Below are 57,671 nucleotides of genomic sequence, written 5' to 3'. Positions count from 1 at the left end.
AGGAGGGCCGTCGTGACCGAGGTCAGCGATTCGTTGATCCCGTCGCGCGTGTTCGGCGCTGCGTGCGGCCATTTCATGGCCAGATACTTCAGCGCGAAGGCATACCAGGTCAGAGAAGACTTCTTCTCCTCCATGGAGCCCGGAAGGCCGGATTCGGTGTCGAATTCCTCGCCGTCGCGAGCCGCCCGCATCAGCTTGGAGCGGTAGCTGTCGGCGAGTGCCTTCGTACGGAACGAATCGGAGAAGACCCGGCCGGCGACAGCCCAGCGCACGTCATAGGACGGCTTCTTGGTGTTCCGCTTACGAACACCCCAGACCTTGACGTCGAGCGACTTCACGCGGCAGCCCCTTCCAGCCTCCGGAGCCAGGCTGAGAAGTCCGAGCGCCAGACCCGCAGCTCGCCATTCGGCAGCTTGAATGCCGCCGGTCCCTGCCCCAACTCACGCCAGCGGTAGAAGGTCCGCCGCGACACCCCACCCAACTCGACGAGGATCTGCGGCACGGTCATCAGCTCGTCCTTCACAGCAGCTCATCCCCCTGTGCTTCTAGTTCGGTTCGGATCTCTCTGGCGTGTTCGCGGTTGTGCTGGATGTCGCGGCGGATGTTGGCGGCGAGCCATGACTCCCCCGGGGTGGTGCCGTGGCTGGCGTAGGCCCAGTGGGCGACGACGAGGAGGGTCGACTCCGTGTGTTCGTCGGGGTCGGGCAGGCCCAGGGCGGCGCGTTGCTGGGCGGCGCGGTAGTCGGCGCGGACCTGGCGGAGGGCGCCGAGGGTGGTGGAGTAGCGGCGGGATTTGGTGGAGAAGTGGCCGCGAAAGCCGAGCATGTGGGCCCAGGCACGGAGCCTTCGGTCGGGGTAGGCCGGATCGAGGTCCATGCAGGCTTCCATGAGGCGCCGGGGGTGATCGGGGACGTCGAGGAGGATCAGGGCTTCCTTGTTGCCGACGGGGCGGTCGACGGTGCCGGTGGTCTCGGCGGCTTTGGTGGCGTACTTGGCGACGTAGGCGGCGACGGCCTGTTCGGTGAGTTCCTCGCCGTGGCCGAAGGCGCCGATGGGCTGGATGTCGAGCTGGGTGCCCCAGGTGAGGGTGAGTTCCTGGGCGACGCCGTAGGCCGGGGCGGCGGGGACGACGACGTGGACGCGGGCGGCGGCGGCGTGGATGGCGTCGGTGAGCAGGTCGAGGGTGGCCCAGGCCGGGGGCGGGGTGTGGGGCCCTTGGGGGCCGTCGAAGCGGATAACGGCGTGGAAGTGGACGGCGCCGCGCTTTTGGTACTCGGCGACCTTGCCGAAGGAGACCCGGGACTGTTCGCGGGCGGATTTCTGGGTGAGGCCGGCGCGGGCGGCGATCTCGCGGCGCAGGTAGATCGTGAAGTAGCGCCACAGCTCGGAGGCGTGGTTGTTCCACAGCACCGCACCTGCGTAGTCGTACGCGGACGGGTCGAGCGGGGTGCCCAGCTCGGGGGCGTCCTCGGCGTGGCGGGTGCCGCAGCGGCAGGGCCGGTCGCCGGGCCGGTTGTGAACCGGGCCGAAGGACGGGGCGGTCAGGGTGGCGAAGACCCGGGGGTGGTCGCGGATGGTCTCCGGGGTGCCTTTGTCGCCGACGAGTCCGGCGCGGATGAGGTGGTAGGTGTCGCCGGCGTAGGTCCAGGCGCAGGCGGGGCAGCGGGACGCGCGCCTGTTGCCGCAGGCGACGCGGAGGACTCCGCCGGGTTCGGCGTCGGTGTTGTAGGCGTGGAGCACGGTCTTGGTGGCGGGGTCGAGGAGCTTGGTGCCGCCGGAGAGGCGGATGGGTGCGGCGCATCCCCCGGTGCGGCGGATCTGGTCGGTGAGGCGGTCGAAGCCGGGGGACCCGGCCATCCGGAGCAGGTCGCTCAGGGTGGCCGGGTCCAGGCCCGCCGCGGTGGCGGCGTCGGTCACGCCAGGACCTCCTGTCGGGCGGTTATGAAGGCAGTGCCGATCCAGCGGGTGAAGGCGGGCGGGATCGCCTCGGTGAGTTCCTCGTGGACGTCGGTCCAGGTGATCTCCATGGCGTTCTGCATCTCGGGCACGGTGGCCTTGCCGCCGCCCTTGCCGTACGCGGCGACGTAGGGGCCCTCACGTCGGATGCCGTGGCGGTGGCCGCGTACGTAGCCCCGGTGGCGGGGGTGGGCCGGTGTGGGGGTGGCCCAGCGGCCGAGTTCGAAGTTGCGGTGCCGCAGGACGCCGAGGCCGAACATCTCGCCGCACAGGGTGAGGTCCTTGCGGATCGCGGCCCGGCCGTTGGGCTGCTCGATCACGTACGGCAGGCCGGTGGCGTCGAGGAGTTCGCGGGTGGGGGCGACGAGGTCGACGTGGGTGTTGCCCCACCCCTGGGAACGGTTGGTGCCGACGGTGAGGGCGCAACCGGCCTGGCAGGGTGGGGAGGCGTGGACGAGGGTGTAGCGCTCGATGTCCCCCGAGGCGATCAGGCGGGCGAGGTAGTCGAGGGCATCACCCTGGTGGTAGGCGAAGGGGTAGCGGGGGCGGTCGGCGATGTCGCAGCCGTCGACCGCGAACCCGGCGCGGTGGTACCCCATCGCGGCTCCGCCGGCGCAGGAGAACAGGTCCAGGACCCGGGGCAGCGCGTTCACGCGGCACCTCGTACGGCGCGGACGGTGCGCAGGGCGGGGACGGTGTGGCCGAGACCCCGGCAGGTGGGGCAGTTCACGCGGACGATGTCGCGGGTGCCGTCAGCGGCGGGGAGACCGGTGGTGATGGTGGCGGTGGCGAAGCCGTCACAGTCGCGGCAGACGCGCGGGGCCGGGCTGGTTTGGGACATGATGAGTACTCCCTTTCGGGTCCGGTGGATCTGGAATGGGGTTGAAGGCGCCCGGGGCGGCGGAAGTTTGGCGACCGAGGCCGTCCCGGGGGCCGCTCAGCGTGTGTTGCGCCTGCCGTGGCCCTTGGCCGCGTACATCGACGCGTCAGCGGCCGAGAGGGCGTCGGTGAGGGTGGGGACCGGCAGGCGGCCGGGGTAGCAGTGGCCGACCGAGGCGGAGACCGGCAGGACATGCCCGTGGTGCGTGACCGGCTCGCCGAGGGCGGCCCGGAGGCCGAAGAGGCCGGCGGTGCCGGGGTGGGTGGTGATGGCGGCGAACTCGTCTCCGCCGAGGCGGGCGGCGATGCCGTGGCGTCCGCACCAGCCGTCCAGCCGCCGTGCGATGGCGGTGAGGACCGTGTCTCCAGCGGCGTGGCCGTGGGTGTCGTTGATGGCCTTGAAGTCGTCCAGGTCGACCAAGAGCACAAGCGCCCCGGGGTGTTTGGCGATGAGGCGTTCGGCGCGGGCGGTCCATCCGGCGCGGGTGTGCAGGCCGGTCAGCGGGTCGCGGCGGGCGGTGGCCAGACGGCGCCAGAGCAGTCCGCCGTGCAGGGCCCAGCCCAGGGCCGGTAAGCCCTCCGCCGCGATCGTCTGCGTGTCCATGGCCGTCACCGGCCCCTCTGCATGTCGCGGACGAGGAGGCGCAGGACGACGGCGATCAGGGCGACGGAGACGCCGGTGATGGCCACCGCGAGGAGCATCGAGACCAGGACGGCGCCGACGACCAGGACAAGTCCGGCTCCGCCGGCGACGACGGTGACGAGGCCGGTCGGGGAGAGGCGGACGGCCGGGGACTGGACGCGGGGCGGGGCCGGGACAGGCACCGGGGCGTGGTCACGGTGGCAGGTCGACGGCTCGATTTCGGTCGGATTGGTCGGCTGGACGAGCGGGGTGACGATGCCGGTCGGGACCGGGTTGACCGGGATGCGCGGTCGGAGCATGACGAGGTCTCCCTACTTGTTGATCGTGGAGTCGATGAGCGGGGCGAGGACGCTGTCAGCGAGGAGGTAGCCGCCGAGGAGGATCACGGCGACGAGCCACCAGGGCGGGCGGATGAGCTTGATACCGAGGCCGCCGACGACGATCAAGGCGAGCCAGAGCGGAACGTCCACGAGACGGGTCCCTTCGATTCAGCGGGGGTTGCAGCGGTGGGTGCGGGCGGCGAGTTCGGCGGCGGCGCGGGTGTGGTAGTCGGCGGAGAACTCGCAGCGCGGAGCGGTGCACACGGCGGTGTGCTTGGTGCGGCCCCGGCCGTCGTGGTGGGTGCCGACCTGCACCGGGCCGATCCGGGTCACGTAGTGGAAGCGGTTCGGGCGCACGGGCCTTACCTCCTTTCTGATCAGGCGAGTTGGAGGGCGATGGAGTCCGCGAGGGTCGGGGGGAGGCCGTGGCGGGTGCGGAGGGTTTCCGCGTCGATGGGCCGGCCGGTCTGGGCCCGGTGGGCGTCCGCGATCTTCTGGGCGTGCGCCATCAGGGCGGGCGGCACCGGCACCGGCACCGCAGGCGGCGCGGAAACGGGGTCGAGGTCGGGCGGTGTCTCGACGGGGGCGGGTTCGGCCGGCGGCAGCTCGGGGGCCGGGTCGGGGACGCGCTCCACGGTGAGCTCCGGGGCGACTTCGGGTTCCTCGACCGGTTCGGGCTCCGGCTGTGGCTCTGGGGCGGGTGCGTGGGCGAGGAGGGTGCCGCCGAGGAAGGCCAGAGCGGGCCATCCGGCGACGAGGATGCGCAGCCAGTCGGGGACGTCGGTCATGTCGAGGAGTCCGGCGGTGGCGACGTTGGCGCCCAGCGACGCGGTCAGGGCGATGGCGAACCAGAGCCAGGCGTCACGGTTGCCGCCGTCTTTGCGCATCCGGCGCCAAGCAGCGACGAGCAGCAGGTCGACGCTGACCGGGTAGGCCCAGGCCTTCCAGCCGTCCTGTCCGGCCGCGGCCGCCAGGTCGTGCAGGTGGGCGAAGGACAGGGCACCGGCGATGACGGCCTGGATGAGGACCGCGTCGAGGCGGAGGGTGCGGAACACGAGGTCGCCTCCTTCCGGGGTCAGGTGGTGCCGGTGCCGAAGCAGTCCGGGCACAGTCCGGTCTGCGTGGCGTCGATCGCCCGGTGCTTGCGTCCGACGAGGACAGTCGTCGTGGTCTCTCCGGTGCCGGCGCAGGTGCCGCAGGGCGGCGGGACGGACGCGGGCTTGGCCGGGCGGCGGCGCGGGGCCGGGGTCTTCTTCGCGGTGCTCATGGCGGTTCCCTTTCGGTTTTGGGCATGGGTCGGGTAGGGACCTGGCGTGAGGCGGTCACGCCGACCGAGGGGAGCGGAGCGTCAGCTCGTTGCCGGAACCGGCTTCACCAACGGAACGGGCCCGGCGAGCCCGGCGAGGGTGGGGACATCCGGCCGGTACGGCGCCAGATGCGGGATGTCCGGGGTGAGATGCGCGTGCTCGGCGCAGATCGCGGCCGCATCGGCGGCGCTCAACTCTGGGGTGCGGATGCGGGACCAGCCGCCGGAGGTGTCACCGGCCACCGCGAGGCCGGGCTTGTCCGGCGGGATCGTGGTCACGGCCACGACCGCGTCCGGGGCGATGTCGGCCAGGCCCATCTCGGCGGTCTGCTTGTCGTTGACCCGGTGCACGACACGGCCGGTGAGCTGGGCGCGCAGCGCGGTGGCGCCCTTGCCGAGGTCGGAGCCGAAGCGCTGGCCGCAGACCTCCAGGAAGATGCCAGCGGCGCGGGCCATCTGCCCGAGCCGGATCAGCTGGGTGACCATCCGGTCCCGGCGTTCCTCGTCCTTCTTGGTGGCGACGAGGAAGAGTTCCGCGACCTCGTCCACCAGCAGCACGACCGGTACCGGACGGAGGCCGTCGGGCAGTTCCCACACGTCGGAGGCGCCGAGGTTGCTCAGCAGGTCGAAGCGGGTTTCCATCTCCGCCACCAGAGCATCCAGCAGCCCGGACGCCTCGTCGGGGGTGATGGCCAGCGCCGACAGCCGCGGCGCGAATCCCTTCTGCTCGACACCCCGCTTGCAGTCGATGCCAACCAGGGCCACCCGCAGCCGGGCCAGCCCGGCGATCAGGTTGCGCTGGTACATGGACTTGCCCGACTGGTTCGCACCCAGCGTCAGCGCGTGCGGGACCTTGCGGTAGTCCCGGACGAACGCGGTGCCGTCCTCCCGCAGCGCGACCGCAACGGCCATCGGGCCACTCGGGACGCCGCGGGGCATCTTCACCTTCCGCAGCACGTCGTAGCCGGTCATCCGCAGTTCCACGAACCCCGGCCGGGTCTCCGCCACGTTGACGGAGTGGACGCCCCAGGCGTGCCGCAGCCGCTCCGAGGCCGCCATCACGTCGGCGGGCTCCAGACCGGCCGGGAGCCGCAGGGTGACCCGCAGCCCGGTCGAGGACACCCGCACCCGGCGGATCTTCGGCGGCACGGGCTGGACATCCGGACGGCGGGCGAGGTTGCGGACCATGAACGCCCGCAAGCGGGAGGGCTGCACCGTCAGCCCGCACACGTCCATCGTCGAGCGGTACGTCACCGCGAACCGCGTGGTCGCCATCGGCAGTCCGACCAGCGACCAGAAGACGCGCGGCGCGCGGATCTTCGCGTAGCCGAGAGTGCCGGCGGCTCCGGCGAGCGGGAGGCCGACCTCCCATAACGTCGAGACGTCGGTCATGGTCAGGCACCCATCGGGGTGATCGCGACCGCGCGGAACGAGATGCCGTGACGGGTCTGGCCGTTGAACGTGTTCTCCCAGTCACGGGCCTTCAGCCCGATGACCGAGACCGGCATACCCGGCGTCAGCCCGTCGGGGAGACCGGTCTCCGGGACGGTGACCTGGTAGAGGTTGCCCTCTCCCTCGTCCGAGATCAGCAGGCCCACCGTGGACAGCCCGGCACCGGACTCCCGGTCCATCGCGCGCTCACCGGTCTGCTTGCTGACGAGCTTCGGGGTAGGAGCCGTGGCCACGAACACCACAGCGGTCGACGTGTCGATCTTGAAGGACGGCATCAGCACTCCCTACGTTGTTGGGCAGCCCGAACTGGAACTGCCAACTCGCTGTCCTAGGACTGCGAGCGACTGAGTAGATAGTGGCCCGCAGTCCTAGGACTGTCAACAGTCCTAGGACTGTGTTTGACTTGTTCCTGTTGAGAGGGGTACGAGATGGCGCCCAAGTGGCGGGAGCTGGCAGACAAGCTGGCCGAGCAAATCAAGAGGGGTGAGTACCAGCCGGGCCAGCGCTTGCCTCAGATCAGAGACCTGGTTGATGCCGGTGAGGGCTCCAAGGCCACCGTCCATGCCGCGTACAAGGCTCTGGAGGCGGAGGGCCTGGTCACCTCCACGCGCGGCCATGGGACTGTCGTGCGTCAGCAGGTGCCACTCAAGCGGCTTGGTATTGCCCGGTACGACAAGGCGAAGTGGCGCGACGGCGACGAGGTCGCGTTCATCGCGGATCGCGTGGCCTCAGGACGGACGTACCGTCGCAACGAACAGACGCAGACAGTCAGCCTCGTTGACGCCCCATCGGCGGTAGCAACTGCTCATGGCCTGGAAACCGGAGCTCCGGTCTACGCCCGGGCCCGGCTGGTGAAAGAAGGCGATCAGCCGACGCACACGCTGACCAGCTACTACCGCCCCGAGCATGTCGAGGGCACTCGCTTGGTCGATCCCACCCCCGGCCCGGCCGGCCGAGGCGGCGGCTACCGGGTCCTGTACGACGCGGGTTACGAGATCGACCACATGAAGGAGTCGCTCTTCGCCCGCACGCCGACAGCAGACGAGGTGAAGCTCCTCCAGCTCCCTCCGGGCGAACCCGTGGTCGAGCTGCACCGGACGACGTACACGGCTGACGGCACCGTGGTCGAGTTCGCCATTGGGGTGCATGCCGCTTCCCGCTTCGCCTGGGAGTACGACTTCAAGGTCCCGGACTCAGCGAAGGAAAGGAACGGTCAGCAGTGATCTCCACCCAGGACTGGGCCGACACGCAGCGCCTGTGGGACTACCACCAGATGGGTCACACACCGCGGCCCTGCTCCGTGGCGATCGGGCTCGGCAGCCACGACCTGGGGGTGGCCGACGCCGCAGCCAACCTGTACAAGCGCGGCATGACCCCACTCCTCGTATTCACCGGGGCGACCAGCCCGACGACACGCGAACGCATGCCCCGCGGCGAAGCCGTGCACTACCGCGAGCGGGCGATCGAACTCGGCGTCCCCGACTCGGCGGTGATGGTGGAACCACGGGCCCGCAACACCGGCGAGAACATCCGCTTCTCACGGGATCTCCTCACCGACGCCGGCATCGAGGTGTCCTCAGTGCTGCTGATCAGTAAGCCCTACGAGGAGCGGCGGGCCTACGCCACGGCGCGGAAGCTGTGGCCCGAAGTCGAGATCGTCAGCGCTTCGAGCCCTATGACGCTCCAGGACTACGTCGACTCGATCGGCGACGCCCCCATGGTCATCGACATGCTTGTAGGCGCTCTCCAACGACTGCTGATCTATCCGGACCAAGGCTTCATGATCAGCCAGCAGGTACCTGACGACGTGGTCGATGCGTATGAGCGCCTCTGCCAAAGGGGCTTCACCAGCCGCCTCCTCCGGGACGAGGAAGGTCACGTCCTCAGCCAAGCTCCCCGGTGACGGGCGGCTGCGTACACGGCTTCCACTTGCTCAGAGGTGAGCTTGCCTGTGAGAGGGCCGAGGGCCGAGACTTCTCGCTCTTGGTACACCCGGATGCCGTTCTGCGTGGCTGCGCGGTGTAAGGATGCGACGCCTACGAACACCAGGACCGGGGCGACCGGCACGTCGAAGGCGCAGTACCGCCGGAGCACCCGCCGTACATAGTCGGACTCGGCCTTGCTCGCGGCACCGTAGGGATGTGGCTGGCCACCGTTGACTTTGGTCATGGCGTCACCGACCCAAACCGTGGCGCCCTTGTGGGTCTTGGTGTTGATGTTAAATACCCCACCGGGACCGATCAGTAAATGATCGATGTCTCCACCGTTGCTCTTCTCGATGCCGTGCAACGTCCGCCAGCCCAGCGAGGACAGGCGTTCCAGCTCCCGCCCGACTTTCTGCTCGCCGCCAAGGCCGGTGTACCAGCTGTCCCATTCCGAAGACTGCCTCAGCAGCTTCGCTCGCAGCCGTTGAGCGGTTGATGGTCCCCTCTCGGCGATGAGTCCGAGGAGCTTGGCGCCAGGGCGGTTCCTTGCCAAGTCCTCACTGGCAGAGAGGGGCGGGAGAACCGCCGGCCGCTCTGCGGGCTGCCTCCCCTCGGGGGTCATGGACTGTGGAGCGCGAGACGCAGAGGGTGGTGCCGAAGCAGTAGCAGGAGCGGGCCCCACGGAAAGGTCGTTGCCGAGGTGCTTGCGGAGCAGGGCCAGCGCTTCCTTCTGATGTTCCTGGACCTTGATGGTCACGGTTTTGGACGCTCGATCTGCCCACGCGACGGCGGTACCGTCCGGAAGGTTCACGTAGAGCCGATCCCTGCCATGCCGCTTCCACGGATTCACCGTGAGACCACTCATGTGTCGCCCCCCCATGCGTTGCGTCCCCGCATACATGCCAGCACCTACTGGCTACGCCGACAAGAGCGCAAGGTCGTGGCGAGCTGTTACAGGTTTCTCTACCTCATCAAGGCACCCGCCGCGCACGGCGCGGCGCGCGCGGCCCGTCGCCCGGGCCTGCGCTCCTGTCTACGCCCCGCTCCAGCCCGGCCGCCGTCCGCACGCCTGACGGCTCGGGTTGATGGGTGGGAAGAACCACGGCGCGGCCGGGGCGAGTGCGTGAAGTGCCAGCCAGAGCGATGCCTCCGGCGGGGGCGCTCCGGCTCCGGGATGGAGGGGGCCCGTGGGCGTCTGCCGGCAGCGTCGTGGTGGAGGTGGGGGCTCCCATCCCGTCTGCCATCGACCCAGGCAGAGCCGAGCAGACACGGGTCCTGGCGTCCAGGTCGTTCGTACAGTGGCGCGCTCCACCTGGACGCCAGGACCCGCGCCCGCTCCACGGTGTGTGGGTCGACGGCAGACGGGATGGGAGCCGGGAGCGTTTGTGGGGCAGGCCCCAGCTCGCCCCACAGGTCACGCAGCGAGGATCCGAACGCTCGCCAGAGACAGTCATTCAAACGCCGCTCTCCCAGCCCTACGACCAACTTCCTCCTGGACCCAGGCAGGCTGTGCCATGCTGATCACCGTTGTCCCGCACTGCATCAGGAGCAGAGATGCCACGCGATATCCATCCGCTTGCGATGCTCACGCAAAGCGACACTCAGGCCTGGGTGAAGCAGCGTGTAATCAACGTCATCAAGAGCTACCACAACGCTGCCGACGTCATTGCCGAGCCGATCCAGAATGCGGTCGACGAAGTCCTTTCAGCCCCTGGGCTACCGGGGGACGGAGAGGTGCGGATCACCCTCGACACCGACGAGAACACGATCTCCGTTCGTGACAACGGCCGGGGAATTCCCAGCGAAGATATCGCCAAGTGGCTCGCTCCTGACGTCGGCAGCAAGCGTGCTGATTTCCTGGCCGGACTCGTGAGAGGCCATAAGGGCGTGGGGCTCACATTCCTCGCCTACGGCTTCAATTTCTTCGAACTTGAGACCAAGACCGATGACGAACATTACATCGTGCGCCTTGAGCATGGGCGCGCATGGGTGGAAGACCCCAACAACGAACAGCCTCCGGTTGGACGACTTGACGAAATTCAAGGCGCCGGAAGGCTTGACGGAACAGGGACGATTGTAACGATTCGCCTGAGCCCTCAAACGGAGCCCCGAAGTCTCCGGCACGCGTTCCCGACCCTGGAGTACGCGACGACAGCGATCCGGAACCAGACCGCGGCAGGGCTCGTAGAGCCTCCCGAAGTCACGAAGAAGAGGCCTCTCAAAGTAACACTGGAGTACAGGCGGCAGGCGAAGACGGAGACCGTGACAGTGCCTCCTTCTTACCGATATCCGCATGAGGATCTCGCTGCGGGAATCAAGGTTCTCAACCTGGGGCACTGGCTTAAGAACAACAAAAACTCCGAGCCGTCTGCGAAAGAGAAAAAGGCTTTTCACGCATGTTACTGGATCCTTGACCCGAAGGATCTGAAGGACCTCATCGGGGCAAAGACAGGTGAGCAACTTGTCGAACCCGAAGAGGTAGAAGCGTTCATCGACACTCACGATGTCCACGTCTATTCCCTGTTCTCGTATAGCGCTTCATACCGAGATCAGCTCGGCGACAACTGGAAGATCCCGCGCAATCGGAAGAGCCTCCACTTCCCCAGCCTGAGGGTCGCGACTGACGGCATGATCTCTTCCTGGAATAGAGAGATCACGCTAACGCATCGCGGATTTAACGTCGACAGGACTTGGCTGATCTACAGCCTGCGTGGGATTGAGCCGGACTTGGGGCGAAAAGACTTCCCGCCCAACGTTCACGACTTTCTGCGCATCACCGAGGAGCTAGTTGCCAACAGGCTCGCGGAACAGAGCCGGCCGTTTCTGCGCGTCAGCCCGCCACGAACAGCGCCTACCCAGCCCGGCTACATGGACCCCGCGGTCAAGGCACACGTCAGGCGCCAGAGCCGCATGTCGCCTCGACTGCTCCCAGGGATCGGTGAGATCACTCTTCAGACCGAGCCCCAAGCAGAGCAAGACGTAATTGCCCTGTACGGCGAGCTGGTTGGACTGGGCGTACTACGCCATCTGCAGCCCGTTTACTTCAGCGGCTTCGACTTCTACGACTCGTTCTTTCAGTACGTCCCGTCAGTAGCTCCGGACGCCCTGAAAGAGAGACTTTCCGGAGTGGACGACGTTGATATTCGTGAAGCGGAAGGGGTTGCCGAGTTCAAGCTGACAGCAGACTCGGTCCTTGCTGATGTCGTCTCCGAAGTGAAGAAGTGGAGCGACATGAAGTTCCTGGTCTGCTGGGAGATCGGAAAGGATCGAACGGCCGGCGGCAATGCAATAACGTTCACGGAGTGCGAAGACGCCGTTGATCGGCGATACCACGGGGTAACCCATCTGGCCAGATTGGAGACCGGGGGCGACCACACCGTTTTCGTGATCTCACTCAGCCACCTATTGCGAACAATTACGGCCGAAAGCTAGATGCCTCGATTGCGTCAGCGAGGCCGCAGATTCTCGATCAACGCCGCCGCCTTCCCAACCGCTCAGTTGGGAAGGCGATGCGTGCCTGCCCCTGCATACGACCGAACACGGCGACACCCTGTATGCCAGCGATGACCAGTACGGTTACCTGGAGATCGTCGGGAAGTGCTGTCATGGGGGCAATCGTGGGTGGTCAGTTGCGTGTTGGTCAGGTGTACCGCTACGCCACCGGGAAGGATCCCGGCCCGACGGTGCTGGGTGGGTATCCCAACTTCCACCATGTGACTCACTCGCCGGATCTCCCGCGAGCGTTGCTGGAGGCTGGAATCAACGGCATGGCGAAGGTACGCGCTCCGGGTGGGGACAGGCGGCCGGTGATTCTCATCCGGTCGAGCCCTTGGAAGGCCGGCACGGAGCAAACGCCTTGGCACGACGTGTTCGACATGGACAACGGACACGTCCGCTACTTCGGCGACCACAAGGCCACCACCCCCGTCGAACCCGGTAAGACCAACGGCAACGCCGCCCTACTCGACGCCTTTACCGGGCACCAGGGGCACACTCCGGAGGAGCGAGCCAGCGCCGTCCCGTTGCTGCTGTTCCGCGCGGTCTCGCGCAGCGGAAAGGTGAAGGGACACGTCGAGTTCTGTGGGCTGGGCGTCATCGAGCGGGCAGAGCGGCTGGTGCAGTGGGCTGGCAGCGAGCACACGACGTTCACGAACTACGTGTACGACATCGCCCTGCTCGACCTCACAGACGAGGACGACAAGGTCTCTTGGGAATGGATCCACTCACGCAGGAATAAGGACCTGAGCGACGCAGAGACGCTTGAACTGGCTCCGCGGGCGTGGCGGGAGTGGGTCAAGAACGGCAGTTCGGAGCTTCCGCGGCTCCGCCGGCGCGTTGCGCGAGCCAAGGTGACCAAGGTGCCCGAGCAGCGACCGAAGCCGGGCACAGCCGAGGCCAAGGACCTGGAGCTGATCTACAAGTACTTTGACGGGCGCAAGCACGACTTCGAGGCCGTGGCATCCGCGGTCGCAGCACGCGTTCTGCGGGGCGCAGGGAACAGCTACGTCGAAGGGTGGCTGACCCAGCGGTCCGGCGATGGAGGGGCTGACTTCGTAGGCAGGCTCGACATCGGCAGCGGACTGGCTGGCACGAGCCTCGTCATCCTCGGACAGGCGAAGTGCGTCCGACTCGATCACGTCGTGTCCGCCGACCAGATCGCTCGTGTCGTGGCTCGTCTCCGCCGCGGCTGGATCGGTGTCTACGTCACGACCGGGGCCTACTCCGTGCCGGCGCAGACCGAGATGGTCGAGGACCAGTACCCGATCGTACTGGTCAACGGACTGGACCTGACGCGGGAGCTCAGGGGCATGGCCAGGGACGATCACGGCGGAGACCTCGAAGCCTGCATCGAGCACATACTGCGGGTCCGCGAGACCGCGGTCACCAACCGTCGGCCGGAGGAGATCCTGCTGGAGTAGCCATCCCGGCCTCGCGCGGCCTATTCGTGGACGGCGCGGTCCCTTCGAGGTCCCCATAGGCCTCTGAACTGCTGCTATGTCGCGAGATCACAGGGCCTCCGGAGCCGTGTGCGCAGGTTCGAATCCTGCCGGGGGCACAGAAGCCGGATCAGCGTGATCAGCCCGCTGACCTGCTGGTGTGCCGAAGATGGAGGGCCGGACTCAGTCTCACTGAGTCCGGCCCTCCATCGTTGTCTGGGGACGACATCATCCAGGGCGCGGTGGGCGAGCGGGACGGGGCACCGCGGGCTTGCACTTGCCGAGTTGGTCGGCCACGCGTGTGAGGCGATCGGGCAGAGGGCGCCCGTCAATGGTCGGCATGTCCACGGGCGGGGCGCCGTCGACGTGCCCTGGACACACCCGACCGATCGAACGTAGTTGATGCCGCTGAACCGCATGGGTTCATCGCGGATGCATCAGAACCCGAGGTCCTGAGAACGGCCTCAGCCGTGACCCACGCGGTCCACGAGAGGAGCGGGGAGCGGGTACACGCGCTCCGCCGGAAGCAGGGCCCGGGCAGCGGACCGGTCGCCGGCGGTCACGGCCGCGTGCACGTCGTGGGCCAGCGGCGTCACGTCCCGGACGGCGATGATCCACTCGTCCACGTAGCGGTCCACCGCCTCGCCCGACAGGCCGATCTGGATCGCACGGTGCGGCAGTGGGTTCAACCCGAGGTCACGCTCCGGATCCCACTGCACCCGGACCGGGCTGGACTTGAGGGTTTCGCGCCACTCGGCCTCCGTGGCGAAACGCCTGCGGTCGAAGTGGCTGAGGCAGGCGTGGGCCAGCGCCCATTCGAAGCCCTCCCTGGTGATGTCGATGGCGAGGACCCGCTCCTGATCGAGCTTGGTGGCCCACCCGCAGCGGTACATCATCCACAGGAAGGACGGCTTGATCCACGTCATACGGGTGCGCTTGAACGGGTCCACGAACGTGCCCGCCCTCAGCGCCGGGTCGGCGATCCGCGACGCGTACGCCTGATAGACCGTGATGGTCTCGTCGGTGAAGAACGCCCGGACCTCGTGCGTGGGCGTGGTGCCGTCGGTCATGCGGAGGTCTCCTCGGCCCACACCTGGGGCTTGACCAGCACCGGGTCCGCAACCGTGCGGGCCCCGCACGTGTACGTCAGCCAGCGCAGCTCCTCCCAGGAGAAGAACGGCTCACCCCAGGTGTCCACCCACAGCCGCAGCCGGCCCTCATCGGCGGGGGAACGGGTCAGGTCCCAGAACGCCCAGCCCCGCGCCTCCAGTTCGGGGTCGAAACGGGACAGCCAGTCCTGGAGCTCCCAGGGGCCGTCGCCGGTCCGCTCGGTGTATCGCTCCGCGCCCTCGGCGGCGAAGGGCTTCGCGGCACCGCCGCCCCGGCACACACCCGCGAACCAGGCCGGGACCGTGTCGACGGGCAGCTCCTCCTCGTCGAAGTCCTCCCGCGCGGCGAGGTCGTACACGGCCGCCAGGACCTCGCGCAGCCTGTGCGCGTACGCGTCGGGAGAGCCCTCCACATCCAGCTCGACAAACGCGAGCAGGGGTACGTCGGGATCGATCGCAGGGCGCTCGGAAACCCGCGACCGCTCCTGCTCGACGCCCTCGATTTCGTGCAGCATCTCCGCAACTTTCAGTCAAAATCCTGGACGATCTTACCAGAGCCAGGAATGATCACTTTTCTCATTTTGTCGATGACTTCTCCCGGCAGCCCATAAAGATCCGGTCCCATCGTCGGGTCGGATATCTCCGGGTAGAACTTCTTCAGTTGTTTCCATTCCTGCTTGGTGAAACCGAGGTCTTCCGGCTGCTTCTGCGGGACCGCGTTCTGGCGGATTTCGTCGACGAAGCTTTTCGGGACCTCGAAGGAGACGATCTGACCACCGTCGCCGCGGAATTCCACCGTATGGCGGATGTCGCCGCTCATGTTCACGTACAACTGGTTGTTCCCGGTGATCGAGACGTTGCCGTCCGCGTCGACGTGCACCCGATGACTGAGCGGATGTTCCGTCTGTTTCCGGTAGACCGTTACCGTGCATTCGTCCGGGGCCAGACCCAGGTGGTCCGACCACGTGAGCGGATTGTGCACGTACGCCGCGGGGTTTGACGCCGGGGCGAGACCCAGCGGATCGGGTGTCAGGTACCTCGCGGTCTCCGGGTCGTACGTCCGAAAGACGTTGTAGTGCAGTTCAGTCTCGGGGTCGAAGTACTGCCCCGGGAAACGCAGCGGTGTGTAGGCGGTCGCGTCGCGGTTCCAGAACGTCGTCCCCCACAGGGTCGAGCGTGTCCGCCAGGCGATCTCACCTCGCTCGTCGACCAGTTCGGTGGGTGTGCCCACCAGGTCGGTCACGATCGAGAAGAAGCGGTCGGCGATCTCCTCCTGGGACGCCGAAAGGACACGCTCCCGCTGCGTCAGGGGATGCAGGCCCCGGTGATCCCAGGTGAGCGTGACAGGGTGCGCGCCATCCCCGTGCGACACGGTGGTCTGCTCGCACAGATTCGCCCCTTCCCAGGTGAAGGTCGTCTCCTCCACGACCTCGCCGCCGGCGGAGAGCCGCTGTTTGGCGATGCGCCGGCCCAGCGGGTCGTACAGATAGCGCCAGGCCGTGCCGTCCGGGGTCACCACCCCCACCAAGCGGTCTTCCGCGTCCCACTCGTAGCGCCATGTGTCCGGCTTGCGGGAGAGGCGGGTCTTCTGCCGCAGGATGACACGTCCCTGGGCGTCGTACTCGTAGCGCAGCCCGCCGGCGCCGGTGAGGCGGTTACCGATGTACGTGCGCGGACCGGCGGCCACCTCGGACTCGGGGCGGGGGGCAGGCCACGAGGCGGCGGTCTGGTTGCCGGCGGCGTCGTAGGCGTAGTGCTCGGTCCAGGTGCCGGCGTCCACCTCGGTGACGCGGGCGGCGGCGTCCAGGGTGTAGGCGCGCCGGCCGTTCATCGCGTCGTCGACCGCGGTCAGATGGCCGTCCGCACGGTAGCTGTAGCCGCGGCGCTGCACGGTGCGGCCGTCGGGCCCGATCAGGTGCTGGTCGGTGAGGCGGCCCAGTTCGTCGAAGCCGTGCGAGAGGGTGACGTCCGAGCCAATCGTACGGGTCAGCTCGCGGCCCGTGGCGTCGTGCTCGAACGTAAGCGTGCGGCCCGAGGCGGTCAGCCGCGCGCGGTTGCCGACGGCGTCATGGCTCCATTCACTCACCGCGCCGGTCGGTGTCGTGCGCCGCGCGGGGCGGCCCAATTCGTCGTATGCGAAGCTCAGTGTGCGGCCGTTGACCGTCTCCGAGCGCAGCAGCCCCGCACGGTCGCGCACCCGGCTCAGCGTCGCGTCCGGGCCGGTGGCCCGCGCCAACTCGTCGAAGACGTCGTACTCGTACGTCGTCACGGCGCCGGCGACGTCCTTGCGGACGATCTGGCCGAGCTCGTTGTACTCGTAGTGGACGGTCTCGCCGAGGGCGTTGGTCCTGGCCGTCAGCCGGTCCGCCTCGTCGTAGGCGTACTGGAGGGTCCTGCCGTCGAAGTCCGTCTCGGAGACGAGCCGGCCCGCCGGGTCGTAGGTGTACGACCACGTCAGGCCGCGGGGGTCGGTGACCTGGGTCAGCCTGAGTTCGAGATCGTGGGTGAATTCGTACCGCGCTCCGTCCGGCCCCGTGCGCGCCGTGAGCCGGTCGAATTCGCCGTACTCGTACACGGACCGGCCGCCGGCCGGGTCCGTGTGGCTGAGGACGTTGCCCTCGCCGTCGTAGGTCCACGTCTGCTCGCTGCCGTCGGGCTCCACCCGGCGCAGCAGCCGGCCCTCCGGGTTCCAGGTCAGGCGGGTGACCCGACCGAGCGGATCGGTGATGCTGACGGGGTGGCCGAAGGCGTCGTGGGCGTACCGGGTGACGCCGCCCCGCGCGTCGGTGGACTCGACGACGCGACCGGCGGCGTCGCACCGGACCGACGTCGTGTTGCCCAGGGCGTCGATCGTCGACGCCGGGTGGCCGCGGTCGTCGTACGTGAACCGCGTCGTGCCGGAGGGCCCGGTCACCGACGTGCGGTTGCCCCGCTCGTCGTACTCCTGGCGGATCGTCGTGCCGTCCGGTCTTGTCACCCGTACCGGCAGACCGAGGTCGTTGTACTCGATGGTCGTGCGGCGACCGTCGGGGCGGGTGACCGAGGTGACCCAGCCGTGTTCGTCGTACTCGATGCGGGTCGTCCGGCCCAACGGATCGGTGCGTCCCACCATCCGGTTGTACGGGTCCCGCTCGAAGCGGGTCGTCGCGCCGTTCGCGTCGATCTCGGCGATGACGTGCGACCGATCGTCGATGACGTAGCGGCGCTGGTGGCCGAGGGCGCCGGTGACCGTGGTCTGCCCGTTTTCGTAGGTGAAACGGGAGTTGACGTGCCCGTTCGTGCCGGACTGGGCGATGCAGCGGTCCCGGTCGTCGTAGGCGTAGTCGAAGTGGCGGCCGTTCGTGTCCGTCCACGACACGATACGGGCGTGCTCGTCGTAGCCGAACCGCAGCGGGCGGCCGGAGGAGTTGACGACCTCTGTGACGTTCCCGTCGGTGTACGCGTAGTCGAGGACCTTCGTCCCGTCCGCGAGGGACAGGGCGGTGACGCGGCCGGCGGCGGTGGTGATCCGGACCTCGTGGCCGCCGCTGTGACGGATGCCCGTCGGCGCGCCGTCGGCGTCGTGGTCGTATGCGATCCAGGCGCCGTTACGGTTGTCCAGCTGGGCCAGCACGCCCTCGGGGGTGAAGTGCCACACCCGCCCCGTCTCCGGGTCGGTGACGGTGAACCCGCCCTCGGGCGTGCGCGCCAGCGGCCAACGCCGACCGTGCGTGGGCAGCACCGGGAGGCCTGGCGCGGGGTGCGGGTAGGCCAGGACGCTGCCGTCCTCGCCGACGAGGACGACGCCTTGGGCGTCGATGTCGAGGCGCTGGTCGAGGGTGCTCGCCCAGGACGGGCCGAACCAGCGGCCGGCGCGGAAGGACGACTCGAAAGTGCGGGTGAGGACCAGAGGCAGCGAGCCGGGCAGGACCAGATCGGTCTGCGGCAGGACCATCCGTCCCGTCGCGACGTCGACCGGGTCATCCACGCAAACCCTGTCCTTATCGGTGCGCGACGGAGCGTCGGGGCCGTCCTTCTCCAGTTGGGTGCGGCCCGGCGGCTTGATGTCGTCCGCGTACTTCCCGACCGTCGCGGCCTTCTTGAGCGCGCCCAGGCCCTTGGTGCCGAGCAACTCGGGGATGAGCTTGCCGACGCCCTCAGCCGGGTCCTTCATGAAGGCGTCGATCATGTTCTTGCCCGTGCCGACCGGGTCGTTGACCGCGCTGACCAGGCCCGCCGTCGTCGAGTTGAGACTCATCACGTACTCGGCGGGGTGGGTCAGGTTGTACGGGTCCGTCGGGTTGACCGAGCGGACGAAGTTGACCAGGCCGGCGGTGCCCTTCACCACACCGCCCACCAGGTGGTTGGCGTCGATCGCCATGGCGTCGAAGCCGTCGCCCACCTGCTCCGCGTACGACGGCTTGGGCGGTGCGGCGTCCCGGGCGGCGGCGAGCGCGGAACGGGCCCGTTCCGCGGCTTCGTTGCGCTGCTTGCGGGCCTCGATGACCTTGTCGTAGGCGGCCTTGACGCCGGCCTGGCCGGGGTCGGTGAAGCCGGAGGGGCGGGGAGGCAGGTCGTCGCGGTCGGCCCTGACGGCTGCGTTGTACTCCTCGACCTTCGTCTTGTAGGCGGCGCGGGCGTCCTCGGACGCCTTCTTCGCGGCCTTGTAGTCGGCGATCGCCTCCTGGGCTCGTCCCTGCGCCCACTCGACCGTCTCGGCGAACTGCGTCAGCGCGCTCTGCGCCTTCTCGAAGGCGTCGGCGGCCTTGAACCACTTCGCCGGCTCCTGCGCGATCGCGTCACTGAAGGCGTTGGCCGCCTCGCCCTTGACGGCGCTGGAGTCCAACCCCTTGATGCCCTTGCCGACCTTGTCGAAGTTCGTCCGGAGGTCGCCGAGGTGCTTGGCGTTGGCCCGGAGGGTGGAGACGCTGCCGTAGATGATCTTCTTGGGGTCCTCGGTCTGGTCGAGTTCCAACTCCGCGACGTCGGCGCCCATGGAGTTGGCCACCGAACGGCTCTTGTCCCGGATCCAGTCCGCGCCGCTGTCCCAGCCGACCTCCTCGGCGAGGTCGGCCGTCTTGTCACCGGCCCACTCGACGACGTCACCGGCCCCCTCGACCAGGTCCTCGCCCGCCTCCTCGATGAAGTCGGGAGTGAAATCCCGCCAGCCCATCAGTCCTTTCCTCCGTCGCCGCTCGCCTGCTCCACCAGGTCGTTGAGCGATCCGATGGCCCCGTTGTTCTTGAGGTTCTCGCCCGTCGCCTGCCAGGTCGCGTCGATGTTCTGCTGGGCCTTCACGAACGACTCAGGGCTGTAGTCCGGCTTGTAGACATCGGCGCTGAAGATGTCGCCCCACGCCTTCTGCTCGATGTCGTCCTCGTTGGCGTGCGGGTTGCCGTAGAGCGAGTTGGCGCCCACCTTGAACGCGCCCTGGAGGTACTGGTCCTCCTCCCAGAGCGTGCCCGCCGCGATACCGAGCCCGGCCGCGAGGCTGCTCGCGTTCTGCACGAGGGCCCGCACCCCCCACTCCCAGCGCTCGCAGAAGTCCTCGAAGTGCCCTGCCACGTCGGCGTGCCCGGCCTCCATGCCGGTCATGGACAGCGACTCGAATCCGGCTCCCATGGAAGCGCCGCCCGCCGAGCCGATCTCACGCAGTTCCGCCACGGCGCCGCGCAGGCCCTCGGTGATGTTCTTCACCGCGCCCGCATCCATCGCCAGGTCCTTGTTGTCCCCGCTCATCGGTCACCTCCCGGCCGTCGCACCCCGACGGCGGCGGGAGTGGCAGTGGTGGGCGCGTCGACGGCGACGGCGTCCGGGACGATCCCGCGCACCGGCGGGAAGAGCATGGAGCCCTCCTCGTCCGCCACGTCCACGGCGATGCCCGTGGGGCCGTCGAGCGAGGGGACGACCGCGTCCACGAGCCGCGCGCCCAGGACGGCCACGTACTCGAGCTCTGCGGACGGCTCCATGCCCCGTGCGGCGGCGAACCGCCCCAGGGCGTCTTCGTCGGTGAATGCGTACAGCCAGCGGACGCCGCCCCGCTCGGCGGACATCAGCCCTCCGTCGCTCACAGGCGCGAGGAGGACAGTACGCCGGAACTCCCCCAGCATCCGCTCCGCCCGTCCCGTGCCACTGCGCACGGCGTCGATCTCTTCTCTCAGCCTCATGCCGGACCGTCCCCCATCCGCGTTCCTCGCTGTCTGACATCGGCGCCACCACCGTACCGACAGGGGCTGACAGACAACAGGACGGCTGGGTCGGCACGTACGCGGAAGCATCAGCGCACGGCCGCCGGAAACGGCTGTGCCTGAGCACGGACCGCCCGGGGAAGAACTGCCAGAGCACTGCCGTCCCGCGGCACGTCCCAGGCGCCGATCATGTCGTCGAGCATCGCGCGCAGGATGTCCAGGTGGCCGTTGTGGCGGGCCGTCGCTTCGGGGAGGTAGGGGAGGTGGTCGCTGGTGCCCTCGGGGAAGGCGAACACCTGGTCGGAGTCCGGGTCGAGGGCGAGGAGGGAGTCCTGGAAGTAGCCCAGGAGCAGCCACTTCTCGGCCTCCGGGGCGTAGCGCCGGCCGTGGCGGGTGAGGAATTCGCCGAGGAGGACCGGTTCGGCCCCGGGGACCTTGACGTCCATGCGGGACAGGAACAGGTCGCCGTGCGGCAGGCCCACCTCGTGGAGGGTCCGCAGGGAGCGGGGAAAGCGGGAGGGGTCCGTCCGCGCCTCGTAGGGGAGGAGGACGATCCCCTGGAGACCGAAGAGGCGGATGATGTCTTCGGAACCCACCGTGCGCTCCATGCGTCCGCTTTCATTTCCTCATCGGGTCCGACGACCGTGCTTCTTCTTCACGCCCAGCTGGTCGTATGCGACACCTGGGTCACCTTGAACTCCTGGGCCCCGGGGGCCGCCTCGGTGTGGCGGCCCCCGGGTCACCCCGCCCGCTACTTCACGTTGACCGCTGCCCAGGCCGCGGCGACCGCCGTGGATTCCGGGCTGCCGGCGCCGTAGAGGTCGGTCGTCGCCCGGAGGGTCGCCGTGCGGGCGCCCGCGTAGTCGGTGGACGAGGTCATGTAGGTGGAGAGGGCCTTGTACCAGATCTTGTACGCCTTGACCCGGCCGATGCCCGTCACCGTCGAGCCGTCGTAGGTCGGGGAGTCGTAGTCGACGCCGTTGATCGTCTTGGCGCCGCTGCCCTCGGAGAGCAGGTAGAAGAAGTGGTTCGCCGGGCCGGAGGAGTAGTGGACGTCCAGGCGGCCCAGGTTGCGGTCCCAGTAGTCACGGGAGTTGCCGTCGCGGCTCGGCTTGTCCATGTAGCGCAGCGGGGTGCCGTTGCCGCGGATGTCGATCTTCTCGCCGATGAGGTAGTCGCCCGGGTCCGAGGCGTTGGCCGCGAAGAACTCGACCGAGGTGCCGAGGATGTCGGAGGTCGCCTCGTTCAGGCCGCCGGACTCCCGGCTGTAGCGCAGGCCCGCGGTCGCGGAGGTCAGGCCGTGGGTCATCTCGTGGCCGGCCACGTCGATCGAGGTGAGCGGCTTGGCGTTGCCCGCGCCGTCGCCGTACGTCATGCAGAAGCACTGGTCGGACCAGAAGGCGTTGACGTACGCGTCGCCGTAGTGGACGCGGGAGAGGGCGGCGACGCCGTCGCCGCGGATGCCGTTGCGGCCGAGCTCGTTCTTGTAGAAGTCCCAGGTGAGGGCCGCGCCGTAGTGGGCGTCGACGGCGGCGGTCTGGCGGTTGGCCGGGGTGCCGTCGCCCCAGACGTCGTCGGCGTCGGTGAAGAGGGTGCCGGTGCCGCTGGTCGCGCCGTTCAGGTCGTACGTCTTGTGGCCACCGCGCGCGGTGTCGGTCAGCGTGTACGACGGGGCGGTGCCGAGGGTGACGTCGCCGGCGTACTGGCTGTGCCCCGAGCCGGTCTCGATCGCCTCGTAGGCGTACAGCTCCTTGCCGTCGGTCGCGTCGGTGATGACGTGCCGCTCGCTCGGGGTGCCGTCGGCCTGGACCCCGGTGACGACCGTCTCCCACGCGAGAGTGGGCTTCCCGGTCGCGGCCCAGATCACCTTGCGGGCGGACGTCGCGGCCGGGGACTTCTCCTCCGAGGAGGCGACGGCCGACTTCTTCGCCGTCGCGGCCGGGATCGCGGCGGTCGTGCCGGGCACGGATATCCGGGCGGCGGTCGCCTTGGTGGTGGAGCGGGCGCCGTTCTTCCTCTGGTGCACGACGAGGTCGCCGCCGAGGACGGGGAGACCCTCGTACGTGCGCTCGTACCGGGTGTGGACGGTGCCGTCGGCGTCCTTGACGACATCGCGGACGACGAGCTTCTCCTGACCGGACAGGCCGATGGCCCGCGCGGTCGTGGCGGCCGCGGCCTGCGCGCTCTTGATCTCGGCGGTGCGCTCGGCCGCGGTGAGGACGAGCGCACTGGCGCCGCTCTCACGGTCGGCCGCGGCGCCGGCCGTGCCGCCCTGGAGGCCGACGACGAGCATCGCGGCCGAGGCGATCAGGGCGGCGGCCCGCACGGTGGTGCGGCGGCCGGGGGTGCGCGGGGGGATGTGCGCGGAGGTGTGCGAGGTGCGGTGGTGCGAGGACTGCAGGCGGGTCACGCGGGCTCCTTCGCTGAAGCTGTGGGGGGTGGCGCGGCAGCGAGCGTGCCAGCGAAAGAGCCTTTTTGACAGGTCTGCAACAAGAATTTGACCATCAGTTGTCCGGAGGGCAGCCAGACGCGTCCGTTATGCGATACATGACGGATGCGAGGATGACCGCATGGGATCGCTTCTTTACGTCACCGACCTCGGGTACCAGGCGCGCGGTCGTCGTTACTGCGACGAGGACATCTGGCTCGCCGGGCGGCTGCGCGAGGAGTTCGACGTCGCCCTCTGCCACCCCCTGGACGCGGCCGCGCTCATGGACCGCTTCGACGCCGTCGTCGTGCGCAACAGCGGTCCCGTCATCCACTACCAGGAGGCGTACGACACCTTCCGTGCCGCCGCCCTCGCCACCCGTACCCGGATGTTCAACTCCCTTACGGGCAAAGGGGACATGGCCGGGAAGGAGTACCTCCTCCACCTGTCGAGGGAGGGGTTTCCGGTCATTCCCACGGCAGGGCGGCGCGAGGAGTTCGGGCGGCTGCCGGACGCCGACGAGTACGTCGTCAAGCCGCTGCTCGGCGCCGATTCGGTCGGCCTGCGCTTCGTCGACAGGGCGCGGCTCACGGAGGTCGACCCGGCCGGCATGCTCGTACAGCCGCGTATTCCGTTCACGTACGAGGTGTCGTTCTACTACGTCGGGCGGAGCTTCCAGTACGCGCTGTACGCACCGGACCCCGAGGCCCGCTGGGTGCTCAAGCCCTACGAACCGACCGCCGAGGACCTGGAGTTCGCCCAGCGGTTCGTGGACTGGAACGACCTCGCGTACGGCATCCAGCGCGTCGACGCCTGCCGGGCGCCGGGCGGCGAGCTGCTGCTCGTCGAGCTGGAGGACCTCAATCCGTACCTCTCGCTCGACCTGGTCGGGGAGCCGGAGCGGGAGCGGTTCGTGACGGCTGTGGCCGCTTCACTGCGCGAACTGCTGGGTGAGGCGGGGCGGTAGCGGTAAAGGGGGTGGGGCGGCGCGGGAGTACGTAAGCGCGGGGCTCCTATGCCGTGCGCTTGCGGGGGGTCGCCTTCTTCGCCTGGGTCTTCTTCGCCGCGGTCTTCTTCGTCGCCGCCGTGCCCTTCTTCGCCGTCGACTTCCGTGCCGGCTCCGCCGTCTTCTTCGTCGCCGCCGTCTTCTTCGCCGTCGACTTCCGTGCGGGCTCCGCCGTCTTCTTCGCTGCCGCCCTGGACGTCGACTTCTTCGCCTCCGACTCCTTCGGCGTACCCCGTGCCGCCGCCTTCTTGCGCGGCTTGAGCTCCGTCACGGAGGCGGCCTCCGGCGGCGCCTCCCCGCGGGCCTCCTTCGCCGCGCGGACGCTGCTCTCCAGCGCCGCCATCAGGTCGATGACCCTGCCACCGCCCTCCGCCGCGGGCTCCGGCGGCGCCACCGCCTCGCCGCCCTCGGCCTTCGCGGCGATCATCTCCTCGACCGCCTCCCGGTAGTCGTCGTGCAGGGTGCTGATGTCGACCTCGCCGAGGGTGGCCATCAGGGCGTCCGCCAGGTCGAGTTCGGCCTCCCGTACCGAGACGGGCGTCTCCGGAGCCACGCCCTCCGGGGCGCGGATCTCGTCCGGCCACAGCAGGCCGTGCATGGCGATGACATCGTCCACGACCCGGAGCATCCCGAGCCGCTCCCGCCCCCGCAGGGCGAACTTCGCCACCGCCACCTTGTCGCTGCGCTTGAGCGCCTCGCGCAGCAGGGTGTACGGCTTGGCGGCCGGCACGCCGTTCGGCGCGATGTAGTACGCGGCGTCCATCTGGAGCGGGTCGATCTCGCTCGCCGGCACGAAGGAGACGATCTCGATCGTCTTCGCCGTCGGCAGCGGCAGGGAGGCCAGATCCTCGTCCGTGATCGGGATCATGGTCCCGTCGGCGTCCTCGTACGCCTTGCCGATCTCCGCCTGGGAGACCTCCTCGCCGTCCAGCTCGCACACCTTGCGGTAGCGGATGCGGCCGCCGTCCTCGGTGTGGATCTGGCGGAAGGACACGGACCGGCTCTCGGTGGCGTTCACGAGCTTGATCGGGATGCTGACCAGGCCGAAGGAGATAGCGCCGTTCCAAATGGATCGCACGTTTCATCCCTTTCGTGTGACTCTGCACGACTATGCCGGATTCGTGGGATTCTCATCGTATGACGCCGATCACGGAGGTGGAGGGGCGGCGCCTGGCGCTCAGCAATCTCGACAAGGTCCTCCACCCGCTCACGGGCACCACCAAGGGCGAGCTGCTGCACTACTACGCCACCGTCGCGGACGCGCTCCTCCCCCATCTGCGCGACCGGCCGGTCTCCTTCCTGCGCTATCCGGACGGTCCGGACGGGCAGCTCTTCTTCACGAAGAACCCACCGCCCGGCACGCCCGCCTGGGTGAACACCGCCCCCGTGCCCCGTTCCGACGACCCCGGCGCCCGGCAGGTGGTGGTCCAGGACCTGCCCTCGCTGATGTGGGCGGCGAACCTCGTCGTGGAGTTCCACACGCCCCAGTGGCGGACCGACACCCCCTCCGTCGCCGACCGGATCGTCTTCGACCTCGACCCCGGGCCGCCCGCGACCGTGGTGGAGTGCTGCCGGGTGGCGCTCTGGCTGCGCGAGCAACTGGCCGCCGACGGCCTGCAGACGTTCGCCAAGACCTCCGGCGCCAAGGGCCTCCATCTGCTCGTACCCGTGGAGCCGACCCCGTCCGAGCAGGTCTCGGCGTACGCCAAACAGCTCGCCGTCCGCGCCGAGGCGGACCACCCCGCGCTGGTCGTGCACCGGATGACCCGCGCGCTGCGGCCCGGGAAGGTCTTCGTGGACCACAGCCAGAACTCCGCCGCCAAGACCACGGCCACGCCGTACACCCTGCGAGCCCGGCCACGGCCGACCGTCTCCGCGCCGGTGACCTGGGAGGAGGTCGAGGCGTGCGACGACCCCGGGCAGCTCGTACTCCTGATGAACGACATCGCGCCACGTCTGGAGCGGTACGGGGAGCTGCTGGAGCCGCTCTTCGACCCGGACCGGGCCGGGGTCCTGCCCTGAGTGCGCATGGCGGCCCACGCCACGCGCCGCCGGGCCGACGCCCCGGGCCGGGGTCCTGCCCTGACCGCGGCCGGTGCCGGGCCGGGGTCTGCCCCCGACGCGCGAGCAAGCGCGCACCCGGGCGCGCGACGTGCGCCCGCCCCGGCAGCCCTACCGCCGCCTCACCGCCGCCTCACTCCACCTCCGCGTCCGACTCCTCCGGTGTCAGGTCCGGGCGCAGGCGCAGCCACGACGGCTGGCGCAGCAGACCCGCCCGGGTCCGGACGGCGTACCGGACCTCGCCCACCAGGCGCGGCAGGACCCAGTGCGCCCCGGCCACCGCAGGCATCTCCGAGAAGGGGCACTCGTCGATCTCCGCGGCGTACAGCAACCGGGCCAGTTCGGCGCGCTCCGCTTCGCTCCACCCGGTGCCGACGCTGCCGACGTAGCGCAGGCCGCCTGCGTGGCGTTGGCCCATGAGAACCGAGCCGGGCAGGCCGGACAGCCGACCGCCGCCGGGCAGCCAGCCGCCGATGACGATGTCCGCGGTGCGCATGTTGCGGATCTTGATCCAGTTCCGCGACCGCGCCCCCGGCTCGTAGCGGGAGGTGATCCGCTTGCAGATCAGGCCCTCCAGGCCGTGCTCGCGGGTCGCCCTGAGCGCGGCCTCGCCATGGCCCACCAGCGCGCCCGGCGTGGACCAGGTCGGCCCGGCCAGGGCCAGCGCTTGGAGCTCCTGCCGCCGGTCCGCCCAGGGCCGGCCGGTCAGCAGCCTTCCGTCCAGGAACACCACGTCGAACAGGACCGCGTGCACCGGGTCTCGGGCGGCCAGCCGGCTCGCCCGCGCCGGTGAGCCCGCCAGGCCCATCCGTGGCTGCAACCGGGCGAAGTCGCTGTGTCCGTTCTCGTCGAGCACCACGATCTCCCCGTCGAGGACCGCCGTACGCCCTGCGGGCAGCGCCCGGCCCAGCGGCCGGAGTTCCGGATAGGCGGCGGAGACGTCCTCGCCGGAGCGCGAGCGCACCACGAGCGTTCCGTCCCCGGCGAGGTAGAAGATCGCCCGCTGGCCGTCCTGCTTCGTCTCGAAGGCCCACTCGGCGTGCTGCCCGGCGGGCGGCAGGACACCGGGCGTCGCGAGCATCGGCGGGATGCGAGGAAGGTCCACGGCTCAGGACTGACCCGTGGCGCGTGCGGCTACTCCCCGACACCGGCTGATTCAGCCTTGGGACACATTCCGCCGGCAGGGGCCAGGAAAGTGCCGGGGAAGGGACCAGGAAAGGGGCCAGGAATCGGTCGCCGGTCGAGTGCCGGCCGTACTGCGCGAGTCCGAGCGGCACTCCCACCGGTTCGAGCGGCACTTCCGCCGGTCCAAGCGGCACTCCTCCGCCGGTCCAAGCGGCACTGCGCGGGGGCGTGGATCACCGGCGCGCGGCGTGTGCGCCCGGCGAGCGCCCTGTGAACTCCCCCGAGCGCCGCGTGTGGCGCAAAGCGTGCGCCCCGTGCGGCGTTCGCCGGTCGCGTCCGGTCAGCGGGCCCTCAGCGACGGTGACGTGGTGCACACTTGCTCCCTGGTACAGCGCTCACGGGGAAGGCGGCGGCCGGCATGCTGACGGGGATCGAGGAGGTCGACTGGGCCTCGCTGGGGCATGCGTACGGGCCAGCCGACGATGTGCCGGGGCTGCTGCGCGGGCTCGCCTCGGACGATTCCACGGAGCGCGAGCTCGCCCTCGACGGCATGTACGGCGCGGTGCACCACCAGGGCGACGTGTACGACTCCACCCTCGCCTGCATCCCCTTCCTGCTGGAACTCGTCGCCGACGCCTCCGTTCAAGACCGGGGCGGCATCGTGGAGTTGCTGACCAGCATCGGCGGCATCGATCTCGACGGGGACGACGAACTTGACGAACTCGACCCCGATGACGGGGAGTTGATTCCGGCTGCCAACTACGCGATGGCCGCGGCCGCGGTCGCCGCCGGGGCGGACGTGTTCCTCGGGCTCGTCGGGGACCCCGACCCGGAGGTGCGGCTGGCGGCCCCGTGCGCCCTCGCCTCGATGCATCCCGAGCCCGCGCGCGTACTGACGCTGCTGCGTGAGCGGCTCACGGTCGAGCGCCATACGGAGGTACGGCTCGCCCTGGTGGAGGCGGTCGGGCGGATCGCACGGCGCCACGAGTCGCTGCGCGACGAGACCGTCGACTGGCTCGGCTGGCTCTCCCGCGCCGCCCAGGCGCCCGGACTGCGGCTCGCGGCCCTGGCCCAGCTGGCACGGTGCGCTCCCGGCGAGGTTCCGGACGACATCGCGGAGCGGGTGACGGCCCTGCTCGACGAGGTGCGCACCGACTCCCCGACCCACGACGACGCCCCGGCCCGCAGGCCCCAGACACCGGCACAGACGCAGACACCGGCGCAAACGCAGACGCATGCCGACGCCCAGGCACGGGATGCCCTGAGCCGGCAGGCGTACGACACGTACGACGCGCATGAGACATACGACGTGTACGACGTGTACGACGTGTACGAGGCGTACGAGGCCTGCGAGACACCCGGGGCGACGGAGCTCTTCACGGAGAGCGGGTGGCCGGCCACGCCCGCGCTCGCCGGACAGGTCCGTGAGCTGGTCGACGAGCAGCCGGCCGAGCGCCGGACCCCCTGGACCGACGAGCTGCTGCGCACTCTGCACACCGCCCTCGACGACCGGGTCGACGACCGGATCGCCCTGATCCTCGCCCAGCTGCGCAGTCCCGACCGGTCCCGGCGCTCGGACGCCATCTGGCTGTGCGGCGGGCTCATACGGATGTGGCGCGGCCGGTACGAGGAGGTGGTACGGGTCATCGGGGACCAGCTCGCCGACCCGGACCCGAGGCTGCGCGAGGCCGCCACATCGTTCCTTGAGCGGCTCTTCGAGCTGACGGGCCCCGCCACCGACGCGCTCGCCGCCCGCCTCGTCGCCGGGCCGCCGACCCCGCTGGGGCAGGGCGGCCCGGGAGCGCGGGTCGGGGGCCGGGGGGCGCTGCTGGCGCTGGCCCGGTCCGGCGACGCCCGGGCGGTACCGCTCCTCGCCAGGGCGCTCATGGAGCCCGAGGTACGCCGCGAACTGCTGTACGCGGTCGACGCCCTGGGCCCCGCCGCCGTACCGCTCGCACCGGTGCTGCGCCGCAGACTCGCGCGGGTCGAACTGGACGACCGGCTGTACGACCATGCGGCACCGCTGCTCTTCGCCCTGACCGCGATCCGGGGCACGCAGGCCCTGCCCGAGGTGCTGCGGGTGCTGCGCGGGGCGCCCCCGAACCGGCGCGACTGGGTGCGCGAGTCGGCCCTGCGGGCGCTGGCGGCCTTCGGCCCGGCGGCCCGGGAGGCCGTCCCCGACGTACGCGAGCTGCTGGTCTGCGACTCGGCCACCGTCTCGGCGAGCGCGGCACTCGCGCTCTGGTCGGTCGAGGGCGAGACGGCGGCCGTCCTGCCGGCTCTGGAGGGGTGGCTGCGGCCGGACGCCGACGAACCGGAGTGGTGCGCGGCCGCCCGCGCCCTGGGCTCCATCGGCCCCGCGGCGGCGCGGAGCGCGCCCGCGCTGCGCCCGGGTCTGCGCGCCAGGGACGTGTGGGTACGGGTCGCGGGCGCCACCGCCCTGTGGCGGGTGGCGGGCGACGTGGAGGCGACGCTGCCGGTACTGCTCGGGGCCTGGGAGGAGAACCCGCACGCGCGCGTGGACATCGCCGAATGCCTGGCGGAGATGGGGCCGGCGGCGCGGGAGGCCGAGCCCGCGATCCGGAACGAGCTGGCCCGGCGCCGGCGCCACAACGTCCGCGAGCACGGCTCGGGCAGCCACGACATCCACCAGGACGAGAAGCTCCTGGCCTTCTGCCACGCCGCCCTGGACCGCATGGAGTGGGGCCGGTACAGCTGAGCCCGCCCGCCGGGCCGCCCGGGCGGTGACCAGGAGGTGCCCGGGAAACCAAGCCGTCGGACGTAGAGGTAAGCAAAAAGGACTTTCCTACGAATAAGGTCTGAGGGACGACCGATCGTCCCGAGACGCGGGGCCGCCTCCGGTGGTGGCCTGTTGCTCAGGAGGGTCACCGCACCGACGACATCCTGGAGCAGTGTGAGACCGCGCGGACTGCCGTACGCCGCCGCCGTGGCCCTGTCCGCCGCGGCGGCGCTGGCCGCTCTCTCCGGCTGCGGCGACGAGGGCGGGCTCGAGAGCGCGGGGCCCACGCCCACCGCCGTCGGTCCGGTCCGCCTCTGGCCCGACCTGCCGCCCGCGACCGCGCCGCCCCTCGACTACGGCGAGACCGACACGCAGCGCGTCCCGGGCATCAAGGCCCCGGGCGACGACGTGCACCGCGTCGACCCCGTGGCCGTGGTCCAGGCGGAGGCGAACGCCCACCCCGACACGTACAGCGGGGCCGACGGCATGTACGAGGAGACGGCCCGGCGGATCGCCCGGTGCGCGGCGGAGCCGAAGGCGTGCCCGGTGATGCGGCCGTACTACCGCGATCTGACCGGCGACGGCCGTGACGAACTGATCGTCGGCATCCGCATGCCGGAGCAGCAGTTCGGCGTGCGGGTCTATCTCGCCGAGAAGGGCGGTCTCACCCGGATCATGGCCACCGTCGACCAGGTCATCAGCGTGGAGATGGCGGGCCGGGACCTGATCACGCGGGTCAGCTCGGCCGGCATTCCGGGGTACGAGTACCGCACCGCCTGGTCCTGGGACGAGCAGCAGCACTCGATGCTGGCGACCCGGGACGAGATCGTCCGCGTCAAGCCACGCGGCCCGGCGGCCTCGCCGCCCCCCGAGCCCAGCGCCGAGCCGACCCCCGCGCCCCGGTCCAGCGCCGAGCCGACCCCCGCGCCGACCTCCGCGCCGATTTCCGAAGGCGCCCGCGGGAGCGGCGCCACCCGGGCCACCCCTGGAAGCAGCCCCTCCGCAAGCAGCCCCTCCGCAAGCAGCCCCTCCGGAGGCCGCCCATGAGCCCGCGCCTCCCCGCCTGGGCCGCGACGCTCACCTGGAAGGCCGCGGTCTTCATCACCGTCATGTGCTGCGCGCTCGCGGCCCTGCTCGGCATCCTCGTCCATGTCTCGGTGACCGGGCGGACCGTGAACGACTCCCGCGAGCGGGCGCTGGACCGGCTCACGGCGGCCGCCCGCGCCTACGAGGCGGGCGACCCCCTCCCCCGGTTCGCCGGGATCGACCCCGAGGGCCTGCCCGGTTCGCTGCGCGCGCTCGCCGTCGGCGGGGAGCGCGGCACCATGGTCACCTCGTACGAGGGCCGGCCGACGATGTGGGCGGCAGGTCCCGCCGACGGCCGGGCCCTCGCCGTACGGACGGACTACTCGGCGAGCGCCGAGACCATCAGCGGTCTGGACCGGTCGATCCTCGGCTCCTCGGTCCTCGCCATCGGGGCGACGCTGCTCGTGGGCGCGTTCGCGGTCACCCGGGTCACGCGACGGCTGCATCTGACGGCTCAGGTGGCCCGGCGGATCAGCGCGGGGGACCTCGACGCCCGGGTCGACGACCCCCGTACGAAGGACCCTTCCCGTCCCCAGGACGAGGTCGCCACGGTCTCCGGGGCGCTCGACACCATGGCCTCCTCGCTCCAGCGCAAGCTGCAGAGCGAGCAACGGTTCACCGCCGATGTGGCGCACGAGCTGCGGACCCCGCTCACCGGACTGTCCGCGGCGGCCGAACTGCTGCCGGAGGGGCGGCCTTCGGAGCTCGTACGGGACCGGGTGAGGGCGATGCGCGCGCTGACCGAGGACCTGCTGGAGATCTCCCGGCTCGACGCCCGCAACGAGACCGTGGACCTGGCCGTGCACGAGCTCGGACCGCTCACGGAACGGGTGGTGCGCGCCTCGGGGACGCCGACCGGGGTACGGATCGTCCGGGACGCCACGGTGGAGACCGACCGGCGGCGCCTGGAGCGGGTGCTCGGCAACCTCGTCGCCAACGCGCACAAGCACGGCGCCCCGCCGGTCGTCCTGACCGTGGACGGCCCGGTGGTGACCGTGCGGGACCACGGGCCGGGGTACCCGGAGTACCTGCTGGAGTCGGGGCCGCAGCGGTTCCGTACGGAGGGCGGCGGCAAGGGCCACGGGCTCGGTCTGACGATCGCGGCGGGGCAGGCGGAGGTCATCGGGGCGGAGCTGGTGTTCGCCCGCCCGCCGGACGGCGGGGGCGGGGCGCTGGCGCGGCTGACGCTGCCGGAGTACGTACGGTTCGGGGCGGCGGAGGAGGAACCGGGGCGCGGACCGGGCCCGGAGTCGGCACCCTGACAGCACGCCGCCCCACGGACCCACCCTTCTTATTCGCGTACCCCGACCCACCGGCACACCGTCACACATAAGGGATATAACGCTTACCGCTTGCTACGTTGCGGACCATGACCGCAACGACGGCGGACGCTCCCCCGCCCGGGCTGCCCACGCCGAAGGGCCGTGGCGTGGAACTCTGCCTCCTCGTCTGCGCCGTCCTCATCTCCGTCTACGGCTACGCCGAGGTCGGCCTCGCCAGAAACGGCGCCGTGCCGCCGGACGCCGCCCGCTACGGCGCCGGGCTCGGACTGCTCGCGCTCCTCGCCCATCTCTCGGTCCGCTTCCGCGCGCCCTACGCCGACCCGCTGCTGCTGCCCATCGCGGTCCTCCTCAACGGCCTGGGCCTGGTACTGATCTACCGGCTGGACCTGGAGACCCCGCAGGACCGCGCCGCACCGACCCAGCTGGTCTGGTCGACGCTCGGGGTGGCGCTGTTCATCGCCGTCGTCGTGCTGGTGCGCGACCACCGCGTCCTCCAGCGGTACGCGTACCTGTCCATGGCCACCGCGCTCGCCCTGATGACCCTGCCGATCTTCTTCCCGGCGGTGAACGGCGCCAAGATCTGGATCCGGATCGGGGATCTGTCCTTCCAGCCGGGCGAGTTCGCCAAGATCCTGCTGGCCGTCTTCTTCGCCGCGTACCTCGCGGCCAACCGCAACGCGCTGGCGTACACCGGCCGGAGGGTGTGGAAGCAACAGTTCCCCGCCGGCCGTGTGCTCGGCCCGATCGTGGCGATCTGGGTGCTGAGCGTGGGCGTGCTGATCCTGGAGCGCGATCTGGGCACCTCTCTGCTCTTCTTCGGCATCTTCGTGATCATGCTGTACGTGGCGACGGGCCGGACCGGCTGGATCGCGGTCGGACTGCTCCTGGCGGCGGTGGGAGCCTTCGCCGTCGGCTCCCTGGAACCGCACGTGCACAGCCGGGTCCAGGACTGGCTGAACCCCTTCGCCTCCATCGAGGCGGGCGACGGGCCGGGCCAGCTCGCGCAGTCGCTCTTCTCCTTCGCCGCCGGCGGGATGCTCGGCTCCGGGCTGGGCTCGGGGCACTCGATCCTGATCGGCTTCGCCGCCAAGTCCGACTTCATCCTGGCGACGGCGGGCGAGGAGCTCGGCCTCGTCGGCCTGACCGCCCTGTTCCTGCTGTACGCGCTGCTGGTCGCCCGCGGCTACCGCGCCGGCCTCGCGCTGCGCGACCCGTTCGGACGGCTGCTCGCGATCGGACTCGCCTCGATCCTGGCGCTCCAGGTCTTCGTGATCGCCGGCGGGGTGATGGGCCTGATCCCGCTGACCGGCATGGCGATGCCGTTCCTGGCGCAGGGGGGCTCGTCCGTGGTCACCAACTGGGTCATCGTGGCGCTGCTGATCCGCGTCAGCGCCTCGGCACGGGCGCCGCTCCCCGCACCGGCGGCCGAGCCGGAGATCTTCGTACCGGTCGTGGAGGACGCCCGGTGATCCCGTACATCCGGCGCGCCGCGGCGCTCTGCTTCGTCCTTCTCGTGGCACTGCTCGCCAACGCGGCCCGGGTGATGGTCTTCGGCGCCGAGCCGCTGGACGACAACCCGGCCGACCGGCGGGTGGCGATCACCCGCTGGGGCCAGCCGCGTGGCGAGATCGTGGTCGACGGGAAGCCAGTGACGGGGGCGCGCGACAGCGGCGAGCAGCTGCGGTACGAACGCACCTACAAGAAGGGCCCGTTGTACGCGCCGGTGACCGGGTACGCCTCGCAGACGTACGGCACCACCTTCCTGGAACACGCCGAGGACGCGGTCCTCTCCGGTACGGACCCGATGCTGGCTCCGTTGCCGTTCTGGAACGACATCAGCCGGGGGCGTCAGCCGGGCGGGGACGCGGTGACGACGATCAGGGCGTCGATGCAGGAGGCGGCGTACCGGGGCCTGGACGGGAAGCGGGGCGCGGTCGCGGCGATCGAGCCGTCGAGCGGGCGGATCCTGGCGCTGGTGAGCAGCCCGTCGTACGACCCGGGGGTGCTGTCGGGCACCGGGCCGAAGGTGAAGGACGCGTGGGCGCGGCTCACCACCTCGCCGAACCAGCCGATGCTGAACCGGGCGATCCGGCAGACCTATCCGCCCGGCTCGACCTTCAAGATCGTGACGGCGGCGGCGGCCCTGGACGCGGGCGCGGTGACGGACGTGAACGCGCCGACGCGGACCCCGGACCCGTTCGTGCTGCCGGGCACGCGGCGGGTGCTGCCGAACGAGGCGAAGGGGTGCGCCGACGAGTCGCTGGCGTACGCGATCCAGTGGTCGTGCAACACGGTGATGGCGGGGCTGGGGGTGAAGGTGGGCCTGGAGGAGATGGTGGACGCGTCGCGTCGGTTCGGCTTCGGCGACACGGGCCTGAGGATCCCCTCCTGGGTCGCGAGGTCGAACTTCGACACCGACATGAGCGAGGACCAACTGGCGCTGTCCTCCATCGGCCAGTTCAACACGACGGCGACGCCGCTCCAGATGGCGATGGTGGCGGCGGCGGTCGCGAACAACGGCGAGATCGCCCACCCCCACCTGGTCGAGCGCACGACGACCTCGGGCGGCCGCGCGGTCCACACGACGGGCCGCCGCAGCTACCGCCAGGCGATGCGCCCCTCGACCGCGACCCAGCTCCAGCGCCTGATGGTCAAGGCCGTGGAGGAGGGCACGGGCACGAACGCGGCGATCCCGGGCGCGACGGTCGGCGGCAAAACGGGCACGGCCCAACACGGCCTCGGCAACACCGGCACCCCCTACGCCTGGTTCATCGCCTGGGCCCAGGCCCCGGACTCGGCCCAGCCGGCGGTCGCGGTGGCGGTGGTGGTGGAGGACGCGGAGGCGCGCCGGACGGAGATCAGCGGGGGCGGGAGCGCGGCGCCGATCGCGAGGGCGGTGATGGAGGAGGGGCTGAGGCTGGAGAAGGCGCGGCGGGGGTAGCCGGGCCCCGAGGCGGCGCGGCCGGGGACGCCGCCCGGGCATAGACACCTGATGCCGCAGTCACTGTAGTGACTGCGGCATCAGGTGTGGTGCCTTGCGTGACGTATCAGACGTCCCTCAACGACGACGGCGTTGAAGCAGCTCGCGGCCGCGCTCGTCGATCACACTGATATCTGCGATTGGGCGCATCTGAGGGTCGAAGTACTCCAGGAGAGAACGCGCTTCGACGAATGGGATACCGAGTTCCTCCTGCAGCGTCCTCAGGAAGATCAATGGCGTCATCGTTCCAGACGTGGAGTGACTCGAGAGATAGACCACAACCTCTGAGAACGAAGCACCCCCTTCCACGAATTCCTTCAATCCCATCGATTCCCCAGATGTCATGCTTCAACGCCTCGGTCGCGAGAACACGGGTTCGGCGTTCGTATAGTGCCCGAACTCGCCGACCAGCAAGCTTTGGTCGACGGACACTTCGGTCAGTCCGTACTTCGAGAGCATATGCCCTGTGAAGGTCTTGGCTGCCGCGTTCTCGAAGGTCATTCCGTTCCGCAGATTCTCGTTGAACTGGTTGAGGTTTGTGGGCATGGCCGGAACCCACTTGGCCTGGAAGGACATCACGTTCTCAGGTCCGAAGTGCTCCATGACCGCGGCGAACATGGGGCCCCCCTTCGGGGAACCGGGTCCCGCCTCGATCACCATGGTGAGAGCACCGTCATTCAGCTCCGCCATGATGCCACCACCGCCCTCCCAGAACTGGGCGTAGTCGCCGTTACCGCCACCCTCGCCGCAGTTGTGGACGAGGACAGGCGTCGACCCCGCGACCACGTAGTACGTGTGGACGTTGCTGACCGTGAGGTTGTGGACGACCGCGTCCGTCACCGTCGAGCGCTGGACCGACGCGACCTGGACGTACGTGCCGGCGCTGGTCTGCAGCCACTGGCCCGACTTCAGGTCGGTGGCATCGATCCACTTACCGAGCTCGGCGACCCAGAATGGGTGCCCGTCGGTCGCGGTGACCTGGGCCGCCTTCGTCCCGGCCTTGCCGTCCACGTCGATGGTGACCTCGACCAGGTGCTTCACGCCCCGGCCCTTGATCTCGGCGGTGACAGCCTCGATACGGCTCGCGCCGGTCTTCGGGTCGGTCGCGACGACCTTGTCCCCGGCCTTGACCTTCTCGATCGGCTTGGTGGAGCCGTCGGCCATCAGTACCTTCGTGCCGGGCACGAAGCTGTTGTTGATCGAACAGGAGCCGCCGTCGGCCTTGCCGGAACCCCCACTGCCGCTGGATCCGCCCTTGCTTCGGGTGGATCCGCCGGAGGAGCCGCCAGGCTTGGACTTGGAGAGGCTGGTCTTGCCACCCCCTCCGGACTTCTTCGGCTGGGAAGAGGCCTTGGGGGCCGCCTTGGCCTGGGCCTTCTTCTGGACGGGGTTACCCGTCTTCTTCTTGGCGGCAGCCGCTGCGTCGGCCTTTCTCTTGGCTGCCTCGGCCGCCTTCTTCTTGGCTCTCTGCGCGGCCTCCTTCTTGGCCTTCTCGATGGCAGCCTTCTTGGCCTTCAAAGCTGCTGCCTCGGCGGCCTTGGCGGCCTTGAGGACCTTCTCGGCGGCCGCCTTCGCCTTCTTGAACGCCTGGATGGCGTCGATGGTGCGGCTGACGGCCTTCAGGACCGACGGGATCTTGCCGAGCTTGGTCCACGGGATGGCCCCGACGATCAAGCTGCCGCACGACCACATGTCACCGCCGAAGCAGGCCATGGCGTCGTTGATGCCGATGAAGTCCTTCAGGGCACCCCAGGCCGCGGAGAGGATCACCGAGGTGAGCGACTTGCCCATGGTGGCCTGAGCCTGCGCCACCTCTGCCGCCGACAGACCAGCGCCCGAGAGGGCCGCCGCCTTCTCCGAGGCGGTCAGGCTGATGGCCAGACCGGTGGGGTCGGCGTGCGTAACCGGGTTGTTGTGGGCGTAGACGTACCCGTTGGCCTGCAGCGGATCGTTCAGGTCCATCAGCGGGTCTGCGGACAGGAAGCGTCCGACGACCGGGTCGTACAGACGGGCGCCCAGCGGCTGGTAGCCGGAGGCGTCGTCCCTGGTCTTGCCCAGGAAGCCCCTCTGGGTCTGCAGGTTCTGACCCGCGGTGCCTGCGGCACGCTGGTTGCCGAACGGGTCCTGCTTCCTGATCCGGACCGGCTGGCCGCTGTAGAGGCCAACCTCCGCGTAGACGCTGCCCTGGTGATCTATCGCGAGGGCGACCAGCGCGTCACCGCCGGTGCCGTTGGCATAGCGCAGCACTGCGCCACCGGGCGCCTCGTAGGTGCGCTCGCTGCGGACCAGGACGCCGCCCTGCTGGACGGTGACCTGGGCCTCGCCGAGGTTCAGCGTGGCCTGCTTGCCCTGGATGGTCAGCAGCCGCTCGCCGTCGGGGCCATAGATGTGACGGGTGTCCTTCTGCGGCAGCCACTGCTGCGCCGCGGAAGCGGCGTCGCAGGTGGCGAGCACGATCGACGTCGCGTTCGCGCTCGATGCGCCCTGCACTGCCACGCATAGGCCGGAGGCGACGTGGGTCAGCTGACCGGCCGCGTTCCGCTTGACCTGCTGCGCGGTGGTGCCGTCGCACTTCTGCAGTTGGACGGCCGAACCCGAGGTGTTGGCCGCCGGCTTGAGGCACCAGTTGTCGTAGACCGAAAGGGTGCCCAGATTGGCGTCTGCCTGACCGGGGGTCGGGGTAAAGCGCCAGGCCTGCGCCACCGTGCCGTTGCACTGGTAAAGCTGGATCGGCTGGCTCGCCGCGGCGAGGCCGGACTTGAGGTCGAGACACTTGTCGGCGAGGCCCACATAGGGGGTCTTGCCGCCAGTGCCCTGGCCGCTGATCCGGTCGACCTTACCGTCGTGGGTCCAGGTCAGCTCCTGCTTGTCGCCGTTCTGGAGCGAGGTGACGGACTTGGTCTCACCAGTGAGCTCGTAGAGACGCTCCGCCTCCGCCTTGACCTGCACACCCGCGGGGGTGGTGTAAGTCTTCGACACCTTGGTGAGGGTGTGCGGCTGGGAACCGTCCGCCTTCCCATAGGCGTATGCGCTCGTGGCGTCCTTCGCCGCGTCGCCGGTCAGGTCCCTCTCGACCAGCTTGGTGCGGTTGCCCAGCAGGTCGTACTCGTACTCCTGCCAATAGCCGGAGCCGTCCGTGCCTGACTTCACGTTGACCGTGCCGTCGGCGTTCTTCGGGTCCGTAGAGCACGCGGTCTGGTTCTTGTCGGTCCACGCCTTTTTCAGCTGACCCAGCGGGTCGTAGGTGAAGCACTGGCGCTCATCGATCCCGACGGACTTCTCCTGGATCGAGGTGACATTGCCGGCCGGATCGTAGGTGTACGCCCGGTTCGAGACGAGGTTGCCACCCACCAGACTGGCGGTGTTCTGCTCCCGGTAGACGGACTGGTCCTTGAGCTCACCGGTGGACTCGTCGTACGAGTTCTGCGTCCACACTCGGTAGGGCTGGGAGCCCAGGGTGGAGCGCAGGACCTGACCGTACGGCGAGTAGACCGTCTCGGAGCCGTACCAGTCCTTGCCGGATATGGAGAGCGGGTTGCCGTCCTTGTTGTAGCGGATGGCCAGCTTCTCGGCCGCGAACTTGCCGACGGCAGGAAGAGTCGCCTCGTCCACCATTCCGTTGTCGGAATAGGTGTAGCTGTAGGTGTAGTCCTTGGCCAGACCCCACGTATCCGCGATCGACTGCGGCAGCGACAAGGTGGTCGAGGTCGGTTCGTAGTCCTTGGTGAAGCCGTTGACCTTCTGCGTGTACGCCAGGCCGTCGGTGTAGCGGGTGGCTGTGGCGGGCTGACCCTTGCCGCCGGGGGCGGTGTCGTACGTGAACTCCGCCAGCAGCGTTCCGGTAGAACTGTCCAGGCGCTGCTGGATCGGCCGCGACAGCTCGTCGTAGGCGTTCCAGACCTTGACGCCACGGGCATTGGTACTCGTCAGCGGACGGTCATGGTGGTCGTACGTGAGGCTGGTGGTTCCCGTGTCCGGGTCAGTTGCCGACTTCAGCCGCCCACGAGGGTCGTAGGTCCACGTCCACGGGTGTGCCGTGTCGGCGGAGCTGGTCGCCTTCATCATCTGGCCACGAGCGTTGTACTCGTAGCGCGTCGACGTGAAGCCGCCGGGCGCCGCTGGGTTCATCGTGTCGGTGCGGACGGTGCGACCGAGGGCATCGGTGTAGACCCGGTAGGACGAGGCACCCTGAGGATGGACGACCTTCGACCAGTCGGTGCCGTACTCGTACTTGGTCGCCCGCTCCGGATACGCCTTGGAGGAGGCCTCCTTGGTGACCGGGTCCACGTACTTCATGTACGGGGTCTCGGTGACCACGCGGCCGAGGCCGTCGTATTCGTAACGGGTGATGTTCGGGATCGCGGTGTCGGCGAGCGGAGTGAACAGCTCGCCCGGCTTCGCCTCCTGGGTGAGGTAGGCGTTGTTGGTCTGGAAGACCTCACCGGCGCTGTTGTACAGCGTGTCGGTGACGAGGTAACCGTTACCGCTCTCCGGCTCCTCCAGCGACTGACGCTCACGGCCGAGGCCGTCGTACATCGTGACGGAGGTCTCGATCCGGTCCTCGTAGCCGCGGGTGTAGGTCGCGACGTACGGAGGCTTGCGGATCTCGAGCGTCGGGTCTTCCGGGTCCGCCTCCGGCTTCGGGATCGTGTAGACAGCCCGGAAGTCCGGCACTGCCGTGGTAGCGCGGCCCGGGGCCCATGCCTCGGCGAGACGGCCCAGCGGGTCGTACTTCGCCTCACTCACATGACCGTTGGCATCCGTGGTCTTGAGCGTGGTCGCCCGGCCGGGCTCCAGCTCCTGGACCTGGCTGTGGCCCAGCGAATTGGTCTGGGTGACCTTGAAGACCTGACCGGTGGGCGGGTCGAAGGTCAACGTGGACGACTTGCCGTCCACGTCCACCACGCGGATCACGCGGCCGATGGCGTCGAAGCCCCTGCTTCCGTTGGTCTGGAAGCCGGTGCCTTCACCGTTCAGCGACCACGACTCGGTCGCCAGACCCCGCGTGGTGCCGGACAGCGCCGTACCGTAGGCGGTGCTGTCGTAGGCGGCGCGGGTTGCACCGACCAGTGTCGACAGGTCGGCCCAGTTGGCGTTGGCGCAGGTGGTGGGGGAGACCAGGACCTGCTTGGTCAGGCCGATGATGTTCTTGTCGGTCTGATGCAGGTACTCGGACTTGGTGCAGGACTCGTCACCGGTCTTGCCGGTGTCACCCAGGGACTCGACCAGGGTCGGCAGGCCGTAGGTCGACTCGTAGGTCGTCTTGGTGCGGACCTCGCGCAGTGTGCGGGTGTCGTCACCGGTGCCTGACGACTTCGTGTAGGCGATTTCCTCGGGCTCGGTGACGCGCCAGGCCTTCAGCGGGTCCAGGCCGTCGTCACGGTTGCGGCTGGCGAGCTCGGTCACCGCCGGCTTGGTGACGCTGCGCGTCAGCCAGCTGGTGTCCGCGTCGGTCGCGTTGGAGTAGGTCAGTTCCTCGGCTATTCGGCCGGCGAACGCCTCGTGGTCCTTGGCGATCTCGACGCCGGTGATGTCCTTGACGGGGACGGTGTCGCCCATGCCGCGGAAGTAGCGGGTGACCGCCTTGGTCCGCGGGCTCTCCAGACCGGGGGTGTTCTCGCCGGTGGAGCCTTCGCCGCTGTCCGCGTCGGACGGCTTCGGGCCGGTGAGGACCGTGGTCTGCTCGAAGCCGGCGAACTGCGAATAGGTCCGCGTGGACTTCTTGGTGAACTCGGCCTCGGCGAGCTTCCAGCCGGCGTTCTTGTACTCGTAGAACGTCTTCGTACCGTACGAACCGGAAACGTTCGGGAGCTCTTCGATGGAGTCCACGACGTACTTGTGGAACCAGTCGATGTCCTCCTTCTCCGGGTCCGGGTTCCAGTACGACGGGTAGCACAGGCGGTTGTTGGCCTTCAGGCCGGCCGTGTCCGTCTTGGTCGGCAGGCCGGTGCCGGTGGCGCAGCCGCCCTGGATGGGCTTGTAGGTGACGACGGTCTCGCCGCCGTACTCGTTGATCACGCGTGCGATGCGCAGGCGGGAGAAGCCGGGCCGGTGCGGGTTGAACGCCTTGACGCGGTTGGGCATGTCTTCGGCGTTGGACTCGAAGCGGACCGAGTTCAGGGTGACGCTCGCGTCGGTGGAGCCGTTGCGGGCGTAGCCGGTGCGCTGGATGGACTCCAGCCACAGGGCGGTGTTCACGCCGGTCTTCAGCTCGGCGAAGCTCTGCTTGAGCTGGTACTCGTCCACCACCTGGCGGGCGGTGGTGTCCGTGCGGCGCTGGGCGGAGGTGGTGATCTTGTCCAGGCGCTTACGGGACCAGAAGGTGGGGCCGGCGTTCCAGCACTTCTGCTTGTAGGTGGTCGTGACCGCCTGGCAGCGAAGGTCCGCGGGGGTGTCGTACCAGATGCGGTACTTGCCCGGGTCCTTGTCCGCGAAGTTCGCGTCCGTGCAGGTCAGCGTTCCCTCGGTGAAGCAGCGCTCCTCGACGGAGAAGTTCACACGGGCCGGAGCCGGCGCGGAGAAGATGCTGTCCTTGCGCTGGCCGTAGTCGATCCGCGACAGGTAGCCGTCGCGGTGGTACTCGACCGGGGCCTTGAAGTTGAAGTTCTTCGCGTAGTAGTTGACATCGCGCTTCCACCACAGCGACATGGCGTTGCCGTGGATGTCCTCGACGTAGTCGAGGTTCCAGCGCCAGGCCTGGTCGCAGGCGGAGTTCTTCCAGTCACCGGCCTTGTAGCACGGCTCACCGGCGTGGTTGCCGTACACCGGGACGGCCAGAACCGAGTCGGTGTACGGGTCGTCGGCGGCGGTGCCGTTGTCCGACCAGCCCGGCAGCTTGTTCATGCCGAAGTGGTAGCGGGTGCCGTCCTTGGTCGTGACGACCCAGTACTCGCCGTCGGCGTCCTTGATCATGCCCGCACCGGTACGCGGGTCGCGGCTGGTGTCCTTGATCCGCTCGATCTTCGAGCCGTCACCGTTGGCCGTGAACCACGTGCCCTTGGCCGCGTCCCACACCAGCTCGGTGGTCATTCCACCCAGCGACAGGGTGGCGTTCTCCGAGCCGTAGCACTGATCCGCCGTCTTGTGGGTGGCGTTGTTGGAGCCGGCCTTCTTGGAGTCCTGACGGCAGTTGGCGTACGTACGGGTGATGGAACCCGCGTTGTAGTCCCAGCCGTCGCCGATCCAGGAGGCCTGGTTGTTCGACGCCGACGTTCGGCCGTCGACCGACTGGGACGAGTAGCCCAGGTTGATCTTCGGCGCCAGGCCGCCGGCGGTCTCCGGGACCTGCACCTGGTAGCCGTAGGTGAACGCACCCGACGACGAACCCGCCGACCAGGAGCCCGACGACAGCAGCGGCGTGGCGGTGAAGTCACCCGACACCGACGAGCCGGTGTCGAGCATGCCGACCGCGTTACCGCCGGTCGTCGTCTCGGCCGACGACAGGGACGCCTTGCGGACCGACGCCTTCGAAGCGCCGGCCGTCCCCTCGTCCAGGAGCTGGGCGACCGGGATCGTACCGGTCAGCACCTTGCGGGTCTTGGCGTTCTTCGCCGCCGTGGACTTCGTCGGGGCGTCCTTGGCGGGCACCTCCGACACCGAGCTCTTCAACCGCTCGAAGCCGGGCTCGTCCTTGCCGCCCGCCATCGTGGTCGTGCCGTCGTCGGCACACTCACCCGCGGTCGGATCCGAGTACACACACTCCGGCAGCAGCATCAGACCGAAACGCTCGGCCGCCTGCGCACCGTAGAGGTCCTCGAACCCGGTCGTGTCGACGCTCAGCGCCACCTGCGCGGCCGGGTCGACCGTCGCCGGCGGCGTCACCTTCATGATCATGCCGGACACACCGGCGTCCTGGGACGCCTCGACCGGCTTGAGGTCGACACTCCACTCACCGGCAAGCGCCGCCGGGTCGCCGCCCTCCGGCACACCGATGGCGACCGGAAGGTTCTGCGACACCGGAACCGTCGTACCCGGCTCGCTCGTCGCCGTCAGCGTCGCCTTACCGAGGTCGGCGACCCACGGAGTGATCGCGGTCGGCACGTACGGCGTGACCGGCACCTCCGGCGCCGTCGTCAGCGCCTTCTGCGCCGTCGCGTCACCGTCGAGCGTCGTGGACTTCGGCAGATCCGGCAGATCGACCTGCGAGGTCCCCTGCTCGCGGCTCATCCCGTCGCCCGGGATCGCCAACGCCTGCGAGCTCAAGCTGGTCACGGTCAACATCGAGGACAGCAATAGGACAGTCGCCGTGCGGCTTAGCCGCCGGCGCTGTCGTTGTGACTCCGTCACGGCTAGGCGTCCCCGCCCGAGCCATGACGGTGGACCTGAAGCACGCATATGCGTCGACTCCCACCCTGACAGATCAGCAACGTTTTCAGGTGCGGAAACACCAAAGAGCACGCACCTGTGTCAGGTACGTGCGTGCGAACTCTCTGACATGTCCGCCACGGATTCAAGATCGACGATTCGAACCAAATCTGTCAGAAGTGACATGCCTCACGGTGCAGTTCTATCCAGAGCGTTCCGTAAGCGATCTTGCGCAGGAACCAGATAAACCGCCACATCTCGGCGCAAAAAGCCCCATTAAACAAAGGAATCGGGCCAAACCGGCCGCTTACCCCGGAAGTTCCTGGCCATGCGTAACGGTTTCACAACTCCTACGTCTGTGGACTTCCTGTGACACACGTGTGATCGTGTGCGCGCCCTATGCCCCGCGGTTCGCCGTCGGGGCTGTCTGTGCTGTCCTCGTCCATTTGGTTTTCACGGGAGTTGACGCCGTGCCCGCGCCGCCTCGTTATCTCAGCCCCTTCGTGCGCACGCGCACCCGGCTGTCCCTCACCATCGGCCTCGTTCTGGCCGCCCTGACCGCCACGTTGCTGCCCTGGTGGCAACCCGACGCACCGCCAGAGGCCCGGGCGGGCAAGCCCGTCGACGCCAAGCCGGCGTCGACCGGTCCGCGTGACCAGGCCGCGGCTGTCGCCGAGGCCAAGCGGACCCGCAAGCAGGTGCTCGTCGACACGGCGACCACCGCGACCGAGCAGACCTGGGCGCTGCCCAACGGGCAGATGCGCACCCGGATGCACGCTCTGCCGCAGCGTGCGAAGAACGCCGACGGCCATTGGGCGCCGATCGACAACAAGCTGGTCCGGTCGGCGAAGGCTCCGCGTGGGCTGGGTGTCGTGCCGGTCAACGCGCCCGTCGCGGTGCGGTTCGCCAGCGGCAGCAAGGACGCCTCGCGTGCGGACCGTTCGTACGCCCGTGCTCCGCAGCCCGGTGAGTCCGTGCTCGCGGAGATGGACGTCGCCGGTCACACCATCGCCTACACCTGGCCGGGCGCTCTGCCCGAGCCGGTCCTCGACGGACCGCGCGCCCTCTACTCCGAGGTCCTGCCCGGCGTCGACCTGCTCCTGGTCGCGCGTGAGGAGGGCGGCTTCGCCCAGCTCCTCATCGTGAAGACGCCGGAGGCGGCCGAGCAGGAAGCGCTGAAGTCCGTCGCGTACGGGCTGCGTTCGAACACGGCCGTCTTCCAGCTCGACGCCTCCAAGGGCCGCGTGCTCGTCCTCGACAAGAAGGGCACGGAGGTCGGTTCGATCCCCACGCCGTTCGCGTGGGACTCCAACGGACGCGACCCCGAGCTGAAGGACGCCACGCCGCGCACCGCCACGGCTACGCCGGCCGAGGTGCTCAAGCTCTCCGGTCTGACCGGTATCGAGCCCGGCGCGAAGTCCGCCCAGCTCCCCGTCGAGCTGGACGGTGACAAGACCGGCACCGCACGCCTGTTCCTGAACGTGGCCGAGACCGGCCTGTTCACCCGCCAGGGCGTGAAGTTCCCCGTCTTCGTCGACCCGACGCTGAACACCCCCTGGGAATCCTGGACGACCGCCTACCGTCCGTACCCGAACTCCAGCTTCTACAACGGTACGAACTTCTCCTCCGGCACCTCCGACGCCCGCGTGGGCTACGAGAGCGACACCGGTGGCCTGGCCCGTTCGTTCTGGCGTATGAAGTTCTCGCCGAACATCAAGTACGCGACCGTCACCCGGGCGTCGTACAAGGTGCTGAACAACCACTCCTGGTCCTGCACCAGCCGTGAGTTCAAGTTCTACCTGACCGGCTCGATCTCCACCGGTACGACGTGGAACGCGCAGCCGTCCTGGTCGACGCACCTGCAGTCGAAGTCCTTCGCGCACGGCTGGTCGACCTCCTGCCCGGACGAGTACGAGGCGTTCAGCAACACCGCCGTCAAGGACGCGGCCCAGAAGGCCGCCACCGGCGGCTGGTCGAACATCACCTTCGGTATGCGCGCCACCAGCGAGAGCGACACCCAGACCTGGCGCAAGTTCCGTGCCACCTCCGCCACCCTGGAGGTCGACTACAACACCAAGCCCAACGAGCCGACGGCCGGCACCTCCACCCCCGGTGGCGCCTGCACCCCCGGCCCCGGCGTCGGTGTGACGGTCGGCAAGACCAACATCACCCTGTCGGCCAACGCCAAGGACGCCGACGGCAACCTGTCCAAGCTGCGCTTCCGCTTCTGGAAGACCGGCGGCACGGTCCCGGCCCCCGTCGACGTCACCCCGAACACCAGCGGAACCGCCACCCGGATCATTCCGGCCACGTTCCCCCTGGATGACAAGGCGACGTACTCGTGGGACGTCCAGGCCCTCGACGCGGTCGGTGCCGTCTCCACCTTCTACCCGCCGGGCACCGAGCCCTGCCGCATCACGATCGACGGCTCCGCACCCCCGCAGCCCGTCGTCGACGAGGACACCACCCCCTTCAAGCGGGCCACCTCCGACGGCTCCACCTGGGCGACGGTGAAGTTCGGCAACACCGGACCGATGACCTTCAGCTCCCCCGGTGCGGCCAAGTTCAGCTACGCCTTCGACGGGACCGACCTCAAGTACGTGAACGCGGTCGACGGCGTCGCCACCGTGCCCGACCTGAAGCCGCCGCACGCCGGGCCGAACTGGCTGCAGCTCTACGCGTTCGACTCGCTCGGCAACAAGAGCGCGCGCACGGACTACCTGACGTACGTCCAGCCCAGGGACACCGCCGACGGCCCGCATGACGTGGGTGGCGACAACCTTCCGGACATCCTCCTCATCAACTCCAGCGGCAACCTGTTCAGCTACTCGGGCGGTGTCGGCGGCGACCTGTACGGCAGCCTCGCCGGCTCCTACACCGTCGGCGCCGACGGCAAGGCCGTCCTGCACCCGCAGGGCCACTGGTACGACCCGGCCACCGGCAAGGCGGCGCTGATCGCCCACTACCAGGACGCCTACCCCGGTGACGGCTCGACCGACCTGTTCGCCCGGACCCCGGACGGCCAGTTCTGGCTCTACCCGGGTGACGGTTACGGCAGCTTCAAGGTCGACGACCGGCTGAAGGTCCGCCTCCCGTCGAACGCGCCCGCGCCCTCGACGTGGACGCAGCTCAAGGCCGTCGGCGACATCACCGGCGACAAGCTGCCCGACCTGGCCCTGAAGGCCGGCCCCGCGTTCTGGATCCTGTCCGGTTACACCGGCGCCAGCTTCCAGACGGCCACGCTGATGAACGTCGACGCCTGGGAGCGCCGCGACATCGTCAACATCGCCGACATCAACCTCGACGGCACCCCCGACCTGCTCTGGCGCAACCTGGACAACGGCACCATGTACGTCCGGCACGGCAAGCCCGGCACCGGAACCGGCAGCGTCAACCTCGACTCCCTCAAGCTGGCGGCGAACTCCCTCAACGGAGACGTCGAGTACGGCACGAGCTGGACCGAGGCCAACGTCTCGACGGCGATCGGCATCCCCGACGTCAACGGCGACAAGATCCCCGACATCTGGGCCCGCTCGGGCGTCGACGGCCAGATGCGCGTCTACTACCCCTCCACCACCAACACCAACGCACCGGCCAAGAACGTCCTTACGGTCGACTGGCGCAGCGTCAAGTCGCTGAGCTGATCACCTCCTGCTCCACATGTGAGCCCCCCGGCGCCTCGCGCCGGGGGGCTCACGCGTGTGACGAGCGGGTGTCAGCCGCCGACCGGCTTGCGCATCTCGGCGCGGACCTCGGCCGTGGTCCGGGCGATCCCGGCCAGATCGACGGTCTTCGGGTCGGCGACCGCCGACTCCGTGGTGACGACGGCGACGAAGGAGGCGGTGTTGTCGTCGCCCCAGGCGCACATGGGGAGGGTCGCGGTCCCGGTGGCGTCCTTCGAGGTCGTGACCTGGCAGGTGACGACCAGGCCGTCGTGTCCGGCCGGTGTGAAGTCCTTCGGCGGGACGACCAGCGTGGACTGCTTGTCGACGGCGCCCTTGAGGATGGCGTCGCGGGTGCCCTCGGGGTCCTTGAGGCGGCCGTGGAACCCGGAGACGACGAGGACGGCGTTCTCCTTGCCGGAGTACTCGGCGATGGCGGCCCTGGCGTCCTTGACACTGGGGTCGTAGGTGTCCTCGACCTCCTTGCCCTCGGTCGCGGAGGCGTCGGTGACCAGCTTGTACTCGCCGTCCAGCAGGGTCTTCGGGACGACGAGCCGGTGCGTCGCCTCGGGGAAGGAGCCGGTGACGCCGATGCCGTCGAGGAGGGTCAGGGCCGCGTAGCCGAGACCGCCGACCACGACCAGGGCGCCCAGGGCGATGCCGACGACGAGCCCGGTCCGCTTCTTCTTCGGCGGCGGCGGCCACTGCCCGATGGGCGGCTGCCCCCAGACGCCCGGCCCGCCCGGCCCCGGGTACTGCGGGGGTACTCCCTGCGGGGCGCGGCCCTGCGGGGGGTGGCCCTGCGGCACGCCGTACACCCCCGGCTGCTGCGGGGGCGGCACCTGCCCGACGTACGGGTCGGGGGGCTGCGGACTCTGCGAGGGCGGGGGCATGCTCATGCCGGGCACGCTACGCCACGCACGTCACGCCCCGGTCGCCCCTTCCTCGATCGCCTCACGTACCTCCGCCACCCGCTCCCGCTCCTCCGTCGCGAACCGCTCCCGGTCGAGCTGTTCGGCGATCTCCTCGTCCTGGGCCATCAGCAGGTCCAGGCTGGAGTCGCCGAGGTCGAAGACGCCCATGTCCAGGTAGGCCTTCTGGAGGCGTTCGCCCCACAGGCCGATGTCCTTGACGCATGGCACGATCCGGCTGAACAGCAGCTTGCGGAAGAGGCGCAGGGACTCGCTCCGTTCGGAGAGTTCCGCCGCCTCCTTCCTCGGGATGCCGAAGTTCTCCAGGACCTCGACCCCGCGCAGCCGGTCCCGCATCAGATAGCAGCCCTCGATCACGAACTCCTCGCGTTCGCGGAGCTCCGCGTCCGACAGCTGGCGGTAGTAGTCGCGCAGCGCCATCCGGCCGAACGCCACGTGGCGGGCCTCGTCCTGCATCACGTACGCCAGGATCTGTTTCGGCAGCGGCTTGTCCGTCGTGTCGCGGATCATGCCGAAGGCGGCCAGTGCGAGGCCCTCGATCAGGACCTGCATGCCGAGGTACGGCATGTCCCAGCGGGAGTCGCGCAGGGTGTCGCCGAGCAGGCTCTGGAGGTTGTCGTTGATCGGGTAGAGCATCCCGATCTTCTCGTGCAGGAAGCGGGCGTAGATCTCCGCGTGCCGCGCCTCGTCCATGGTCTGGGTGGCCGAGTAGAACTTCGCGTCCAGGTCGGGGACGGACTCGACGATCCGCGCGGCGCAGATCATCGCGCCCTGCTCGCCGTGGAGGAACTGGCTGAACTGCCAGGAGGCGTAGTGCCTGCGCATCTCCCCCTTGTCCTGGTCGGTCATCCGGTCCCAGTACCGGCTGCCGTAGAGCGTCATCACCTCGTCCGGGGTGCCGAGGGGGTCGTACGGGTCGACCTCCAGCTCCCAGTCGATGCGCTTGGCGCCGTCCCACTGCTTGTCCTTGCCCTTCTGGTAGAGGGCGAGGAGGCGGTCGCGGCCGTCCTCGTACTCCCAGGTGAAGCGGGCCGAACCCGCCGCCGGTACCGGCCAGATCGGGTCTCCGGGGGCCTTCGCGTAGAGGTCGTACGTCGACACCGACGCCTCCTTCACTCGTCACTCGCACCGTTGAGCGGGCCGCTCTCCAGCTCACACCTCGGTAGACACGGGGTCAACAAGTCGCGCACAGGGGATTGACGGGCTTACTGACGGACAGTCTCATAAGGAGTGACCTTCGGTAACCTGATTGCGAGCACAGCGAGGTGCGCCACCGTCATGACCGCTTCGACCGAGCACGACTTCACTCTCCTCCGGGACGCCCTCGGCCCCCTCCGCGACCGGGAACAGGTCGCCGAGCGGCTCCTCGAGTCCTCCCTCAAGCACTCCTTCGACCCCGAGACCGAACTCGACTGGGACGCACCGGTCGAGGAGGGCAAGTGGTTCTGGCCACCGGAGCTGGTGTCCCTCTACGACACCCCGCTGTGGAAGCGGATGTCCGAGGACCAGCGGATGGACCTCGCCCGCCACGAAGCCGCGTCGCTCGCCTCGCTCGGCATCTGGTTCGAGATCATTCTGATGCAGCTGCTCGTCCGGCACATCTACGACAAGTCGGTCACCAGCAGCCATGTGCGCTACGCGCTCACCGAGATAGCCGACGAATGCCGGCACTCGATGATGTTCGCCAGGATGATCCAGAAGGGTGGCGCGCCCAGCTATCCCGTACCGCGGGTCTACCACAACCTCGCGCGCGTGCTGAAGACCGTCTCCACCACCCCCGGCTCCTTCGCCGCGACGCTTCTCGGCGAGGAGATCCTCGACTGGATGCAGCGCCTGACCTTCCCGGACGAGCGCGTCCAGACGCTGGTGCGCGGCGTCACCCGTATCCACGTGGTCGAGGAGGCCCGGCACGTGCGGTACGCCCGCGAGGAGCTGCGCCGCCAGATGGTGACCGCGCCCCGCTGGGAGCAGGAGTTCACCCGGCTCAGCTGCGGTGAGGCGGCCCGCGTCTTCTCCGTCTGCTTCATCAACCCGGGGGTGTACGAGAACGTCGGCCTGGACCGCCGGGAGGCGGTCGCCCAGGTGAAGGCGAGCGGCCACCGTCGCGAGGTCATGCAGTCGGGCGCCAAGCGGCTGACCGACTTCCTCGACGACATCGGTGTGCTGCGGGGTCCCGGACGCCGGCTGTGGAAGTCCTCCGGACTGCTGGCCTGAGTGTCACCCCGCGGAGTTACGCTGCGTGGCATGACCAGTCCCGCCACGCCGGCCACGCCCGCGCCACACGCGCCGCACGCACCCCCCGCGTCGTCCGCGTCACCCGCGTACCGCCGGCTCAGCGTCGAGGAGCGCAGGCTCCAGCTCCTCGGCGCGGCCCTGACGCTGTTCGCGCACCGGGCGCCGGACGAGGTCTCGCTCGACGACGTCGCCGAGGCGGCCGGCGTCTCGCGGCCGCTCGTCTACCGCTACTTCCCCGGCGGGAAGCAGCAGCTGTACGAGGCGGCGCTGCGTTCCGCGGCAGATGAGCTGGAGCTGTGCTTCGCCGAACCGCCCGTGGGGCCGCCGACCGAGCGGCTCGCCCGGGTCCTCGACCGGTATCTCGCCTTCGTCGACGAGCACGACGCCGGGTTCAGCGCCCTCCTGCGGGGCGGCAGCGTGGCCGAGACGTCCCGGACCACGGCGATCGTCGACGAGGTGCGGCGCGCCGCGGCCGAGCAGATCCTCGTCCACCTGGGCGTCGCTCGGCCCGGCCCCCGGCTGCGGATGATGGTCCGGACGTGGATAGCGGCCGTGGAGGCGGCTTCCCTGATCTGGCTCGACGAGGAGAAGCAGCCCCCGGCCGACGCGCTGCGGGACTGGCTGGTCGACCATCTGGTCGCCCTGCTCGCGGCGACGGTGGCGAGCGACGAGGAGACGACGGCGGTCGTCGGCCGCCTCCTGTCCCAGGAACGGCCCGGGGGCCCGGTCGGTTCACTGGTCCGCCGGGTCCTCCCGGTGGTGGACCAGGCCGCGCACCTCGTCTGACCCCTCGGCCGGGGAGCGGGCGGGGTGAGCCGCGGACGGGAACGGCGGGAGAGACTGGTGGCGTGAGAAGCGAGAACACCCCCTTCCGTGGCGGCCCGCTGGACGGCGAGGTCCTCCCCGTCCTCGTCGGACCCACCGGGCACCCGCCGAAGTGGTACGAGGTGCCGGTCCCGGACGCCGGCGGCGGGCCGCCGACCGTCCACGCCTACCGCCGTGAGCCCGCCGGGCACACCAAGCGGCTCGGCATCCAGAGCGGCTGGGTCTACGAGTACGTCCCCGGCGGGCGCGAGCGCCGTGAGCTGAAGTGGCCGTGGTCGAAGCCGGCGGCGCCGCCGGACGAGTGAGCCACGGGGGACGAAACGCCCCTTATTACGTTAATCACACGATTCGGTACGTCATCATCTCCGTGGAGGTGATGACGTGTCAGGACGGCTGCTGCGCACGGTCTGCACGGGGGTGCTCGCCGCGACGACCGCGCTGGCGGGGGTTCCGGCGGCGACGGCCGACGACCCGGCCGACCCCCCGGTGGAGGCCCCGGAGACCGGCGACCCGGAAGAGCCCGAGACCGCCGAAGAGACCGACGAGACCCGGGGCGCCGACGAGACCGACACCGAGGAGATGGACGACGCCGCGTGGCTTCCGCCCTCCGGCGGTGACTCCGTCGCCGCTCTCCTCACCCGGCTCCGGACCCTCTACCGGCAGGCCGAGCAGGCCACCGAGACCTACAACGCCACCGAAGAGGCCCTCAAGCTCCAGACCGCCGACACCAAGAAGCTCACCGCCCGGCTCACCGCCGCCCGCAAGGCGTTGGCCCAGGGCCGTGACGCCGCCGGGCGGCTCGCCCGGCAGCAGTACCAGGGGCGCTCCGAGGTCCCCCCGTTCCTCCAGCTGCTGCTGGCCCGCGACCCCGGGCGCGCCCTCGACCAGGGGCATCTGATGGTCCGCGCCGCCCGCGACCGGGCGGCCGCCGTCAGCGGCCTCGAAAGCGCGGAGAAGACGGCGGACGCGCTGGCGAGCGCCTCGCGCAAGGCGCTGGACCGGCAGCGGACGCTCGCGGAGCGGCAGAAGAAGCAGCGGGACGACGTGCAGGCTCGGCTGAAGGAGGTCGAGCGGCTGCTCGCCTCCCTCTCCACCGCCCAGCTGGACCGGCTGACCGAGCTGGAGCGGACCCAGACCGCCGGAGCCCAGCGCGACCTCCTCGGCTCCGGTGCCCTCGACGGCCCCCGCACCCCCTCGCGGGCGGGCGGCGAGGCCCTGCGGTACGCGGTGCGGCAGATCGGCAAGCCGTACGTGTGGGGCGCCGAAGGGCCGGAGTCGTACGACTGCTCCGGGCTGACCTCACAGGCCTGGCAGAGCGCCGGCCGGGCGATCCCGCGGACCAGCCAGGAGCAGTGGCGGACCCTGCCTAAGGTGCCGATGAGCGAGCTGCGCCCCGGCGACCTCGTGGTCTACTTCCCCGAGGCCACCCATGTGGCGATCTACCTCGGCAAGGGCCTGGTCGTGCACGCCCCGCGACCGGGCGGCCGGGTCAAGGTCTCCCCGATCGCCGCCAACCCGCTGCTCGGCGCGGTCCGTCCGGACCCCGAGGCGGCCCCCCTGGACACGTACACGCCGCCCGAGCTCCCGGCGGGAGCCACGGACGGCGCGGACGAGGGGTTCGATCAGCCCTGAGCGACCGCGCCCAGGTAGGCGGCCGTCTTCTCGGGCTCGTAGAAGAAGTTCTCGAAGTCGGCCGGGTCGTTGAAGCCGTTGGCGAACCGGTCGGCGACGGGCTGGAGCTGTCCGGCGGCGCCGATCAGGTTCAGGACGTGCTCCGGGGGGACGCCGAGCATCGCGTTCGTCCACTTGGTGACGTGCCGCGCGGTGTCCCAGTAGCGGTCGAAGGTGGCCTGCATCCAGGCCTCGTCGAAGGGCTTGTCGCCGTTCTCGACGATGGCGGCGAGGTACGCGGCCGCGCACTTGGAGGCCGAGTTCGAACCCTGGCCGGTGATCGGGTCGTTGGCGACGACGACGTCGGCGACGCCCAGGGCCAGACCGCCGCCGGGGAGGCGGCCGATCGGGTTGCGGACGGTCGGGGCGTAGCGGCCGGCGAGGGTGCCGTTGGCGTCGGTCAGTTCGACCCTCGTGGCACGCGCGTACTCCCAGGGCGTGAACTTCTCCATCAGCTCCAGGGTCAGCGCCAGGTGCTCGGCGGGATCCTTGACGCCCTGGAAGGCATCGAGGGGGCCGCCGGGAACGCCCTCCCAGAAGAGGATGTCGGCGCGGCCGGAGTTCGTCAGGGTGGGCATGACGAAGAGCTCGCCGACGCCGGGGACCAGGTTGCAGCGGACGGCGTCGAAGTCGGGGTGCTCGGGGCGCGGGCCGAGACCGTGGACGTACGCGACGGCCAGTGCCCGCTGCGGCTCGCTGTACGGGGAGCGGGCGGCGTCGCGGCCGAACATGGAGACCAGCTCGCCCTTGCCGGCCGAGACCAGGACCAGGTCGTACGAACGGGAGAAGTAGTCCAGGTCGGAGACGGCGGCGCCGTGGATGACGAGCTGGCCGCCGCGCTGGGCGAAGGTCTCCATCCAGCCGGCCATCTTCACGCGCTGGTCGACGGACTGGGCGTAGCCGTCGAGCATGCCCACCCAGTCGATGGCGCGGGAGCTGTCGGGGGCGGCGACGGAGACGCCGAGGCCCTTGATCTGCGGGGCCTGGGACTCCCAGAAGTTGATCCCGAGGTCGCGCTCGTGCTGCAGGGCGGTGTGGAACATGCACTGGGTGGACATGACCCGGCCGGTCCGGATCTCGTCCGCCGTGCGGTTGGACATGAGGGTGACCTCGTACCCCTGCGACTGCAGTCCGAGGGCGAGCTGGAGACCGGACTGGCCGGCCCCGACGATGAGTATCTTCCGCATGGCGGGGTTCCTAACGAATGATCAGCTTGGTGCGGGGGTGGCCGTTACTCGGGAGTCGCCTCGAGGGCGTGCGCGACCATCGCGAGCAGGGACTCGATCACGCTGTACCGCTTGCGCGCGTCCATGATCACGACCGGTACGTGCGGTGGCACCGTCAGGGCCTCCCGGACGTCCTCGGCCTCGAACCGCTCGGTGCCCTCGAAGTGGTTGACGGCGACGATGTACGGCAGCCCGCAGCTCTCGAAGTAGTCGAGCGCGGGGAAGCAGTCGGTGAGCCTGCGGGTGTCGGCGAGCACGATCGCGCCGATCGCGCCGCGCACGAGGTCGTCCCACATGAACCAGAAGCGCTGCTGTCCCGGCGTACCGAAGACGTAGAGGACCAGGTCCTTGTCGAGCGTGATCCGGCCGAAGTCCATCGCCACGGTCGTGGTGAGCTTGTCGGGCGTCGCGGAGAGATCGTCGGTCTCCTCGCTGGCCTGCGTCATCAGTGCCTCGGTCTGGAGCGGGGTGATCTCCGAGACCGCGCGGACGAAGGTGGTCTTGCCGACGCCGAAGCCGCCCGCGACCACGACCTTGGTCGCGATCGGGGCCCGGGTGTGGTCCAGCTGCCAGTCCTGGGCGCCGTCCTCGGCCAGCGGATCCCCCGCGACCTCGGCCTCGGCCTCGGTCCGCGGCTCGGGATCGGGCTGCGGGGGGATTCCGGAGAGGACCGGAGACTCGGAGACGGCGGAGACGTCAGAGGCGACGGAGTCCACTCAGCACCCTTTCGAGGAGCGCGCGGTCGGGCTGGCCGGTGGCGTGACCGGTCCCGTACACACGGATCTTTCCCTGGTCGGCCAAGTCGCTGAGCAGCACTCGGACGACACCCAACGGCATCTTCAGGAGCGCCGAGATCTCGGCGACGGTACGCATCCGGCGGCAGATCTCGACGATCGCCCGCATCTCCGGCATGAGGCCGCGGGCGCCGGGCCCGCCGTCCGTGATCACCTTGCGCACGGGCGGCGCGTCGAGCGCGGCCACGAAGGTCTCGACGAGCAGGACGTGGCCGAAGCGGGTGCGGCCGCCGGTGAGCGAGTACGGGCGCACGCGCGCCGGGCGGCGGCCGTCCCCGCGGACCGGCAGCCTGGCGGAGTGGGCGTGGGAGGCGGACGTCACTGGGTGCTCTCCATCGATTTGCGCAGCTCGCTGCGGAGTTCGGGGGTGAGTACGTGTCCGGCGCGGCCGACGAAGAGCGCCATGTGATAGGCGACGACGCTCATGTCGCAGTCGGGCGTGGCATGGACGCCGAGCAGCGAGCCGTCGCTGATCGACATCACGAAGACGCTGCCCTCCTCCATGGCCACCATCGTCTGCTTGACCCCGCCGCCGTCCATCAGCCGGGCCGCACCGATGGTGAGGCTGCCGATGCCCGACACGATGGTCGCCAGATCGGCGCTGGAGCCCCGGGGGCCGGTGGGGCGGTGGTCCTCCTCCGGTGTGCCGCTCTGGGCGGGGTCGGAGGACAGCAGGAGCAGCCCGTCGGAGGACACCACGGCGACGGAGCGGACGCCTGGCACCTCCTCGACGAGGTTGCCCAGCAGCCAGTGCAGGTTACGGGCTTCCGTGCTCAGTCCGAATGTTCCGGTCGCAGTCAACTGCGTGCCTCCTCGACTGTGTCCCCCGTCTTCTCCTCGGTACGTGCCTCGGTACGTGTGGTCTCCACGGCCTCGATCTCCGCCTCCACGTCCCGGCGGCCCTCCTGGGCGCCCCGGTGGAACCCTCCGAGCCTGCGGCGCAGGGCTTCGGCGTCCACACCGCCCTTGCGGGGGGCGGTCGGGCCGTCGGCCGGGCGGACTATCCGGGGCGTGCGCTTGGGCAGGCCCTTGTCGGTCACCGGCTGGGCCTCCGGGTGGTCGTCGGGCGCCGGGTGGTCGTCGACCTCGGGGCGCTCGTCGGGCGCCGGCTGCGAGTCCGCGTGGGGTTCGGCCTGGGCGTCCGTGTGCGGCTCGGCCTCGGCGTCCGCATGAGTCTCCGCCTGGGCGTCCGCGTGCGGCGGTTCCTCCGCGGCGCGCTCGTGCGTGTCCGGCTCGGTCGGCGGGGCGGGGAGACGGACGTGGAGGGTCGTCTCGGCGGGGGTCTCCCCGGCCTCGGAGGGGGCCTCCTCCGCCTCGCGCTCCGGGTTCTCCGCCCCGCGCTCCGGGTCCCGCTCCTCGGCGGGGGTCTCGTCCGCCGCCGCGATGGCCTGTTCCGCCGCCTCGACGAGCGGGTCGCGGGTGCGGGACGGCAGCGTGTTGGAGTTCGCTTCGGCGACCGAGCCGGGAAGGCTCAGGGCAGGGGCTGCGCCCCCGACGGGCACGGTCGGCGTGGCGGTGGCCGGCGGGGTCGTCGGAAGCAGCGGCAGCGGCAGGACGACGACGGCCGCGATGCCGCCCTGCTTCTGCTCCCGCAGCTCCACGCGTACCCCGTGCCGTGCGGCGAGCAGGGCGGTGACCCGGATGCCGAGCCCCTCCCCCTCGGCGCCGGCCGGGTCGGCCTCGGCGAGGCGTGCGTTGAGCTCCGCGAGCCGGGACTCGGTCATGCCGATGCCCTCGTCCTGGACGGAGAGCATCACCTCGCCGGACTCCAGGAGCCAGCCGGAGAGCTGGACCTGGGCGTCGGGCGGCGAGAAGGCGGTCGCGTTCTCCAGGAGTTCGGCGACCAGGTGGCTCAGGTCGTCCGCGGCGAACCCGGCCACCTGGGCGTGCGGCGGAAGCGACTGGATGGTGACCCGCTCGTACCGCTCGATCTCGCTGACGGCCGCGCGCACCACGTCGACGAGCGGGACCGGGCCCGGGTGGCCGTGGACGTGCTCGTGGCCGGCGAGGACCAGCAGGTTCTCGCTGTGCCGGCGCATGACGGTGGCCATGTGGTCGAGCTTGAAGAGGGTGGCGAGCCGCTCCGGGTCCTGCTCCCGCTCCTCCAGCTTCTCGATGACGCCGAGCTGGCGTTCCACCAGGCCCAGGCTGCGCAGGGAGAGGTTGACGAAGGTGTGGTGGACGCTGTTCCTGAGCCGTTCGAGCTCGGCGGTGAGCCGGGCGGTGTGGCCCTGGAGCTCCTCGCGCTGCGCGGCGAGCTCGGTGGCGAGGGCGTCGCGGGCGCCGGCCAGGTCGGCGCGCTCGCCGTCGAGCCGCTCGGTGCGGACGGCGAGGGCCGCCAGCTTGCCGTGGAGCGTGTTGAGGGACCGTACGACCTGGGCGAACTCGTCGTTGCGGCCGGTGAAGCGGACCGGCTCCTCGGTCTCCGGGGAGGCCGCGAGGCGGGCCGCTCCGATGCGTACCGCCGCCAGGGGGTGGGTCAGGCTGCGGGCGACATAGGTGGAGATGCCGATGGCCACGAGGAGGCAGCCGCCGAGGAACGCGATGCGTACCTCCAGCGCGGTGACGTCGTCGTCGCGGAGCTGGGCGAACCGCTCCACCTGCTGGGTGGCCAGGGCG

The 57,671-nt window shown here is 69.8% G+C and carries 48 protein-coding genes (2 of these 48 cut by a window edge); 16 read left to right on the top strand and 32 right to left on the bottom strand.

Annotation, left to right across the window (positions count from 1 at the left end; translation table 11 throughout):
• The 13 genes from ACIRB4_RS05170 to ACIRB4_RS05110 form a co-directional block, all read right to left on the bottom strand.
• Window positions 1-338 carry the 5' portion of a tyrosine-type recombinase/integrase gene (locus ACIRB4_RS05170; RefSeq protein WP_403288503.1) on the bottom strand. Its footprint begins 1,036 nt before the window's first position, so 338 of the gene's 1,374 nt are visible here — the first part of the coding sequence; its start codon is at window positions 336-338; its stop codon lies beyond the left edge, outside the window.
• Entirely contained in the window at window positions 335-508 is a 174-nt protein-coding gene (locus ACIRB4_RS05165) for a helix-turn-helix transcriptional regulator (protein WP_403288680.1), read from the bottom strand. The genes ACIRB4_RS05170 and ACIRB4_RS05165 overlap by 4 nt, the downstream gene beginning before the upstream one ends.
• Window positions 509-519: 11 nt before the next feature.
• Window positions 520-1,917 carry a replication initiator protein RepSA gene (gene repSA, locus ACIRB4_RS05160; protein ID WP_403288502.1) on the bottom strand — a complete coding sequence of 466 codons (1,398 nt, stop codon included), beginning with the start codon at window positions 1,915-1,917 and terminating at the stop codon, window positions 520-522.
• The gene (locus ACIRB4_RS05155) at window positions 1,914-2,555 is read right to left on the bottom strand and encodes a DNA methylase (protein ID WP_403288678.1); all 642 of its coding nucleotides are present in this window, start codon (window positions 2,553-2,555) and stop codon (window positions 1,914-1,916) included. The genes repSA and ACIRB4_RS05155 overlap by 4 nt, the downstream gene beginning before the upstream one ends.
• A 50-nt stretch (window positions 2,556-2,605) precedes the next feature.
• A complete protein-coding gene (locus ACIRB4_RS05150) occupies window positions 2,606-2,797 on the bottom strand; it encodes a hypothetical protein (RefSeq protein ID WP_403288501.1) in 192 nt (63 codons plus the stop codon).
• A 96-nt stretch (window positions 2,798-2,893) separates the two neighbouring features.
• Window positions 2,894-3,439, bottom strand: coding sequence for a GGDEF domain-containing protein (locus ACIRB4_RS05145; protein ID WP_403288500.1), 546 nt, complete (start codon window positions 3,437-3,439; stop codon window positions 2,894-2,896).
• Between the two features lie 5 nt (window positions 3,440-3,444).
• The gene (locus ACIRB4_RS05140) at window positions 3,445-3,777 is read right to left on the bottom strand and encodes a SpdD-like protein (RefSeq protein ID WP_403288498.1); all 333 of its coding nucleotides are present in this window, start codon (window positions 3,775-3,777) and stop codon (window positions 3,445-3,447) included.
• Window positions 3,778-3,789: 12 nt separating this feature from the next.
• Window positions 3,790-3,948: a hypothetical protein gene (locus tag ACIRB4_RS05135; RefSeq protein ID WP_107058081.1), complete on the bottom strand. Its 159-nt coding sequence runs from the start codon at window positions 3,946-3,948 to the stop codon at window positions 3,790-3,792.
• 18 nt (window positions 3,949-3,966) lie between these two features.
• The gene (locus ACIRB4_RS05130; RefSeq protein WP_403288497.1) at window positions 3,967-4,155 is read right to left on the bottom strand and encodes a mobile element transfer protein; all 189 of its coding nucleotides are present in this window, start codon (window positions 4,153-4,155) and stop codon (window positions 3,967-3,969) included.
• Window positions 4,156-4,175: 20 nt separating this feature from the next.
• A complete protein-coding gene (locus ACIRB4_RS05125; protein ID WP_403288495.1) occupies window positions 4,176-4,853 on the bottom strand; it encodes a DUF2637 domain-containing protein in 678 nt (225 codons plus the stop codon).
• Between the two features lie 20 nt (window positions 4,854-4,873).
• On the bottom strand, window positions 4,874-5,065 hold the full coding sequence (locus tag ACIRB4_RS05120) for a hypothetical protein (protein ID WP_403288494.1): 192 nt from the start codon (window positions 5,063-5,065) through the stop codon (window positions 4,874-4,876).
• Between the two features lie 81 nt (window positions 5,066-5,146).
• Complete coding sequence (locus ACIRB4_RS05115) at window positions 5,147-6,496, bottom strand: FtsK/SpoIIIE domain-containing protein (protein ID WP_403288493.1); 1,350 nt, start codon at window positions 6,494-6,496, stop codon at window positions 5,147-5,149.
• Window positions 6,497-6,498: 2 nt separating this feature from the next.
• The gene (locus ACIRB4_RS05110) at window positions 6,499-6,831 is read right to left on the bottom strand and encodes a hypothetical protein (protein WP_359211539.1); all 333 of its coding nucleotides are present in this window, start codon (window positions 6,829-6,831) and stop codon (window positions 6,499-6,501) included.
• 153 nt (window positions 6,832-6,984) lie between these two features.
• Between ACIRB4_RS05110 and ACIRB4_RS05105 the strand changes: the two genes are divergently transcribed.
• A complete protein-coding gene (locus tag ACIRB4_RS05105; RefSeq protein ID WP_403288492.1) occupies window positions 6,985-7,779 on the top strand; it encodes a GntR family transcriptional regulator in 795 nt (264 codons plus the stop codon).
• On the top strand, window positions 7,776-8,459 hold the full coding sequence (locus ACIRB4_RS05100) for a YdcF family protein (protein ID WP_403288491.1): 684 nt from the start codon (window positions 7,776-7,778) through the stop codon (window positions 8,457-8,459). The genes ACIRB4_RS05105 and ACIRB4_RS05100 overlap by 4 nt, the downstream gene beginning before the upstream one ends.
• Here ACIRB4_RS05100 and ACIRB4_RS05095 read toward each other — a convergent pair.
• Complete coding sequence (locus tag ACIRB4_RS05095) at window positions 8,432-9,238, bottom strand: nuclease-related domain-containing protein (RefSeq protein WP_403288490.1); 807 nt, start codon at window positions 9,236-9,238, stop codon at window positions 8,432-8,434. The genes ACIRB4_RS05100 and ACIRB4_RS05095 overlap by 28 nt on opposite strands.
• A gap of 797 nt (window positions 9,239-10,035) precedes the next feature.
• Between ACIRB4_RS05095 and ACIRB4_RS05090 the strand changes: the two genes are divergently transcribed.
• Together ACIRB4_RS05090 and ACIRB4_RS05085 are read left to right on the top strand one after the other, a co-directional pair.
• Window positions 10,036-11,913: an ATP-binding protein gene (locus ACIRB4_RS05090; RefSeq protein ID WP_403288489.1), complete on the top strand. Its 1,878-nt coding sequence runs from the start codon at window positions 10,036-10,038 to the stop codon at window positions 11,911-11,913.
• Window positions 11,914-12,086: 173 nt separating this feature from the next.
• Complete coding sequence (locus tag ACIRB4_RS05085; protein ID WP_403288488.1) at window positions 12,087-13,400, top strand: restriction endonuclease; 1,314 nt, start codon at window positions 12,087-12,089, stop codon at window positions 13,398-13,400.
• Window positions 13,401-13,882: 482 nt separating this feature from the next.
• Here the strand turns inward: ACIRB4_RS05085 and ACIRB4_RS05080 are convergent, their stop codons facing one another.
• From ACIRB4_RS05080 to ACIRB4_RS05050, 7 genes are all read right to left on the bottom strand, one after another.
• Entirely contained in the window at window positions 13,883-14,488 is a 606-nt protein-coding gene (locus ACIRB4_RS05080; RefSeq protein ID WP_403288486.1) for a DUF4291 domain-containing protein, read from the bottom strand.
• A complete protein-coding gene (locus tag ACIRB4_RS05075; RefSeq protein ID WP_403288485.1) occupies window positions 14,485-15,042 on the bottom strand; it encodes a hypothetical protein in 558 nt (185 codons plus the stop codon). The genes ACIRB4_RS05080 and ACIRB4_RS05075 overlap by 4 nt, the downstream gene beginning before the upstream one ends.
• Before the next feature lie 11 nt (window positions 15,043-15,053).
• A complete protein-coding gene (locus ACIRB4_RS05070; RefSeq protein WP_403288484.1) occupies window positions 15,054-19,679 on the bottom strand; it encodes a putative T7SS-secreted protein in 4,626 nt (1,541 codons plus the stop codon).
• Window positions 19,679-20,245 (bottom strand): hypothetical protein, encoded by a 567-nt coding sequence (locus ACIRB4_RS05065; RefSeq protein WP_403288483.1) that lies wholly within the window; start codon window positions 20,243-20,245, stop codon window positions 19,679-19,681. The genes ACIRB4_RS05070 and ACIRB4_RS05065 overlap by 1 nt, the downstream gene beginning before the upstream one ends.
• Window positions 20,242-20,673 carry an SseB family protein gene (locus tag ACIRB4_RS05060; protein WP_403288481.1) on the bottom strand — a complete coding sequence of 144 codons (432 nt, stop codon included), beginning with the start codon at window positions 20,671-20,673 and terminating at the stop codon, window positions 20,242-20,244. Before ACIRB4_RS05060 ends, ACIRB4_RS05065 begins: the two co-directional genes overlap by 4 nt.
• 110 nt (window positions 20,674-20,783) lie before the next feature.
• The gene (locus ACIRB4_RS05055; protein ID WP_403288480.1) at window positions 20,784-21,290 is read right to left on the bottom strand and encodes an SUKH-4 family immunity protein; all 507 of its coding nucleotides are present in this window, start codon (window positions 21,288-21,290) and stop codon (window positions 20,784-20,786) included.
• Between the two features lie 155 nt (window positions 21,291-21,445).
• The gene (locus tag ACIRB4_RS05050; RefSeq protein ID WP_403288676.1) at window positions 21,446-22,987 is read right to left on the bottom strand and encodes a M4 family metallopeptidase; all 1,542 of its coding nucleotides are present in this window, start codon (window positions 22,985-22,987) and stop codon (window positions 21,446-21,448) included.
• 277 nt (window positions 22,988-23,264) lie between these two features.
• On the opposite strand from ACIRB4_RS05050, the gene ACIRB4_RS05045 reads away from it, so the two are divergent.
• Complete coding sequence (locus ACIRB4_RS05045; RefSeq protein ID WP_403288479.1) at window positions 23,265-24,089, top strand: hypothetical protein; 825 nt, start codon at window positions 23,265-23,267, stop codon at window positions 24,087-24,089.
• Between the two features lie 46 nt (window positions 24,090-24,135).
• On the opposite strand, the gene ACIRB4_RS05040 is transcribed toward ACIRB4_RS05045, so the two are convergent.
• Window positions 24,136-25,206, bottom strand: coding sequence for a Ku protein (locus ACIRB4_RS05040; protein ID WP_403288477.1), 1,071 nt, complete (start codon window positions 25,204-25,206; stop codon window positions 24,136-24,138).
• Window positions 25,207-25,265: 59 nt separating this feature from the next.
• Here ACIRB4_RS05040 and ligD point away from each other — a divergent pair, with 59 nt between their 5' ends.
• Complete coding sequence (gene ligD / locus ACIRB4_RS05035; RefSeq protein ID WP_403288476.1) at window positions 25,266-26,150, top strand: non-homologous end-joining DNA ligase; 885 nt, start codon at window positions 25,266-25,268, stop codon at window positions 26,148-26,150.
• Between the two features lie 172 nt (window positions 26,151-26,322).
• On the opposite strand, the gene ACIRB4_RS05030 is transcribed toward ligD, so the two are convergent.
• Complete coding sequence (locus ACIRB4_RS05030; RefSeq protein ID WP_403288473.1) at window positions 26,323-27,294, bottom strand: ATP-dependent DNA ligase; 972 nt, start codon at window positions 27,292-27,294, stop codon at window positions 26,323-26,325.
• Between the two features lie 438 nt (window positions 27,295-27,732).
• Between ACIRB4_RS05030 and ACIRB4_RS05025 the strand changes: the two genes are divergently transcribed.
• The 5 genes from ACIRB4_RS05025 to ACIRB4_RS05005 all read left to right on the top strand — a co-directional run bounded on the left by ACIRB4_RS05025 (window position 27,733) and on the right by ACIRB4_RS05005 (window position 35,364).
• On the top strand, window positions 27,733-30,033 hold the full coding sequence (locus tag ACIRB4_RS05025; RefSeq protein WP_403288472.1) for a PBS lyase: 2,301 nt from the start codon (window positions 27,733-27,735) through the stop codon (window positions 30,031-30,033).
• A gap of 195 nt (window positions 30,034-30,228) precedes the next feature.
• The gene (locus ACIRB4_RS05020) at window positions 30,229-31,101 is read left to right on the top strand and encodes a hypothetical protein (protein ID WP_403288471.1); all 873 of its coding nucleotides are present in this window, start codon (window positions 30,229-30,231) and stop codon (window positions 31,099-31,101) included.
• Entirely contained in the window at window positions 31,098-32,402 is a 1,305-nt protein-coding gene (locus ACIRB4_RS05015) for an ATP-binding protein (RefSeq protein WP_403288470.1), read from the top strand. The genes ACIRB4_RS05020 and ACIRB4_RS05015 overlap by 4 nt, the downstream gene beginning before the upstream one ends.
• Window positions 32,403-32,509: 107 nt before the next feature.
• Window positions 32,510-33,892, top strand: coding sequence for an FtsW/RodA/SpoVE family cell cycle protein (locus ACIRB4_RS05010; protein ID WP_403288469.1), 1,383 nt, complete (start codon window positions 32,510-32,512; stop codon window positions 33,890-33,892).
• Window positions 33,889-35,364 (top strand): penicillin-binding transpeptidase domain-containing protein, encoded by a 1,476-nt coding sequence (locus ACIRB4_RS05005; protein ID WP_403288468.1) that lies wholly within the window; start codon window positions 33,889-33,891, stop codon window positions 35,362-35,364. Before ACIRB4_RS05010 ends, ACIRB4_RS05005 begins: the two co-directional genes overlap by 4 nt.
• A 117-nt stretch (window positions 35,365-35,481) precedes the next feature.
• Here the strand turns inward: ACIRB4_RS05005 and ACIRB4_RS05000 are convergent, their stop codons facing one another.
• A complete protein-coding gene (locus ACIRB4_RS05000) occupies window positions 35,482-35,748 on the bottom strand; it encodes a hypothetical protein (RefSeq protein ID WP_403288467.1) in 267 nt (88 codons plus the stop codon).
• 3 nt (window positions 35,749-35,751) lie between these two features.
• Window positions 35,752-43,623 carry a ricin-type beta-trefoil lectin domain protein gene (locus tag ACIRB4_RS04995; protein WP_403288466.1) on the bottom strand — a complete coding sequence of 2,624 codons (7,872 nt, stop codon included), beginning with the start codon at window positions 43,621-43,623 and terminating at the stop codon, window positions 35,752-35,754.
• Window positions 43,624-44,177: 554 nt separating this feature from the next.
• Here ACIRB4_RS04995 and ACIRB4_RS04990 point away from each other — a divergent pair.
• Complete coding sequence (locus ACIRB4_RS04990; RefSeq protein ID WP_403288465.1) at window positions 44,178-47,351, top strand: hypothetical protein; 3,174 nt, start codon at window positions 44,178-44,180, stop codon at window positions 47,349-47,351.
• A gap of 71 nt (window positions 47,352-47,422) precedes the next feature.
• Here ACIRB4_RS04990 and ACIRB4_RS04985 read toward each other — a convergent pair whose 3' ends face one another.
• Window positions 47,423-48,268: a hypothetical protein gene (locus ACIRB4_RS04985; RefSeq protein WP_403288463.1), complete on the bottom strand. Its 846-nt coding sequence runs from the start codon at window positions 48,266-48,268 to the stop codon at window positions 47,423-47,425.
• Between the two features lie 24 nt (window positions 48,269-48,292).
• On the bottom strand, window positions 48,293-49,402 hold the full coding sequence (locus ACIRB4_RS04980) for a ferritin-like domain-containing protein (protein WP_403288462.1): 1,110 nt from the start codon (window positions 49,400-49,402) through the stop codon (window positions 48,293-48,295).
• A 177-nt stretch (window positions 49,403-49,579) separates the two neighbouring features.
• Here ACIRB4_RS04980 and ACIRB4_RS04975 point away from each other — a divergent pair, with 177 nt between their 5' ends.
• From ACIRB4_RS04975 to ACIRB4_RS04960, 4 genes are all read left to right on the top strand, one after another.
• On the top strand, window positions 49,580-50,515 hold the full coding sequence (locus tag ACIRB4_RS04975) for a diiron oxygenase (protein WP_403288460.1): 936 nt from the start codon (window positions 49,580-49,582) through the stop codon (window positions 50,513-50,515).
• 30 nt (window positions 50,516-50,545) lie between these two features.
• A complete protein-coding gene (locus tag ACIRB4_RS04970) occupies window positions 50,546-51,322 on the top strand; it encodes a TetR/AcrR family transcriptional regulator (RefSeq protein WP_403288459.1) in 777 nt (258 codons plus the stop codon).
• A gap of 62 nt (window positions 51,323-51,384) precedes the next feature.
• Window positions 51,385-51,666 carry a hypothetical protein gene (locus ACIRB4_RS04965; RefSeq protein ID WP_403288458.1) on the top strand — a complete coding sequence of 94 codons (282 nt, stop codon included), beginning with the start codon at window positions 51,385-51,387 and terminating at the stop codon, window positions 51,664-51,666.
• Between the two features lie 76 nt (window positions 51,667-51,742).
• Complete coding sequence (locus tag ACIRB4_RS04960; protein WP_403288457.1) at window positions 51,743-52,993, top strand: NlpC/P60 family protein; 1,251 nt, start codon at window positions 51,743-51,745, stop codon at window positions 52,991-52,993.
• Here the strand turns inward: ACIRB4_RS04960 and ACIRB4_RS04955 are convergent.
• The 5 genes in view from ACIRB4_RS04955 to ACIRB4_RS04935 are tightly spaced (at most 44 nt apart) and all read right to left on the bottom strand, a layout consistent with a single transcriptional unit that may run on beyond the window.
• Window positions 52,984-54,219, bottom strand: a complete 1,236-nt coding sequence (locus tag ACIRB4_RS04955) for a styrene monooxygenase/indole monooxygenase family protein (protein ID WP_403288456.1) — start codon at window positions 54,217-54,219, stop codon at window positions 52,984-52,986. The two genes, ACIRB4_RS04960 and ACIRB4_RS04955, sit on opposite strands and share 10 nt — an antisense overlap.
• Window positions 54,220-54,263: 44 nt before the next feature.
• Complete coding sequence (locus tag ACIRB4_RS04950) at window positions 54,264-54,974, bottom strand: GTP-binding protein (protein WP_403288454.1); 711 nt, start codon at window positions 54,972-54,974, stop codon at window positions 54,264-54,266.
• Entirely contained in the window at window positions 54,955-55,374 is a 420-nt protein-coding gene (locus ACIRB4_RS04945) for a DUF742 domain-containing protein (RefSeq protein ID WP_403288453.1), read from the bottom strand. Before ACIRB4_RS04945 ends, ACIRB4_RS04950 begins: the two co-directional genes overlap by 20 nt.
• Complete coding sequence (locus tag ACIRB4_RS04940; protein WP_403288452.1) at window positions 55,371-55,853, bottom strand: roadblock/LC7 domain-containing protein; 483 nt, start codon at window positions 55,851-55,853, stop codon at window positions 55,371-55,373. Before ACIRB4_RS04940 ends, ACIRB4_RS04945 begins: the two co-directional genes overlap by 4 nt.
• Window positions 55,850-57,671: the 3' portion of a nitrate- and nitrite sensing domain-containing protein gene (locus ACIRB4_RS04935; protein ID WP_403288451.1), read on the bottom strand. The gene runs 1,136 nt beyond the window's last position; only the last 1,822 of its 2,958 coding nucleotides appear in the window; the start codon falls outside the window, past its right edge — the gene reads right to left on this strand; the stop codon is at window positions 55,850-55,852. The genes ACIRB4_RS04940 and ACIRB4_RS04935 overlap by 4 nt, the downstream gene beginning before the upstream one ends.

This window comes from Streptomyces sp. NPDC093600 (assembly GCF_044764755.1).
Classification (GTDB): Bacteria; Actinomycetota; Actinomycetes; order Streptomycetales; family Streptomycetaceae; genus Streptomyces.
This window is presented reverse-complemented; position numbering and strand designations above follow the sequence as displayed.

What these genes read in the sequence shown, in the direction of transcription:
- ACIRB4_RS05165 (WP_403288680.1), bottom strand. Translation starts at nt 508, where the DNA reads ATGACCGTGCCGCAGATCCTCGTCGAGTTGGGTGGGGTGTCGCGGCGG.
- ACIRB4_RS05155 (WP_403288678.1), bottom strand. Translation starts at nt 2,555, where the DNA reads ATGGGGTACCACCGCGCCGGGTTCGCGGTCGACGGCTGCGACATCGCC.
- ACIRB4_RS05150 (WP_403288501.1), bottom strand. Translation starts at nt 2,797, where the DNA reads ATGTCCCAAACCAGCCCGGCCCCGCGCGTCTGCCGCGACTGTGACGGC.
- ACIRB4_RS05145 (WP_403288500.1), bottom strand. Translation starts at nt 3,439, where the DNA reads ATGGACACGCAGACGATCGCGGCGGAGGGCTTACCGGCCCTGGGCTGG.
- ACIRB4_RS05140 (WP_403288498.1), bottom strand. Translation starts at nt 3,777, where the DNA reads ATGCTCCGACCGCGCATCCCGGTCAACCCGGTCCCGACCGGCATCGTC.
- ACIRB4_RS05120 (WP_403288494.1), bottom strand. Translation starts at nt 5,065, where the DNA reads ATGAGCACCGCGAAGAAGACCCCGGCCCCGCGCCGCCGCCCGGCCAAG.
- ACIRB4_RS05115 (WP_403288493.1), bottom strand. Translation starts at nt 6,496, where the DNA reads ATGACCGACGTCTCGACGTTATGGGAGGTCGGCCTCCCGCTCGCCGGA.
- ACIRB4_RS05110 (WP_359211539.1), bottom strand. Translation starts at nt 6,831, where the DNA reads ATGCCGTCCTTCAAGATCGACACGTCGACCGCTGTGGTGTTCGTGGCC.
- ACIRB4_RS05105 (WP_403288492.1), top strand. Translation starts at nt 6,985, where the DNA reads ATGGCGCCCAAGTGGCGGGAGCTGGCAGACAAGCTGGCCGAGCAAATC.
- ACIRB4_RS05090 (WP_403288489.1), top strand. Translation starts at nt 10,036, where the DNA reads ATGCCACGCGATATCCATCCGCTTGCGATGCTCACGCAAAGCGACACT.
- ACIRB4_RS05085 (WP_403288488.1), top strand. Translation starts at nt 12,087, where the DNA reads ATGGGGGCAATCGTGGGTGGTCAGTTGCGTGTTGGTCAGGTGTACCGC.
- ACIRB4_RS05080 (WP_403288486.1), bottom strand. Translation starts at nt 14,488, where the DNA reads ATGACCGACGGCACCACGCCCACGCACGAGGTCCGGGCGTTCTTCACC.
- ACIRB4_RS05075 (WP_403288485.1), bottom strand. Translation starts at nt 15,042, where the DNA reads ATGCTGCACGAAATCGAGGGCGTCGAGCAGGAGCGGTCGCGGGTTTCC.
- ACIRB4_RS05070 (WP_403288484.1), bottom strand. Translation starts at nt 19,679, where the DNA reads ATGGGCTGGCGGGATTTCACTCCCGACTTCATCGAGGAGGCGGGCGAG.
- ACIRB4_RS05065 (WP_403288483.1), bottom strand. Translation starts at nt 20,245, where the DNA reads ATGAGCGGGGACAACAAGGACCTGGCGATGGATGCGGGCGCGGTGAAG.
- ACIRB4_RS05060 (WP_403288481.1), bottom strand. Translation starts at nt 20,673, where the DNA reads ATGAGGCTGAGAGAAGAGATCGACGCCGTGCGCAGTGGCACGGGACGG.
- ACIRB4_RS05050 (WP_403288676.1), bottom strand. Translation starts at nt 22,987, where the DNA reads ATGCTCGTCGTCGGCCTCCAGGGCGGCACGGCCGGCGCCGCGGCCGAC.
- ACIRB4_RS05045 (WP_403288479.1), top strand. Translation starts at nt 23,265, where the DNA reads ATGGGATCGCTTCTTTACGTCACCGACCTCGGGTACCAGGCGCGCGGT.
- ligD (WP_403288476.1), top strand. Translation starts at nt 25,266, where the DNA reads ATGACGCCGATCACGGAGGTGGAGGGGCGGCGCCTGGCGCTCAGCAAT.
- ACIRB4_RS05025 (WP_403288472.1), top strand. Translation starts at nt 27,733, where the DNA reads ATGCTGACGGGGATCGAGGAGGTCGACTGGGCCTCGCTGGGGCATGCG.
- ACIRB4_RS05015 (WP_403288470.1), top strand. Translation starts at nt 31,098, where the DNA reads ATGAGCCCGCGCCTCCCCGCCTGGGCCGCGACGCTCACCTGGAAGGCC.
- ACIRB4_RS05010 (WP_403288469.1), top strand. Translation starts at nt 32,510, where the DNA reads ATGACCGCAACGACGGCGGACGCTCCCCCGCCCGGGCTGCCCACGCCG.
- ACIRB4_RS05000 (WP_403288467.1), bottom strand. Translation starts at nt 35,748, where the DNA reads ATGACATCTGGGGAATCGATGGGATTGAAGGAATTCGTGGAAGGGGGT.
- ACIRB4_RS04995 (WP_403288466.1), bottom strand. Translation starts at nt 43,623, where the DNA reads ATGTTGACCGTGACCAGCTTGAGCTCGCAGGCGTTGGCGATCCCGGGC.
- ACIRB4_RS04985 (WP_403288463.1), bottom strand. Translation starts at nt 48,268, where the DNA reads ATGAGCATGCCCCCGCCCTCGCAGAGTCCGCAGCCCCCCGACCCGTAC.
- ACIRB4_RS04975 (WP_403288460.1), top strand. Translation starts at nt 49,580, where the DNA reads ATGACCGCTTCGACCGAGCACGACTTCACTCTCCTCCGGGACGCCCTC.
- ACIRB4_RS04970 (WP_403288459.1), top strand. Translation starts at nt 50,546, where the DNA reads ATGACCAGTCCCGCCACGCCGGCCACGCCCGCGCCACACGCGCCGCAC.
- ACIRB4_RS04955 (WP_403288456.1), bottom strand. Translation starts at nt 54,219, where the DNA reads ATGCGGAAGATACTCATCGTCGGGGCCGGCCAGTCCGGTCTCCAGCTC.